The sequence below is a fragment of the Thermobacillus sp. genome (assembly GCF_003390775.1).
Classification (GTDB): Bacteria; Bacillota; Bacilli; order Paenibacillales; family Paenibacillaceae; genus Thermobacillus; species Thermobacillus xylanilyticus.
In genome coordinates, this window is sequence record NZ_QEWA01000041.1 from 57466 (window position 1) to 105014 (window position 47549).

The 47549-nt window shown below is 62.3% G+C and carries 40 protein-coding genes, 6 tRNA genes and 1 rRNA gene (1 of these 47 running past the window's edge); 6 read left to right on the forward strand and 41 right to left on the reverse strand.

The features are described 5' to 3' along the window. The 11 genes from C6W55_RS11890 to C6W55_RS11940 all read right to left on the reverse strand — a co-directional run. A protein-coding gene (locus C6W55_RS11890; RefSeq protein WP_286892761.1) for a vWA domain-containing protein crosses the window boundary here: on the reverse strand, window positions 1–889 show its start. The gene continues 1091 nt to the left of window position 1, outside the view; 889 of the gene's 1980 nt are visible here — the first part of the coding sequence; its start codon is at window positions 887–889; its stop codon lies beyond the left edge, outside the window. A 39-nt stretch (window positions 890–928) separates the two neighbouring features. Next, window positions 929–1915 (reverse strand): DUF58 domain-containing protein, encoded by a 987-nt coding sequence (locus tag C6W55_RS11895; RefSeq protein WP_286892762.1) that lies wholly within the window; start codon window positions 1913–1915, stop codon window positions 929–931. Continuing rightward, a complete protein-coding gene (locus tag C6W55_RS11900; RefSeq protein ID WP_015254459.1) occupies window positions 1912–2904 on the reverse strand; it encodes an AAA family ATPase in 993 nt (330 codons plus the stop codon). The genes C6W55_RS11895 and C6W55_RS11900 overlap by 4 nt, the downstream gene beginning before the upstream one ends. A 23-nt stretch (window positions 2905–2927) precedes the next feature. Next, complete coding sequence (locus C6W55_RS11905; RefSeq protein ID WP_015254458.1) at window positions 2928–4667, reverse strand: hypothetical protein; 1740 nt, start codon at window positions 4665–4667, stop codon at window positions 2928–2930. 116 nt (window positions 4668–4783) lie between these two features. Beyond that, on the reverse strand, window positions 4784–5728 hold the full coding sequence (locus C6W55_RS11910) for an ABC transporter permease (protein WP_286892763.1): 945 nt from the start codon (window positions 5726–5728) through the stop codon (window positions 4784–4786). Then, entirely contained in the window at window positions 5725–6657 is a 933-nt protein-coding gene (locus C6W55_RS11915) for an ABC transporter ATP-binding protein (protein ID WP_286892790.1), read from the reverse strand. The genes C6W55_RS11910 and C6W55_RS11915 overlap by 4 nt, the downstream gene beginning before the upstream one ends. A 65-nt stretch (window positions 6658–6722) precedes the next feature. Next, a complete protein-coding gene (locus C6W55_RS11920) occupies window positions 6723–7607 on the reverse strand; it encodes a hypothetical protein (RefSeq protein ID WP_286892764.1) in 885 nt (294 codons plus the stop codon). Beyond that, on the reverse strand, window positions 7522–9117 hold the full coding sequence (locus tag C6W55_RS11925; protein ID WP_286892765.1) for a DUF7408 domain-containing protein: 1596 nt from the start codon (window positions 9115–9117) through the stop codon (window positions 7522–7524). The genes C6W55_RS11920 and C6W55_RS11925 overlap by 86 nt, the downstream gene beginning before the upstream one ends. A 133-nt stretch (window positions 9118–9250) precedes the next feature. Further along, complete coding sequence (locus C6W55_RS11930; RefSeq protein WP_015254454.1) at window positions 9251–9562, reverse strand: YbjQ family protein; 312 nt, start codon at window positions 9560–9562, stop codon at window positions 9251–9253. Window positions 9563–9627: 65 nt separating this feature from the next. Further along, window positions 9628–10431, reverse strand: a complete 804-nt coding sequence (locus C6W55_RS11935) for an undecaprenyl-diphosphate phosphatase (protein WP_286892766.1) — start codon at window positions 10429–10431, stop codon at window positions 9628–9630. Window positions 10432–10516: 85 nt separating this feature from the next. Further along, the gene (locus tag C6W55_RS11940; protein WP_286892767.1) at window positions 10517–11518 is read right to left on the reverse strand and encodes a DUF4184 family protein; all 1002 of its coding nucleotides are present in this window, start codon (window positions 11516–11518) and stop codon (window positions 10517–10519) included. Between the two features lie 140 nt (window positions 11519–11658). Between C6W55_RS11940 and C6W55_RS11945 the strand changes: the two genes are divergently transcribed. After that, entirely contained in the window at window positions 11659–12870 is a 1212-nt protein-coding gene (locus tag C6W55_RS11945; RefSeq protein WP_286892768.1) for an MFS transporter, read from the forward strand. 19 nt (window positions 12871–12889) lie between these two features. Here C6W55_RS11945 and C6W55_RS11950 read toward each other — a convergent pair whose 3' ends face one another. The 12 genes from C6W55_RS11950 to C6W55_RS12005 all read right to left on the reverse strand — a co-directional run bounded on the left by C6W55_RS11950 (window position 12890) and on the right by C6W55_RS12005 (window position 25467). Then, window positions 12890–13171: a DUF1294 domain-containing protein gene (locus tag C6W55_RS11950; protein WP_213484233.1), complete on the reverse strand. Its 282-nt coding sequence runs from the start codon at window positions 13169–13171 to the stop codon at window positions 12890–12892. Beyond that, on the reverse strand, window positions 13168–15528 hold the full coding sequence (gene helD / locus C6W55_RS11955) for an RNA polymerase recycling motor HelD (protein ID WP_286892769.1): 2361 nt from the start codon (window positions 15526–15528) through the stop codon (window positions 13168–13170). The genes C6W55_RS11950 and helD overlap by 4 nt, the downstream gene beginning before the upstream one ends. Window positions 15529–15734: 206 nt before the next feature. Then, the gene (gene nfsA / locus C6W55_RS11960; RefSeq protein ID WP_213484237.1) at window positions 15735–16487 is read right to left on the reverse strand and encodes an oxygen-insensitive NADPH nitroreductase; all 753 of its coding nucleotides are present in this window, start codon (window positions 16485–16487) and stop codon (window positions 15735–15737) included. A 62-nt stretch (window positions 16488–16549) separates the two neighbouring features. Next, on the reverse strand, window positions 16550–16924 hold the full coding sequence (locus tag C6W55_RS11965) for a hypothetical protein (RefSeq protein WP_015254447.1): 375 nt from the start codon (window positions 16922–16924) through the stop codon (window positions 16550–16552). A gap of 84 nt (window positions 16925–17008) precedes the next feature. Further along, window positions 17009–17641, reverse strand: coding sequence for a spore coat protein (locus C6W55_RS11970; protein ID WP_015254446.1), 633 nt, complete (start codon window positions 17639–17641; stop codon window positions 17009–17011). A 134-nt stretch (window positions 17642–17775) separates the two neighbouring features. Continuing rightward, on the reverse strand, window positions 17776–18030 hold the full coding sequence (locus C6W55_RS11975) for a DUF7667 family protein (protein ID WP_408646073.1): 255 nt from the start codon (window positions 18028–18030) through the stop codon (window positions 17776–17778). A 52-nt stretch (window positions 18031–18082) separates the two neighbouring features. Beyond that, complete coding sequence (locus C6W55_RS11980) at window positions 18083–20323, reverse strand: alpha/beta hydrolase family protein (protein ID WP_286892770.1); 2241 nt, start codon at window positions 20321–20323, stop codon at window positions 18083–18085. A gap of 48 nt (window positions 20324–20371) precedes the next feature. Further along, window positions 20372–21820, reverse strand: a complete 1449-nt coding sequence (gene cls / locus C6W55_RS11985) for a cardiolipin synthase (protein WP_286892771.1) — start codon at window positions 21818–21820, stop codon at window positions 20372–20374. A 70-nt stretch (window positions 21821–21890) separates the two neighbouring features. Further along, window positions 21891–22772, reverse strand: coding sequence for an ROK family protein (locus C6W55_RS11990; RefSeq protein ID WP_286892772.1), 882 nt, complete (start codon window positions 22770–22772; stop codon window positions 21891–21893). A gap of 87 nt (window positions 22773–22859) precedes the next feature. Then, window positions 22860–23294, reverse strand: a complete 435-nt coding sequence (locus C6W55_RS11995) for a hypothetical protein (protein ID WP_286892773.1) — start codon at window positions 23292–23294, stop codon at window positions 22860–22862. 22 nt (window positions 23295–23316) lie between these two features. Further along, window positions 23317–23457 carry a hypothetical protein gene (locus tag C6W55_RS12000; RefSeq protein WP_286892774.1) on the reverse strand — a complete coding sequence of 47 codons (141 nt, stop codon included), beginning with the start codon at window positions 23455–23457 and terminating at the stop codon, window positions 23317–23319. A 24-nt stretch (window positions 23458–23481) separates the two neighbouring features. Further along, window positions 23482–25467 carry a glycosyl hydrolase gene (locus C6W55_RS12005; protein ID WP_286892775.1) on the reverse strand — a complete coding sequence of 662 codons (1986 nt, stop codon included), beginning with the start codon at window positions 25465–25467 and terminating at the stop codon, window positions 23482–23484. 449 nt (window positions 25468–25916) lie between these two features. Between C6W55_RS12005 and C6W55_RS12010 the strand changes: the two genes are divergently transcribed. Together C6W55_RS12010 and C6W55_RS12015 are read left to right on the forward strand one after the other, a co-directional pair. Further along, window positions 25917–26714, forward strand: a complete 798-nt coding sequence (locus C6W55_RS12010; RefSeq protein ID WP_286892776.1) for a sensor domain-containing protein — start codon at window positions 25917–25919, stop codon at window positions 26712–26714. 258 nt (window positions 26715–26972) lie between these two features. Beyond that, window positions 26973–27716: a hypothetical protein gene (locus tag C6W55_RS12015; RefSeq protein ID WP_286892777.1), complete on the forward strand. Its 744-nt coding sequence runs from the start codon at window positions 26973–26975 to the stop codon at window positions 27714–27716. On the opposite strand, the gene C6W55_RS12020 is transcribed toward C6W55_RS12015, so the two are convergent. From C6W55_RS12020 to C6W55_RS12055, 8 genes are all read right to left on the reverse strand, one after another. Next, window positions 27717–28019, reverse strand: coding sequence for a hypothetical protein (locus tag C6W55_RS12020; protein ID WP_286892778.1), 303 nt, complete (start codon window positions 28017–28019; stop codon window positions 27717–27719). It lies immediately after the preceding gene. Window positions 28020–28450: 431 nt separating this feature from the next. Beyond that, a complete protein-coding gene (locus C6W55_RS12025; protein ID WP_286892779.1) occupies window positions 28451–30988 on the reverse strand; it encodes a glycoside hydrolase family 95 protein in 2538 nt (845 codons plus the stop codon). 106 nt (window positions 30989–31094) lie between these two features. Continuing rightward, window positions 31095–32837: an ABC transporter substrate-binding protein gene (locus C6W55_RS12030; protein WP_286892780.1), complete on the reverse strand. Its 1743-nt coding sequence runs from the start codon at window positions 32835–32837 to the stop codon at window positions 31095–31097. A 103-nt stretch (window positions 32838–32940) separates the two neighbouring features. After that, window positions 32941–33837, reverse strand: a complete 897-nt coding sequence (locus C6W55_RS12035) for a carbohydrate ABC transporter permease (RefSeq protein ID WP_286892781.1) — start codon at window positions 33835–33837, stop codon at window positions 32941–32943. 12 nt (window positions 33838–33849) lie between these two features. Then, complete coding sequence (locus C6W55_RS12040) at window positions 33850–34812, reverse strand: ABC transporter permease (RefSeq protein WP_286892782.1); 963 nt, start codon at window positions 34810–34812, stop codon at window positions 33850–33852. Window positions 34813–34950: 138 nt separating this feature from the next. Beyond that, complete coding sequence (locus C6W55_RS12045; RefSeq protein ID WP_286892783.1) at window positions 34951–36477, reverse strand: response regulator transcription factor; 1527 nt, start codon at window positions 36475–36477, stop codon at window positions 34951–34953. Further along, window positions 36452–38266 (reverse strand): sensor histidine kinase, encoded by a 1815-nt coding sequence (locus tag C6W55_RS12050; protein WP_286892784.1) that lies wholly within the window; start codon window positions 38264–38266, stop codon window positions 36452–36454. Before C6W55_RS12050 ends, C6W55_RS12045 begins: the two co-directional genes overlap by 26 nt. Window positions 38267–38313: 47 nt before the next feature. Continuing rightward, on the reverse strand, window positions 38314–40347 hold the full coding sequence (locus C6W55_RS12055; protein ID WP_286892785.1) for a beta-galactosidase: 2034 nt from the start codon (window positions 40345–40347) through the stop codon (window positions 38314–38316). Between the two features lie 128 nt (window positions 40348–40475). Here C6W55_RS12055 and C6W55_RS12060 point away from each other — a divergent pair, with 128 nt between their 5' ends. Continuing rightward, window positions 40476–41303 (forward strand): AraC family transcriptional regulator, encoded by an 828-nt coding sequence (locus C6W55_RS12060; protein WP_244860519.1) that lies wholly within the window; start codon window positions 40476–40478, stop codon window positions 41301–41303. Between the two features lie 141 nt (window positions 41304–41444). Then, window positions 41445–44360 (forward strand): glycoside hydrolase family 3 protein, encoded by a 2916-nt coding sequence (locus tag C6W55_RS12065; protein WP_286892786.1) that lies wholly within the window; start codon window positions 41445–41447, stop codon window positions 44358–44360. 11 nt (window positions 44361–44371) lie between these two features. On the opposite strand, the gene C6W55_RS18145 is transcribed toward C6W55_RS12065, so the two are convergent. Continuing rightward, window positions 44372–44569: a hypothetical protein gene (locus tag C6W55_RS18145; RefSeq protein WP_353682038.1), complete on the reverse strand. Its 198-nt coding sequence runs from the start codon at window positions 44567–44569 to the stop codon at window positions 44372–44374. Continuing rightward, on the reverse strand, window positions 44560–44916 hold the full coding sequence (locus C6W55_RS12070) for a hypothetical protein (protein ID WP_353682039.1): 357 nt from the start codon (window positions 44914–44916) through the stop codon (window positions 44560–44562). The genes C6W55_RS18145 and C6W55_RS12070 overlap by 10 nt, the downstream gene beginning before the upstream one ends. A gap of 110 nt (window positions 44917–45026) precedes the next feature. Here C6W55_RS12070 and C6W55_RS12075 point away from each other — a divergent pair, with 110 nt between their 5' ends. Beyond that, window positions 45027–45635: a TetR/AcrR family transcriptional regulator gene (locus C6W55_RS12075; RefSeq protein ID WP_286892787.1), complete on the forward strand. Its 609-nt coding sequence runs from the start codon at window positions 45027–45029 to the stop codon at window positions 45633–45635. Between the two features lie 69 nt (window positions 45636–45704). Here the strand turns inward: C6W55_RS12075 and C6W55_RS12080 are convergent. The 8 genes from C6W55_RS12080 to C6W55_RS12115 form a co-directional block, all read right to left on the reverse strand. Further along, window positions 45705–45781 (reverse strand) — tRNA-Pro (locus C6W55_RS12080). A 12-nt stretch (window positions 45782–45793) separates the two neighbouring features. Continuing rightward, window positions 45794–45870, reverse strand: a tRNA-Arg gene (locus tag C6W55_RS12085). A gap of 6 nt (window positions 45871–45876) precedes the next feature. Next, window positions 45877–45951 (reverse strand) — tRNA-Gly (locus C6W55_RS12090). Window positions 45952–46132: 181 nt separating this feature from the next. Next, window positions 46133–47008, reverse strand: coding sequence for a hypothetical protein (locus tag C6W55_RS12095; RefSeq protein WP_286892788.1), 876 nt, complete (start codon window positions 47006–47008; stop codon window positions 46133–46135). Beyond that, a tRNA-Leu gene (locus tag C6W55_RS12100) sits at window positions 46979–47065 on the reverse strand. Before C6W55_RS12100 ends, C6W55_RS12095 begins: the two co-directional genes overlap by 30 nt. Before the next feature lie 12 nt (window positions 47066–47077). Next, window positions 47078–47163 (reverse strand) — tRNA-Leu (locus C6W55_RS12105). Between the two features lie 14 nt (window positions 47164–47177). Further along, a tRNA-Met gene (locus C6W55_RS12110) sits at window positions 47178–47254 on the reverse strand. A 134-nt stretch (window positions 47255–47388) separates the two neighbouring features. Next, window positions 47389–47549 (reverse strand): 23S ribosomal RNA (locus C6W55_RS12115); the annotation flags it as partial.

A 47549-nucleotide genomic window follows, 5' to 3' on the forward strand; every position in this document is an offset into this window, starting at 1 on the left:
GCAGTTCGGCGCGGTAGTAGTCCGCCGCCGGCAAACCTTCGAAGGCGAATACGCGCTGCTCGCCGGGCTCCAGCCGGAACGTCCGCTCCGCCGCCGGCGCCTTGCCGCCGGCGGGCACAAGCGCGAGCGTGCCTTCCGCCGGGCGCGCGCCGTAATGGATGAGCGTCACGGCAGCCGCATGCGATTCCGCTCCGGCTTGCAGGCCGAATGCGGCGATGGACGTATTGGCGCCGTCCCTGCCCGCCGCGAACAGGCGGATGGCGGACGCCTCGACCGTTGCGCCGCCCGCGCGGATCCGGCCGTCCGTCGCCAGCCACAGCTCGGCGCCTTCCTTGTTCCGGACCATCGCATCGGCCAGCGTGAGCGCCGCTTCCTCGTCCGTGCGCCCGTAGTGCGGACCGATCGCTTCCAACGCGCGGCGGATCTTGCGCCGATCGGTCTCGTCCTGCAGGATCAACTCCGGCTCGCCGCCCGCCGCGATCAGGGTCACCGGACGGGAGGACGGCAGCTCCTCCGCCGCGGCCGCGACGGCTTGCAGCGCCTCGCCCAAGGCGTCGGCTTCGCCGCTTCCGCGAGACGCGGCCGCCGTCATGCTGGCCGAACGGTCGACGACGATGACGACCGGCGCAGCGGACGAGGCCTGCCCCATGACGTGCGGACGCATCAGCGCGAAGACGAGGCACGCCGCCGCGATGAGCTGCAGAAGCAGCAGCAGGGTGCGGCGCAGCCGCTGCCAGGGCCGGTTCGCATCCTGCTCGCGCAGCGCCCGCCGCCACAGCAGATGGCTTGCGATCTCGGTCTCCGGGTACCGGCGTCTCAGCAGATACATCAGCAGAATGGCCGGCAGCGCCAGCGCGAAAACGGCCGAAGCGGCGGACTGAAACAGCATGTTCTCCCTCCTTCGCGTTCAAGTTCGGCACCGATCCGATCAACGCGGCCGCTGCAGCAATCCGTGCCGCGCCATGCGGACGAGCACCGTCTCCTCGAGCGGCACGGACGTATCGACGGCGAAATAGACGAAGCCGAGCTCCATGCATCTTCTTCGAATGGCCCGGACGTGTTCCTTCAGCGCTTCGTCATAGGCGCGCAGCGCGTTCTCGTGAACGGCCACATCCTTCGCCGCTTCCGTCTCGGCGTCAATGAGCCGAAGCTCGCCGCGCAGCGCCGGCCGCCACTCGTCCGGCGCGAGCACATGCACGAAGACAAGATGCTGTCGCGCCGCGGCGAACGCCTTGAGCGTCTCCTCAATCCCCGAGGCATACAGCCCGTCCGTCAGCAGCCAGCTGACGCCGGGCCGCGGCGGCAGCGCGCCGGGCACAGCAAGCGGGACCCGGAGATCCTCGGCGCCGGGATCGGCGGCAGGGCCAAGCGACTGTTCAAGGAATTCGAACAAGCGGTGCGCCGCGGCGCGTCCCCTGACCGGATGAAGACGGCCTTCGACGCTGCCGGCAAAGCGGACGGCCGCGGCGCGGTCGTCGCCGCAAAGGGCGGCATAGCCGGCGCACGCCGCAATCCGGGCGGCATAAAGCAGCTTGTTCGTGTCCGACCATGTGTCCGGATTCGTCTCCGGTTTTCCGGGCTCGAAACGCATGGACCGGGATACATCCAGATAGAACGTGACATCCGTCTCCTGTTCGTCCCAATATTGCCGGATATAAGCCCGCCCTGTGCGGCCGTAGACGTTCCAGTCCAGCCGCCGGATATCGTCGCCCGGCACATATGCCCGGTAGTCCGCGAATTCGAGCGAACTGCCGAGCGCGCCGGAACGCCGTTTACCCTGCTGCGTGCCGCGCGTCCGCCCGGACGCCGCAACGGCCAGCCGTTCGACGCCCCTCAGCAGCGATTCTCCGGGCCGAACCAGCTTGCCTTTGTTTCCCTCCGGGGCGGAATGACCGGCTCGGTCCGCCGCGCTCACGGCGAAACCCCCGCCGCCGCGAGCACTTCCGCGACCAGCTCATCCGGCCGGATGCCGGATGCAAGCGCTTCGTAGCCGAGCACGATCCGGTGCCGGAGCACGGGCGCGGCCGCCGCGGCAAGGTCGGCGCGCGAGACGTGCAGGCGGCCGTCGAGCAGCGCGCGCACCTTCGCGATGCCGACGAGCGCCTGCACGCCGCGCGGACCGGCGCCGTAGCGGACATACCGCCGAACGGCGTCCGGAACGTCCGGCTCGCCCGCGTGGGTCAGCATGACGATCTGGACCGCCAGATCCAACATATCGTCGGAGACGAGCACTTCCTTCGCGTACTGCTGGATGCGGTGCAGATCTTCAGCTCCCGCGGCCTTCTCCGCCTTCGCTTCGTGTGCGGAAGTGGTTCGCGCGACAATCTCCTTCAGTTCGGCGCGGCTCGGATAGGCGACGTCAATCTTGAGCAGGAAGCGGTCGAGCTGCGCTTCGGGAAGCGGGTAGGTTCCCTCCTGCTCCAGCGGATTCTGCGTCGCCAGCACGAAGAACGGCCGCGGCAGCGGATGCGTCTCGCCGCCCGCGGTCACCGTGCGCTCCTGCATCGCCTCGAGCAGGGCGCTCTGCGTTTTCGGCGTCGCCCGGTTGATCTCGTCCGCCAGGATGAGGTTCCCGAAGATCGGCCCGGGCTGGAACCGGAATGCGGCCGGCTCGCCGGCGGCGCCGAATTCGACGATGCGCGTTCCCGTAATGTCGGAAGGCATCAGGTCGGGGGTGAACTGGATGCGCGAGAACGTCAGATCCAGCGCGTCCGCCGCCGTGCGGATGAGCATCGTCTTGCCCAGTCCCGGCACGCCTTCCAGCAGCGCGTGGCCTCCGGCAATCAGGCACCACAGCAGTTGTTCGACGACCGTCTCCTGTCCGACGATCACCTTCGCGATCTCGCGCCGAACGGCATGGATCCGCTCGACGGCTTCCGCGATGTCCGCTTTCGATTCGATCATGGCATCCTCCCGTTCCGAATCGTTCACCGATCCGGCTGTATCTCATCGAAATAGTTCTTGACGCGCTCCTTCAGCGAAGGCGGCAGCGTGCCGGCCGACAATGCGCGCCGGGCGTCCGCCTCGTAAGACGCGTACACTTCTTCATAACTGCGCACGCCGCCGTCGACGGCCGGCGAGCTGCCGCCTTCGGTTACGGCGCCGCCGGACGCGGGACCGCCGTCGGTCGTCACTTCGCCTTCTCCCTCGTAGATGCGGGGCGTCGTGACGAGCGTCCGGCCGCCGCTGCCAAGCCCGGCTCCGCCGCCGGTACCGCTGCCCTGGCCCCTGCCGAGGCCGGAGCCGCTGCCCGATCCGCTTCCGGCGCCGCTGCCGCCTGAACTTCCCGTTGCGCTTCCGCTTGAACCGCCGCCGGCCGGGCTTCCCGAACCGGTGCCTTCAGCGCCGCCGCCCGCAGAGCCGCCGGATGAAGAGCCGTTTTGCCCCGACCCGCCGCCGGTTTGACCCTGCCCCGCATCACTGCTGCCGGTCTGCGTTCCCTCCGAACCCGGCTGCCCGCCGCCCGGTGAAGCCGTTCCTTCATCGTCACCGGCCGCGTCGGCATCCGCGATGCCGTTCCAGCCGCTGCCCGCAGTTCCCGCGGTATCCAGACCGAGCCGCGATCCGGCCGCCGCCAGCGCGGTTGCCGCCTGTTCAGCCAGCGCTTGCAGCTCCTCCGCCGACAAGGCGGCTTCCATCGCCTGTCCGATCGCTTCCGATGCAGCTTCGAGTTCGCCGTTTCCCAAAGCGTCCGCAGCTCCTTCAAGCGCTTCACGCAGCGCATCTTCTCCGGCTTCCGGCGCCTTGCCGGCGAGCTCCCGCAGCCGTTCCGCGAGCGCCTCCCGCTGTTCGGGGCTGAGCCGCGCAATCAGGCTTCCCAAGCGCTCCGCCGCTTCGGCAACCCCGCGCCTGTCGCCGCGTTCCAACGCCTGTCCGAGTTCGCCGAGTTCGGGCGTCCGCTGCATCTCGTTCGCCAATGCTCGGAGCGCTTGCTGCTCCTGCTTCAGTTCGGCGGCGAGACGCGCAATTTCCCGCTCGGCCGCCTCCCATTCGGCGCGCAGCGCATCCGGCTCCATCCGGAGCGCCTGCTCCCGCAGTTGGTTCAGCGGCTCGGTCAGCGCCTTGCGCTCTTGTTCCGTCAGTCCGCCGGATTGCTCCAGTTCGTCAAGCGCCTGTTCGATGCGGCCGATCTCGCCGCTCAGCGCCGCGCGGGCGGCCAGCCGTTCATCCATCGGGTTCGGCAGGAGCAGCAAAATCGCCGCAGCACACCAGATGGCGGCAAGACCAAGCAGGTATCGCCGCTGCTCCCGACCGCGCGGCCACGGAATCCGCTCGCCCAGCCCGGCCGCGAAACGGGCTGCCTCCGCTTCGGCGTCGGCGCGCTGCAGGCGCGTGATCGGCGTATCCAGATGCAGCAGGTCGAGCGCCGTGACGATGGCATCGTTCGTGCCGGCGCGATCCATCTCGCGGGCCGCCGCGCGTTCATCGATGCGCGGCCGGAAGGAAGCCGCCGCACCGGCGGCGATTCCCAGGGCGGCTAGCGCTGCGGCGATGATCGGCGCATCCTCGACCGGCAGGAAGCGAGTCGCCGCAAGCAGCAGGACCCCCGCGCAACTTCCGGCCAGAAGCCCGGCGGCTGTGCGCCGCACGAGCCGGACAGCCATGAGGCGCCGGCGCACCGGTGTCAGCAATTTCAGAAGCTGCGGCTCATGCAATGTTCGGGACATGCTCCCCCTCCTTCCGGTCCGGCAGGAATGGATTCCGGGATGAACCTCCACGGTTATTTAACACAATTAATGATTTATATCATTATCCTTTCATGTAATGAGTCATCAGATTGCCATCAGCCTTGGCCTGCCGCCTTCTTCCGTTTCCGTTTCAGCACGGGCCGGATGTGCCGGATGCTGAGCAAGACCGCGATGACGGTCAGTACCGAGTAGACGAGGAAATATTCCTGCCACAGCTCGATCGGCGCTTCGGCGGCCGATGATGAGCCGGACCAGGCGACACGAAATATGCTGCGCGACAGATCGGGCTCGAAGATGCTGATGAGCGCCGCCGCCGGATTCAGCCCCATCAAGAAGCCGGTCCAATTATAATAGCCGGGCGGATTCGGTTGACTTGCGACCGAGTTTACGATCATCAAGTTCAATATGAGATACAGGAACGCCGTGCCGCCATACATGAACAGCGTCAATCCGTACGATGTGATGACGGACAGCATGGTGCGTTTCATCCATGTGGAGAACAGGACGCCGAACGACCCGAACGCCAGCATTGTGAACAGATAGAAAGCGAACACCGTCCCGACCTGTCCCGGCGAAATGCCGCCGTACAGGAAGACGATGCTGAATACCGGCATGGTCGAAATGACGAGCAAGGTCATGAAACCGAGCGATGATACCAGCTTGCTCAGGATGATGCTCGTCGAGCTCTGCTGCGTCGTGAGCAGCAGATTCAGCGTCTGCTTCTCCCGTTCGCCGCTGACGACGCCCGCCGTAAGCCCGGGCGTCATGAACGCGATCAGCCCGAGCTGCGCGACGCTGATGAACAGGAACATCGTCCTGCTCCGGCCGGGATCGAAGGCGGTTGATCCGAGTCCGTAATCCATGCGGAAAATGTACAGAAATCCGAACGCCAGAATGCCGAGGGCCGTCAGGTAGAACAGCAGCGCCCACATCGAACGCGGGGTCCGCATGCGGAGCGTGAATTCCTTGCCGAGCACCGGATTGATAAGCTTCGTCCGCCAGTCATGCAGCGGACGTTTGGCAGCCGACTGTCCGTTCATGCCTCCACCCCGATTCCTTTGGTCATTTCGAGGAAGACGTCTTCCAGATTCGTCTGGGCCTCACTGAAGGCGATCGGCCGGAACCCCTGTTCGACGAGCCGGACGAGCAGCTCCGCCTGCTCCTCGTCGCCGCCTGCGAACTGGAACCGTACGAGTTGCCCGTCCCGCACGACGCGTCCCACATGCTGCTCGCCTTCGAGCAGCTTGACCGCTTCTTCCGCGCGTCCGGCCAGCCGAATCTCGAGGATGCGCCCCGCCTGCAGCCGGTATTGAATCTCGGCGACGCTGCCCTGGGCGATCATCCTTCCCTGTTCGATGACGCCGATCTCATCCACCATCTCCGCCAGTTCGGGCAGGATGTGGGAGGAGATGATGATCGTTTTGCCCATTGCCTTCAATTCTTTCATGATCTCACGCATCTCAATCCGCGCGCGGGGATCGAGGCCGGATGCCGGCTCGTCGAGGATGAGCAGGTCCGGGTCATGGACGAGGCAGCGCGCCAGGCAAAGCCGCTGCTTCATGCCGCGCGAGAGCGTGTCGACATAGGCGTCCTTCTTGTCGGACAGGTTGACGAGCTCGAGCAGTTGCGGGATGAGCGCTTCGCGCTCCGCCCGCGGAATGCCGCAGCTCGCGCCGTAGAAATGCAGATATTCCGTCGTCCGGAATTGATCGTAGACGCCGAAGAAGTCCGGCATGTACCCGATCCGCCTGCGCACTTCCTTCGGATTTTCGGTCACGTCGATACCGTCCACCCGGACGATGCCGTCATCCGGCGCAAGCAGCGTCGCCAGAATCGCCATCGTCGTCGATTTGCCGGCGCCGTTCGGTCCGATGAACCCGAACACGGTCCTGCGCCGGATCGTCAGATCGATCGATCGGAGCGCCTGGAAATTGCCGAACCGTTTCGTAAGCCCCCGGATCTCGACCATGAGACGGTCGGAGCCGCCGGCGGGATCCACCTGCCGCGCGTCTTCCGCTTGCGCCAACCGTTCCGTCATTCGACCGTCCCTCCTCCCAGTTCCAGATCAGGCAGACGATAGCGCATTCTGTCGGTCGCCTCAAGCTGCATCCGCACCGTATGCTGATCCGTCAGGTACGATTCCGCCGGTTCGGGCAGCGTGTACGAAACGTCATTCATCGGGACCGGCTCCCATTCGCCGGCGGCATCGTTCCATACGGACAGCGTCGCATTGCTGAACGCCGCCGGTTCCTGCTGACGGATGGTGAAGGAACGGAACGGCTCATCCCGCCAGGGAAGCGGATACTCGAAGCTGAGCGTCCCGTCGGCCATTTCCAGAAGATTGTCATTGACATATCCGAATTCAAGCATGGCGTTTTGAGTGATAACGGGCTGCACGATGCCGGGTATGCCGCCTTCGACATCGGCAATCGACAAGTCCAGAGGCTGCGCCCACAGCGTCACATTGTCGGACGGCACCGACGAGCCGTTCACTTCGAACCAGCCTTCCCTGTCGGAACTGAACCCGACGATCATCGGAACCGCCCCGCCAACCGATCCGTTGAGCCCGTTGTTCCGGCCGTCATTCAAATAGGCGTCCAGCAAGCCGCGCTCCCGGACATAAAGGTCAGTCCTGCCCCGATAAGGGAAGATCATGCTGCCGAACGAGCCGTAGCCGGTATTGAACTGCCCGCCGCTATACGGGATGTTGACCGCTCCCGTTTCTCCGCGTTTCAGATCGCCGATATGATACGCCATGCCGTTCATCAGCACGTTGACATGCGTCAGATCGGCCGCTGTGTGATTCGTCACTTCAATATCGAGGTAATTGCCGTTATAGGCGATCGCCGTATCGTATTGGCCGTATCCGGGTGAAGAACCGAGATGCACCCACGCCTTGCGGATGGACCAGTACGGCACATTCCGCCATACAGCCGTCGCATCCCCTTCCGTCAATCCGGACGAACTTGTCGCCCCTGAGCCCGGCGACGCCGCTTTGAACGATATCGTCATCCCGCAGCGGAACCGAAAATCCCGCTCCCTCGAACGTGACGCTGACCTTTCCGCCGGACGGCACGAACACGGCCGCGGCCGCGGACCGGTCCGCCCAGCCGTCACCCGAAAGCTGCACGGTACGGACGCTGTGCGCTTTCACGGTCCGCTTGTCTGCGGAACCCACGGTGAAAATGACGACGCTGCAAATGACGGAAAGGACGGGAATGAGCCACCACATCCATTCGCGACGGTCGAACTTTTTTAATATCAGATACAGGATCGGCGCGGCGAGGAGCACATAAATGATGAAGAAGAGCGACAAATTTCCGATCTTCGGCGGCTTCAGGGACGGGAAGTGGCTCAGAATCGAATCGTATTGCCAGAAATCATAGCCATACCCGTAGTGCACATTCACCGTGATCGGGTGCAGCCCGACGCCGTTCAGCATCCGTTCCCACAGCTTGGGGCCTCCTCCCCAGCTCGCAAGCGGCTCGACAGACGGGTCGAACGCCACATACAGGACGCTGCCCGACCCGTACGCGCGGACAGCTGAAATAGGAACGCCGTCCGCCAGTGTGACGATGCCGGCTTGCAGATCCCCGGTCGATACCGTCATCGGCATTCCGGCCGGCAGCGGCTCTTCGCCGATCGCTTCCAGGATCCGGGCCGACTCGAGCTCGGCCGTTCCGCCGGGCGCGACGGGCACAAGATCAGCGAACGCGGCGGCGGTCTTCGCATAGCCGGCTCCGCCGGATACGACCAGCCGGCCGCCGCGGATCACCCAGCCCCGGATCGCGTCAATCCGTTCCTGCGGCCAGTTTCCGGTCGGCACGTCGTTGAGCACCAGCATGTCCAGTGCGCCGAGCTGCAGCGAATCCGCCGGCAGATCGTCCTCCTTCAGCACGATCGTCCGGAAGTTGTAGCCGCGCGTCATGAGCAGCGCGAGAACATTCATCGTATCCGGGTCGCGCGCCACGACGCCGACAGTTGTCGAATTGTCGCCCGAACCCTGCAGGTAAGGTTGGCCGAACACGACCGGAACCTGCCGTCCGGACCCCGCTCCGCCTTCATCGAACCGGATTCGGTTGTTGTCCTTGTTGTACACCATGCCCGGCACGGTCATCTCGACGATCATCGGCGTGTCCGCGGGCAATTCGGCGGGAACGGCGATCTCCTTCGGAAACCCGTCGTCATACGCGAACACGACATCGCCTTGCAAATCCCGGCCCGTGCGGTTCGTGAGCGTCAGTCTGAGCCGCGTATATTTCCCCTCTTTATAGACGGACTGAAAACCGAGTTCCCACCGCATCTCGATGCCGGTCTCCGTCTCCGCTGCGGCGGCCGGGTGATCGGGCCACAGCAGCAGCAATGCCAGCAGCGCAGCCAATGCGGCAGGCAGCCAAACCTTGATCCATCGGCCGAGAACGTCTGCCAAGTGAGGTCTACCCCCCGTACGCAGTCTGAATCTGTTTTATATTTGACGCCGTGGCGGGATTTAAAGTTGCACTAATACAAGACAGCTCCGAACGACGTCGGAGCTGCAAGCCGAATTGTGGTCTCATGATGTCTTACACGCGGACCGCCGTGCCGCTCACGGCGACCATCAGCATGCCTTCCCGCACCACTTCGTAGTCGATGTCGATGCCGACGATGGCGTTCGCGCCCATCCGCCGCGCCTGCTCGACCATCTCGCCGATCGCGATGTCGCGGGCATCCTTGAGCTTGTTCTCGTAGGCGCCGGAACGTCCGCCCACGACGTCGGTGATCGATGCGAGGAAGTCGCGCACGATGTTCGCGCCCATGATCGCTTCACCGGTGACGATGCCGATGTAATCCAGAATCGGTCTGCCTTCAAGCGTAGGGGTGGTCGAAAGATACACGGGCTTCATCTCCTCAAACGGTTTTGCTTCATATACGGATCAGGGGGCGCAGCGTTTCAGGGAAGTCACGACATCACCAGCCAGTAAAAGAGTCCCGCAATAACGAAACGGTACAGCGCAAACCAGGTCAGCCTCAGCCGCTTGATCAGGTTCAGAAACGTCACGACGGCCAGCATCGCGACGATGAACGACGCGGCCCCGCCGACCAGGAACAGCACGAGGTCGTCCTTCGTCAGCAGGTCGCGGCTGTCGTACAGGTCGAGCACGGTGGCGCCGAACATGACCGGCACGGAGATGATGAAGGTGAAATCCGCCGCCGCCTTCCGGCTCGTGCCGAGCAGCATGCCGCCCGAGATGGTCGAACCCGAGCGGGAGAAGCCCGGCCAGAGCGCAAGACATTGGAAGAGGCCGATGCCGAGCGCTTGCTTGTATGTAATGTCGTCGGTATTTTCGCTCGTCACCCTGCGCTTTGCCAGCTCCGCCGCGATCATCAGGATCCCGCCCGCGACAAGGCTGATCAGCACCGGACCGGGGCCGAACAGAACGTTCTTGATAAGATCCTTGAACAGCAGATACACGATGAGTGCGGGCAGCATGGCCAGAATCATGTGGATGACGTTCAGTTTGTCCGGCACGTTCAGCTTCAGGCGGACCATATCCTTTAGAATGTCCATATAACGGCGAAAATAGAGCACGAATACCGCCAATACGGCGCCGAGCTGGACGACAATCTTGAACGTGTCCGCCGACCCGCCTTCATACCCGAGCAGATTCCCCGCCAGAATCATGTGTCCGGTCGACGATACGGGCAGAAATTCCGTCAGGCCTTCGACGATTCCGAGAATGATGACTTTGAACAGATCTTCCAATCTTCACACACTCCTGACGTTGTTCCAATCTTATCTGCGAAAACGCACCCCGCCTTGTCCACTCTATACCGCCCGCATGCGCCGGTCAACCGGTCGAGGTCCAGTCCCGCGGAACGCCCGGCTTCACGCCGCCACTGCCCGGCGGCAAGGAGCGTGCGGCGGCCGCGCATCCCGCGGCGATCAGACTGACGCACCACAATGAAGCAATCCAGCAGGCCGTCAGCGCCGGCTCGCGCATCCGCCCGGCGGATGCCATATCGAGCAGCTTCGGCAATACCGCCTCGGCCAGGTTGTATCCGGCCATGACGATCAGCAGCGCCGCCAGCGCCGTCCATGCCGCTCCCGGGCGATGGCGCGTCAGCGCCGCAATCATCCAGCCCGTGACGAGCGCCGTGAACGGGGCCACGTTGATCGCGCCGGGCAGATTAACGGGCGGATCGATCACGACCTTCGCCGCCAGCACGACGGCCATGACCACGGCGGCGATCAGACGGAAACGGCGCTTGTCGGCCGGCGGATGCGCGGGCGATCGGCTTCCGCCGGATTCCGCCGACCGGAAAGCGCGCCAGCGCAAGAACACATACAGCGCGATCGCGGCGGCACCAAGGGCGGAGAGGACGAATTGCAGCGACTCATAGACGACGAACCGGCCGATGCCCGGCGCATGCAGCCACGCGAACCGGTTGGTGAAGACCGTATGGCCATGCGTCCAGCCGTCCATGAACAGATGGGTCAGAAACCCGATGAATAGCGACGCGATGAACGCCAGCCAATCGCCTGCCGTCCGCAGCGGCCGCATCGACAGCCGTTCGGCGAACCGGTCAAGCCCGCCGCAGGACGGCAGCAAAAGCGGCAAGGTCGGCAGCAGCAGCCGCCCCATGACGAGCGCGGCGGCCGAGCACAACGGCAGATGGATGAAGAAGAATCCCGCAAACGTATGGCCGATCGTCCGGTACGGCTCCATCGCGGCGAAATATTCGAAGTCCGGCGCCATGCTGCCGAGCACCAGCCCCGATGTGCGCAATGTGTGCGGCATCAGCCGCTTGAGCGGCGCCGCGAAGAACGGATGGGCGAACGTATGCGGCATGGCGATTCGTCCTTTCCGTTTCAGCGTACCGTTTCATCATAGCGCGTCCGATCATTTTTTTCCAGTGACAATGGAAGCAAACGGGAGTAGAGTTGATAGGGAACGCATCATCCACAGGACATCTCCGGGAGACGTGAAATATGCAGCCTCAAATCGCAAAAACGGAAACCATTCAAGCGGGACAACCGCTGATTGCGGCCCGGCAGGCGGATCATGTCCTGTTCGTCGCCGTCACCTTATTATACTGGACGACCATGTACATCTATGTCCCGATTCTGACCCCGTACCTCGAGTATCGGGGCCTGAGCCTGCAGGCAATCGGACTGGTGCTGGGCAGCTACGGCTTCGTTCAGCTCCTGTGCCGGTTCCCGCTCGGCATCTGGTCCGACCGGCTTCGGCGGCGCAAGCCGTTCATCCTGCTCGGGATGGCGAGCGGCGCCCTCAGCTGCCTGCTGTTCCTGCTTCCGGATTCGTGGCTGTGGACGCTGGCCGGGCGGGCGGTGTCCGGCATCTGCGCCTCGACATGGGTGGCGTTCACGGTGCTCTACGCCGGCTACTACGCCGAGACCCAAGCCGTCCGGGCGATGAGCAACATCAGCTTCATGATCGTGGCCGGTCAGCTCATCGGCATGGGCTTCAGCGGATGGCTGGCGGATGTTGCCGACTGGAACGCGCCCTTCATCGCAGGCGCGGCCATCGCCGCCATCGGACTTATCGCCGCCTGCTTCATTCGGGAGCCGAAAGGCGGCGTCGCCCGCACGCCGATGACGTTCGCCGACGTCGGCGCCGTCGTGCGCGAACCGATGCTGATCAAGGTGTCGCTGCTTTCCATACTCGGCCACTGCGTACTGTTCATCACGATGTTCGGTTTCACGCCGCTCAAGGCCGTGAACGATCTGAACGCCTCGAACGCCGAACTGACCTGGATCGTCTTCGCGTTCATGATCCCGCACGCCTTCGCGTCGCTGTACAGCGGGAAATGGGTCGCGCCGAACATCGGCGTCTGGAATACGCTGATCCTCGGATTCGTGCTGAGCGGCGCATGCACCGCGGCCATCGCATGGACGCCGTCGCTGCCGGTGCTGATGGCGACGCAGGCGCTGAACGGACTGGCCCAGGGGCTGTACCTGCCCCTCCTGCTCGGGGCGGCCATCCAGGACGTGCCGGGACCGAAGCGCGCGACCGCGATGGGCTTCTATCAGGCCGTGTACTCGGCCGGCATGTTCGGAGGCCCCTATCTCGCGGGCTTCCTGAACGACTGGTACGGCATCGACAGCGGGTTTTACTGCGGCGCCGCGTTCGCCTTCATCGCCGCGGTCCTGTCCTTCCTGTGGCGGAAACGGACGGACTGATGCCGCAGACCGGTCTTCTTCAGCCCGCCATCCGAAAGGCCGCGGCAAGCAAGACGGCATGCAGCACGGTCATGACCGGCAGGCCGACCGCGAACATCCGGTGCTTCGTCTTGTGGCGGAACAGGCGCATCCCGATCCATCCTCCCGCGGCGCCGCCGAGCAGCGCCCACAAAAGCAGCCGCCGTTCGGAAATCCGACGGCGGCCCAGCCGGGCGCGGCGTTTGTCCGCACCCATCATCCCCATGAGCGCGATGCTCATTACCGCGACGTACGCGGACAGCCAGACGGCGGCTTCCGTCATACGAACTGCTCCAGCCGGTACGTCTCCGCCGGCACTTCCGCAAGGAACCGGCACGGCCGGCCGACGGCGAAGACATGCAGCGCGTGCATCGCCCGCGTGCACGCCGTGTAGAACAACCGCCGCTCGCTCTCCCGCGCATACACATCCTCGGAGGCGTTGTAGATCAGCACCGCGTCGAATTCGACGCCTTTGGCCAGATACGCCGGAATGACGCAGATGCCTTTCTCGAACTGCGGCGTATGTTTCGTCACAAGGCGGACCGGCAGTTTGTCCGCCAGTGCCGCGTACGCTTCTTCGCTCTCGGCGGCGGTGCGGCAGATGACGGCCGCGGATTCGTACCCTTCCCGCATGAACCGCTCCAGCGATTCCCCGATGCGCCGGTGCAGCGTCTCCTTGTCGTGGACGATCAGGACGGACGGCTTCTCGCCGCTCCGATTGAACGGCTCGATCTCGCTTCCGCCTTCAATCATGGCGCGGGTGAACTCGACGATTTCCCGCGTCGAGCGGTAGCTGCGGGTGAGCCGGATCCATTCCGTCTGCTCGGGACCGTACAGACGGGTGAGCGGGTCCCCTTCCTCCAGCACCGAATCCTGCGCGTGGATCGACTGGTTCATGTCGCCGAGCGCCGTCATGCGGGCGCGCGGGAACAGCCATTTCAGAAACTCGAGCTGGAACGGCGTGTAATCCTGCACTTCGTCGATCAAGACATGGCGGACATTCGTATTCACACGGAACCCTTTCAACCGTTCGTTCAAATAAAGAAAAGGCGTCGCGTCCTCGTACAGCAGCCGGCCCTCGTCGATCATGCGCACCGTCAGTTCGGCGATCGCCGGCCATTCCTCCGGCAGCGGCGCATCCTGCGCGAGCGAAGCCGCCAGATCCGGATCCGCGTGAAGCCGGCGGTAGAGCCCCTTCGCGTCGACGAACCGGAGCACCCGGATGCGCGCGCGGACCGGCTTCAGCTCGGTGTTTACGATCGCCTCCGCCAGCAGATCCCGCTCTGCTTCGGCATCGTCGAAGGTGGCGCGCGTCAGGTGCCTCCGCTTCGCCCGCAGTTTCGCATAGGCGCGCTGATAGTCCGTCCGGTTCATGTACTGCATTTCTTCTTCCACCCAGGCTTCGGACTTCTGCGCCTGTTCGAACGCCTTCACCTGCTCGAGCAGCCATTCCTTGACGAGCTCGATCCGGTTGGCCAGCCGGATCGAGCGGTCCAGGCCGTAAAATTTCTCGGCGATGGCGGAAGCGGACACGATCGTCCGGCCCCTGAATTTGACCGGGCGGAACATCATGCCGGACGTTTCCAGACTGCGGAGGTACGCCTGAATCAGGGCGAGATAACCGGAAGAAGACTTGAAGCGGATGGCGGCCAGCCGCGTCTTGTAGCCGGCGTCGCCCTCGCGCGTCAGGACGTATTCGAGCTGGTCGTACGCATCCTCGACCCGAAACTGCTTGCCGAGGCGCAGCTCCAGATAGTCCTGGAACGTCGTCTGGATCATGTTCGCTTCGCCGAGTTCCGGCAGCACGGACGAGACGTAGCTGTTGAACATCGGGTTCGGGGAGAACAGCACCATCTGGTCTGAGCTGAGCGTGCCGCGATACCGGTAGAGGAGATACGCGACCCGCTGCAGGGCGGCGGACGTCTTGCCGCTGCCGGCCGCTCCCTGGACGATGAGCATGCGGCTCCGGTCATTGCGGATGATCCGGTTCTGTTCGCGCTGGATCGTCGCCACGATGCTCCGCATCGCCGAATCCGACGTGCGGCTGAGCACCTGCTGCAGCAATTCGTCGCCGATCGTCACGCCGGTGTCGAACATGTAGCGGATCCGGCCGCCCTTGATGATGAATTGTCGCTTCAGTTCCAGTTCGCCGGAGACGACGCCGGAAGGCGTCTCGTATTCGGCCGGCCCGGGCGGATAGTCGTAATACAGGCTGGAGACGGGCGCGCGCCAGTCGTAGACGAGAAACTCGTCGCTTCCCTCTTCTCGGTAGGAGGCGATCCCCAGATAAATCGATTCGGCCTTGCGCTCGCCCTGCTCGCGGAAATCGATGCGGCCGAAGTAGGGCGAGTCTGCGAGACGCTTCAGCTTGTCGACATATTCGGCCGAGTGCCGCTCGGTCCGTTCGCGTTCCGCCAGCAGGTCCGCCTGCTGCTTCATGCTGAAGTACGTTTCCTGGATGTCATCGAACGTGCTGAAGTTGACCGTGACCTCGTCCCAGAAATGTTTGCGGATTTCGTGGGCCTCGGACCGAACGGCGCCGATCTCGTTCTCCAGCCGGCCGATGGTCCGTTTGATGCTTTCGGTGACGCGGTCTGCGCGAGCCTGCTCTTCCTTCCACTGCGGATCCGCTTGGTCCATCCTGATCCGACACTCCTCTCGCTTGCGAATTTGAGAAAATAAAAAAGTGTTGACACAAACGGTTTAACCCGTTATAATTATAATGAGAACTACTTTGCTCAATTTCAGCAAGAGTTCCATTTTTTTATTTTATCAGATCACCCCGAAACATTCAACCTCCCGTCCTTGCGGACGGGAGGTTTTGTTGTTTCCGGCCTTCGTCGCATTCAATCCGTCAATTCGAACCCCTGCTCCTTCAGAAATCGGCCGATTCTGCGGGGCGGCCGGGTCAGCCTCTCCCGCATCTGCTCCGACCATCCGGCGGACTGGCGGCCGCCGCTGCGCTCCTTCAAATAAGCGGCATGCGCGTTATCGTAGTCCGCGACCGCGTCGGCGTATGCGGATGCGTCGTACCGGTTCTCGTGCAGAACCGCTTGGACCGGCAGCCGCGGACGCATGAGCGGCGCCTGGTCCGGCCGCCCGATGCACATGCCGAAGAGCGGCGCGACGCGCGGCGGCAAGCCGAGCAATGCGGCAGTCTTCGCAATGTCGTTCCGGATGGCGCCGATGTAGCAGATGCCGAAGCCGAGTGATTCCGCGGCGACCGCCGCGTTCTGCGCGGCAAGCGCCGCATCGATCGCGGCGATCGTAAACGCTTCGGCATTGCACGACATGTCGGACGGTTCAAGTCCCGCCGCGATCCGGAGACGCTCCATGTCGGCGCACCAGACGAGAAATTCGGGACAGGTCACCACATATTGCTGCTGACCGGCAACGGCCGCCAGTTCGGACCTCAGATTCCGATCCGTTACGCGGATGACGCTGTACGCCTGCATGTTGGACGAAGTCGAAGCCTGCTGTGCCGCCCGCAGAATTTCGCGCAGCGCCCCGGCCGGCACGGGCTCGTCCCGAAACGCGCGGATCGACCGATGGCTCATGAGCAGATCCAGCACTGCTGATTCGTACCGGGCATCATGCATGAAAATTCACCTCATGAACCATCATATCCCATCCCGCGGTCCGGCGAAAGCGCCGCTTCGTCCTAGACCATGGCGCCGCCTTCCTTGGCGATACGAACCGCCTCTTCATAATCCTGCTCGTCAACGACGACTGTCAGCAGCACGTCCCGGCCGGTTACCCGGTTGTCCGGTCCGCCCGTGCTGAGGCCGCTGGCGCTGACATCGGCGGCGGCGAGAATGCCCGCGCTGCTGTTCGTAAAGTCGCTGCCGAGCACCATGAAGCCGAGACCGGGAAAATCCCCGTTGATCGGATTCATGATGTCGTGCATCCCGCCGCCCGGATACCGGTCGATTCGCCGGATCGATCTGTCGCTGATGCGCAGATGGGCCATCCGGTCCAGCGCCGCTTCCGCTTCCGACTCGCTCTTGAAATAGGCCAGCACATTTCGTTCCGCCATTGCCCGAAACTCCTTTCTGTCGGTGTCCATTCCGCCGATGCGCGAAAACGACCCGGCAAGCGGGTCGTTCTCCCACAATCGTTCTTATTGCAGCGTGTTCAGGATTTGCTGCGGCTGCGACTGCTGCTGTTGCCATTGCACGCCGCTCGGGCTCGTCGGCACATTCTGCGGCGTGCCGGCGGGCTGATAGATGTTCGACATCGTCTGCGTCGTCACATCTTTCATCGTCGGCACTTGGTAATAACCCTGTTCGTTCATGTATTGCCAGATTTCATACGCTTGCTCCGCGCAATTGATCGCACCCTGCTGCATGGCGCGGCGGATGTCCGGATTTGCGCATTCGAGCGCGGCGAGCATCTTCTTCGACGCGGACGCTTTGTGCAGTCCGAGCACGATGCTGGCGATGTCCCGGTCGTCGAGCTGGTCGGGCGACGTGTTCGGGCTGACCGTGCCCGGATGGTCAAGGCCGTAGGTCGGCTGGAACGCGTTGTTGACCGCGCGGTAAGGCGCCGCATGACCCGCACCCTGGCGATGCAGCAGGTCCACCATCGCGTTGTAGCCGGTCACGGTGAACTGCAGTTGATGATCGAGAATTTGGGCCAGGCGCTGATCCCGCACGCGCGGACGCAGCAGCTGCAGCTGGTTGATCGCATCGACCGTGCCGTTCAGCACTTCGTGAATTTCCATCACTTCGTGTGCGCCAAGATTCGCAGCCATTATGTACTGCCTCCTTGATGAATCAATTTTTGTCGCCGGTTTTGGCCGGCCAGATGTAGTATGTCCGGCCCTTTTCCGGATATGCGCGCAAAATTTCCCTCCGGGCTGAAAACGTCCGCGCGGAGATCCGCCGATCAGCGCGTCATCTTCTCGATCTGCCGGCAAATCTCGTGCTGCCATTCCGTATCGTTCGTCATGGCCGCCAGGAGCGAAAGATTTTTCAGGTGGGCAAGCTGCCGGCAGTAGGAAGCGTTCAACGCCAGGCAATGCTCCAGATCCTTCTCCTCGGCTTCCGTCAGCGGACGCCGGCTCCGGATCACCCACAGCTCGGCCAGGCGCTCATGTACGGGCAGGATCGGCATCCGTCCCCCTCCTTTCCATGTCAACATTATGGCCGTTCCCTCCTGCCGCGAAACCTGCGCACGAAAAAAGGACAGGCAGTCAACGCCTGTCCGGATAGAAACCGAAATCATCCATCATGAGCTTTCCGGGTCCGCCCGATATATGCAGCGTGACCGAACGGATGCCGTCTTTCGCGAGGCCCGGCCGCTCCTCCTCAAACGCATCCAGCGACACGATGAACGTCTCGAACACCGGCTCGACATCCGCTTTGAATTTCCCGTTCTCGAACCGCCTTTCCAAAAACCGGTGGATCGTATAGGTGACGCGGGGCGGCGATTTCAGCGTGCCGAACCGCTCCAGCGGCAGCCGCGCGGACAGGCCGCTTGCCCCCTCGACCTCGATCTCGACCGAATAGGCGCCGCTTTCGGGCAATTCATGGGACAGATCCGCCAGGGAAAACGCGATCGCGGCCGCCCCCTCCCGCCCGACCATGAGCCAGTACCGCTTGTCAAAAGAGAGCCTGTACCGCGCTTCGTCATCCCACGCCAGCACGAGACCTTTGTACCCCCTGCTCCTTCCGTCGCGGTTCAGCGCCGCCGCATGCTTCCACTCCTTCACGCCTTCTGCATCGGCCGTGACACCGATCTGAAGCGAACGGACACCCGATTGCTCGAACCGGCTGACCGCCTGGTAGCCGCCGCCTTCGTACCGGCCGAAGACGACGGAACCGGAAGCATGGGACTGCCGGATGTCCGGATCGGAGAAGACGCGCCGGTACTCGCTTCGGCCGGCAAGCGTCGCTTCCATGAAAGCCGCGATGTAGCTTGCCGCCGCTTCGCGCTGCGCCTCGCCGTCCATCAGGCCTCGGGTGTTGAGCAGCATGCCGCCTGGCATGGAGAGGTCGAATCGCCCCCATGTCGTGTTGAATTGACCGTGATTCGCGCCTTCGAGGTAGATTTCCGCCTTGAACAGATCTTCCCGTCCGTCCAGCGCCGTCCGCACATATTGCTGATCGCCGTAGAAATTTTGCAGATCGGCGTCCCGGGAACCGTGGATCGTCAAGTAGTTGACATTTCGCAGCTGCGCCTGTTTCCGGTCGACCAGCATGTCCGTCGGCGCGATGGCGGCTACCGAGACGATCCGGATCTCCTCGCCGATGCCTTCCAGCGACGGATCGTCCGCGAACCAGCGGGCATGGTCGGCCGCCATGGCCGCCGCCTGCCCGCCCCGCGAATGGCCGATCAGGCCGACCTTTCCGAGATCGACGCGGCCTTCGAACGGATTGCCCGGCGTCCGGCTCAGTTCGGCGATCTCGCGAAGATGCTGAAGGAGCAGCCAGCTTCTGAGCTTCATGTCCGGCTTCGGAATACCGCTCCAGACGGAATAGTTCAGAAAATTTTCATCCACCGACACGGCGATGAATCCGCGGCTCGCGAGCCGTTCGCCGAGATAGCGGTACCCTTCGTCGGAGAAATCCTCCATCAGATGGTTGCCGTGCACGATCAGCACCAGCGGGAACGGTCCGTCCCCTTCCGGCATCCACACCCGGCCGTTGAGCGGAAGCCGGCCCGTGCCGAATCCCCAGAACCGGGAGCGGATCGGCGACCATTTCGGGTGGATGGACGCGGCGTTGACCGTCCGGGTGATGACGCCGGCTTCATCGCCATATTCGGCACGGTGCCGGTCCGTGCCGCTGCCATAGGTGAAATGCGTGAACCCGTAAGGCCCGGGTCCGGCTTCAAGATCGCGTACGGAAGCTGCGTCGTCGATCTCGACGATCCGGTCATCCGCCGTCAGCAGAACCGGTTCGCCGGCCGGCGCCAACGGCATGCCGGCCGTGAGCACGACGGCGGCCGCGACGGCGGCGGCGGCCGCTGCCGCGAAACGGAGCGGATGGCGCCGGGCGCTGACGAGCGCCATGACGAGCCCGCCCGCGGCCGCTCCCGCGGCCGTGATGACCGCGGCGACGACCGCGCCCGCCCAGCCCATATCCGTATCGTTCAGGGCATAGGTCATCCCGGCCGCCGACGTCAGGAAGACGCCGGCGAACAGCCGCGGAATCGGCAGCATCAGCAGCGACAGGACATAGGCTGCCGCCGCGCCGCATCCCCAAAGGCCGATCAGGCCCGCCGCGATGAGCAGGGACGCGTCAAATCCGTAGCCGATCCCCGTCGGGATGCCGAGGGCGCACACCGCGACCGCCGCCGTCCAGATGACGGTGACGCCGGCGCTTGCCGCCATCCAGCCGGACGTGTCGCGTCGGAAAGCCGCCGCCGACCGAACCGCCGCGTATCGGGCGAGCCGTCTTAAGACCGATGGTTTTCGCTTTTCCGCGTCCATGGATCCACCTCCGCGCTGCAGCCTTTGCGCACGTCATGGCTGATGTTTTTACATGATCGGCGAGAGCAGCCGCGCCACCGACTCGCGCGCCTTGTGCAGCAGCGGCCTGTCCTGATACATGCCCGTCGTCAGCTCCACGCATTCCTTGAGATCTTCCTCGAACAGGGCCGTCAGCCGTCCCGCGGTTTCCGAGTCGAACAGAAACGCGTTCACCTCGAAGTTGAGCCGGAAGCTGCGGTTGTCGATGTTGGCCGTGCCGACCGTGGCGATTTTGCCGTCCACGACCATCGTTTTCGCATGCAGGAATCCTTTGCCGTACAGATACACTTTCACGCCGGTCTGCAGCAGCTCGCCGAGATGGGCGAACGTCGCCCAATAGACTGTCCGGTGATCGGGTCGGGCCGGAATCATGATGCGGACGTCGACCCCGGAGAGCGCCGCGATCCGGATGGCCGTCAGGAAGCTGTCGTCCGGTATGAAGTACGGCGTCTGGATATAGATGAACGATTCGGCTTCGTGGATCATTTTGATAAAGCCGTTCTTGATCTGCTCCTGGTCCTGGTCGGGACCGCTCGAGACGATCTGCATGCCGACGCGCCCCGGTCCGTTTTTCTCCGGAAAATACCGCTCCCCCGCGACAACCGCCCGGTCGGGCGCGGCCAGGTTCCAATCCAGCAGGAACCGCGCCTGCATCTGCTGCACGGCCGAGCCCGCCACCCTCAGATGCGTGTCGCGCCAGTAACCGAAACGCGGGTTTCGGCCGCGGTATTCGTCGCCGACGTTGAACCCTCCGATATAGCCGATCCGGCCGTCGATGATCGCCAGTTTGCGGTGGTTGCGGTAGTTCAGCTGCGGGCTGAGCAGTCCGAGCTTCAGCGGGAAGAAATACGCCGCCTGCCCGCCCGCTTCGGTCAGCGGCCGGAAAAAATGCCGCGGCAGCCGGTGCGAGCCGATATAATCGGCCAGGAAGCGAACTTCGACGCCGGCCGCCGCCTTTTCGACCAGTTTGTCCATCAGCAGCCGGCCCAGCTCGTCGTCGCGCACGATGTAGTACATCAGATGAACGTGGTCTTCCGCCGCCTCGATATCGGCAAGCAGCCGGTCGAATTTCGCTTCCCCGTCGCTGAAGATGTCCACCGCGTTGTCCTGTGAATAGATCGCGTGCGCGCTCGACAGATTCATGTACATGAAATCGCGGTACGGCTCCATCCGCGGGTCGTTGAACCGGATTCGGCTCTCCGCGAACATCTCGCGCTGCCGGTTCACGATGCGCTCCATCCGCTTCCGGTTCGCGGCGCGAATCTTGTAGAAACGGCGGCGGCTGAGGTTCTGCCCGAGGATGAGGTACAGGATGAATCCGAGACCGGGCAGGAAGATGAGCACCAGAATCCAGGCCCATGTCGCCGCGACATTGCGCCGTTCCAGAAAGACGATCGTCGCGGCGAACAACAGGTTGAATAGCGCAAGAAACATGGAGATGTTCTGCAAAACCGTCATACCCGGCGGGCCTCCCGATTGCGAAAACAGCCTTCCCGCGCAACAGACGGGAAGGCAGCCGTTCTTCTCATTATGATTGGCCGCGCAGCGCGGCGAGTCCCAGGGCAAGCGCTCCGCACAATCCGGCGTTGTCGCCGAGTCCCGGCGGCACGATGTAATCGTCGATGCCTTTCAGGATGGTGTCGTGTGCCACATAACCGTTCAAATTCCGCTTCACTTCCTCGCGGATCATCGGGAACAGCTGCTTCTGGTGCATCACGCCGCCGCCGAGAATGACTTTCTTCGGCGAGAGCAGCACGATGGTCGACGCGAGCGCCTGTCCGATGTAGAACGCCTCCATCGGCCATGCCGGATGGTCCGGCGGCAGCTCGCTTCCCTTCACGCCCCAGCGCCTTTCGATCGCCGGTCCTGCGGCCATCCCTTCCAGACAGTCGCCGTGGTACGGACAAAATCCTTCATATGTATCGTCGGGATGACGACGCGTCAGGATGTGACCGCCTTCGGGATGAAGCAGGCCGTGCACCAGCCGGCCTTCCGCGAAGATGCCGACGCCGACGCCGGTGCCGAACGTGTAGTAGACGCAGCTGTCGAGCCCTTTGGCGGCTCCCCATACCGCTTCGCCGTACGCCGCGGCGTTCACGTCGGTGTCCCAGCCGAACGGGACGTCGAACGCCCGCTTCATCGTGCCCAAGAAGTCGAATCCCGACCAGCCGGGCTTCGGCGTCGTCGTCACATGCCCGTAGGTCGGGCTGGACGGATCGATGTCGATCGGACCGAACGTGCCGATGCCGATGGCCTCCACCTTTTTGTCCCGGAAGTAGTCGATGACCCGTTCCAGCGTCGGCTCGGGCCTCTCCGTCGGGAAAGATATGCGGTCCACGATGTTGCCGTGTTCGTCGCCGACGCCGCACACGAATTTCGTTCCGCCGGCTTCGATTGCTCCAATGCGCAAATGCGGTTCCTCCTCAATGCTTTCAGTCTACAGCATTATAGCACAGAGTCCGCCGTTCTGGCATGTCCGGATGCGAAATGGCGCGGGTCAATTCCGCGTGCCTCGCCCGGCCGCGAAATATCCGCGCACGCGCCGCGACCGCAGAAAACAGACGATCCAGCCGATGCCGGCCGCAGTCTCCGCAATGCCGGGCAGCCATACTTCGCTCTCCGCACCGAACAGCAGCACCCGCGCCGCGATGATGGCCGGCACCGCCGCTTCGCGGACCACGACGGCCCACGGCGCGATCCGGCTGCGTCGCCAGATCAACACAAGTACAGCCGCCGACAAGAGCTCCAGCAGCACGGACGTGCAAAAGTGAAAGCGGAAATCACCGCTCCCCGCCATGATACCGATATCGCCGGTCAGGAGAAAAAAGAGCGACAATCCCCGCAGCACGAAAACCAGCACCGTATATTCCACATAGACGAGCAGCCAGCCGGCCAGCGCCGGCTTCGGCTTGTGCGACCCGGCGTCGTCCATGGCGTTCATCTCCTCTTCATATTCATACCGGATTGCCGCGGTCAAGCGACTTGTAATCGTAGTGACGGCGCGCCAGGCGCCTGCCGTTCCCGAATTCGGTGACGAGCGTCTCGAACAGGTCGAACAACACCGCCTTGGGCGCAATTTCTGAAATCGGACGCATGGCATGACCTCCGGTTGATCCTCTTTATGGAGCAGCCGGGCGGTACAACGTCACTTCATCCAGCCAGATCGAGGCCGTGCCTTTAGAGTCGGGATCCGTCAAAATCTGCAGGCCGATCGCCCTCACCGCTTCCAATCCGCCGACGTTGGACAGATCGAAGCGGAGCGTCAGGAACCCGCCCTCGTCCAGCACCTTCTCGCCGGAGTCGGTCCATGCCCAGCTGTCCCCCGTCTTGACGTACAGCTTGGCGCGCACGCCGTTTCCCGCGTCGGCACTTTCGCCCAGCCGGACGAGCGCCCTCGCTTCGAGCGCCAGTGCGCCGCTCAGGTCGACGTCGCCGACCCGTGCGAGTTCGAAGCTGCCGCCGCCGAGCTGAAAATCGGCCTTGAGCGACGAACCGCCGCTTGACGCCGCATCCGTCGACGGCTCGGGCCCCGCCGCCCCGGCGGTGTTCCATATGCCGCCGCTGTCGTTGTTGATCGTCCAGCCTTCGTCCGACGACTCGAAATCATGCAGCAGTTCCGCGACCGGCGGCTCGCCTGATCCGACCGGGATCTCGACCGCATCTTCCAGCACGGTTCCGTCGGCGAGGGACGCCTTCACCTCAATAATGGCGTTTCCGCCGATCCGCGACTTGTCCGGCTGCCATATGGCCATGTAATAGCCGGTGTCGGCATCCAACGTCATGGGCTGGTGCTCCGCCAAGCCCCGGACGGCGAACGTCACCTCCGCCGGTTCGGCATGCAGCACCCTCGCCCGGATCACGGCAGAATCCACGACCTCGGTACCGGCCGTCGGCGTCGCGATATGAAGGAACGGATCTTTCACGGCGGCCTCCGCCTTCCTGTCGTACACGCCGGACAGATCGCCGGCGAACGCCGTGTATTCGTCTTCGTAGAAAGCGATAAAGTCCGGGAGCAGCTCGTGGTCGCCCAGCAGCGCGGCATTTTTATAAGGGACGAAAAGATTGCCGTTTGTCGAAAAATTCGCCCAAGTCTGCATGTAGGCGGTCCGCCGCGCGTCGGGATCGTTTTTGATCGCGTCCAGCACCTTCGTGAACCACGCGAGATCGCCGTTGCCCCGGGTCTTCATCCCCTGCGGGCTGTAGCCGAACTCGGCCAGCGCCGCAATCTTGCCCTTCGCGTCCGCCAGCCGGTTGATCATCGCGAGGTCCCGGGCCAGGCCGTTCAGGAATCCTTTTGTACCCGGATGATCCTGATTGTCGTACTGGTCCATGCCGAGAATGTCGACGTACTCGTCGCCCGGGTAGGTCGCGAGATACGTCTTCTCATCGCCGGCGAACGGTCCGTTCGGCGAGAATACGTACAGGAAATTGCGCACGCCCGCCCGGTCGCGCAAATATTCCACCGTATAACGGTACAGCGCGATATAGTCGCTCGTCTTCGTCAGCCGGGCTCCCCACCAGAACCAGCTGCCGTTCTGCTCGTGGAACGGCCGGAACAGGATCGGAATCAGCTCGCCGTTCTCGTCCTTCAGATGGTTCGCCACATAAGCGACATGATCGAGCATCGCGTTGAACTCGGCGTTCTTGCTGCCGCCCGGCAAAATATGCTCGACCGCGCCGACGGATGTGTCGTAGAAGTTGCCGCCGGTGGCGAAGTTCGGAAAATGCGTGCTGAGCGCGACAATGCCGCCCAGCTTGTGCGCTTCCTTCATCTTCTCGATCAGCCGCTCGCGGCTTGCTTCGATGTTGCCGCTGATGCCGGGCTTCTCCTTGCCCTCGATGCTCAGCGTATCCCAGCCGAAGATGGCGGGGAAATCACCCGTGGCGTTATGGACATCGGACTGGACCGGATTGCCGGTCACCGCAATGAACTCGGTCGTCGCATGCTGATGGCCGAACAGGATGCGCTTGCCCCGCGATTCCTGCAGGTACCGAAACAGCGAGCGCGTTGCGGGCGACGCCTGGGGATCGACCAGCTTCAGCACCGGCACTTGATCTTCATCGGACGTAGCGCCGTCCTGCCCGGTATCGGCTGACGCGGGCAACCCTCCTTCCGGTCTGTCGGTTTGCGAAAAATGCGTGAACGCCCATATCAGGACAGCCGCCATGACCACCGCCGAAATCAGGAGTACGGGAACAGCATGTTTGCGCGAGAAGCGAGAAGATTTCGACAACCGTACAACCTCCGTTCTCCACCTGATCAACCTAACAAACCTAACAATTATCACAAAATGTTAGTTCGGAAAGCGCTTCTCTTCTATCATATAACAGTAATAATCTAGCGTACAAGAGAAAAACAATTCATTGTTTTTGTCAGGTTGTCGTTAGGTGGTTTGGCTGGCGGTCTCGGCCGGGCATTTCGCCGAACGTCCGGGCGAGATGTCGGACCCGGGTCGGGGAAGACGGTCAGGCCGCGAACCGATGCGGGAACAGCGGCGGTAAGGTACGATGGAGTCAATTCGACAACACCAAAGCGAAGGCGTGGATCCGAATCATGAAGAAACCATCTGCATGGGAAGCCTGGAAACTGCTGCTTCTGTCGCTGCCGAAAGGAATCGGGGCGTTTCTGTTCGCGGTCATTGGCCTTTCCGTCGGCATCGCCGCTTCCGCGGTCATCATCGGATTGCCGCTGCTGGCGTTCGTGCTGATCGTCTGCCGGCGGATGATGGAAAGCGAGTACGGGCTGACATCCGCCTGGATGAACGGCAAGCAACCGGCGGATGCGCCGATGGCGGATCATGGCGGACCGGCGCGTGAACAGCGGGGCTTGAGAAGTCTGCTGGCCGTTTTGGCCGACAGGCGGTCGTATCGCGGCATCGTCTACTGCCTGCTGCAGCTTCCGGCAGGGGTGGTCTGCTTCACGCTCGCGATAGTCGTGCCCGCTGTGGCACTGGCCGTCACACTCTCCCCCGCCGCACGGATGATCGTCAACGGACAATTCGAATACGAGTTGTTCGCGGACGGCTGGCTGTTCGAGTTTATTGGCCGTACGTTCGGCTTGACCCCGTACGAGCAATCCTGGATCGTCGGCGGCTTCGGCCTCCTGCTCGTCCTGCTCGTTCCCGCAGCCGTCCGGATGCTCGGACGCTTCTACGCGGCATGGATTTCGGGACTTGCCGGTCCCGAATCTGAAGCGGCGACTGTCCATGTCCCGGCATCCCTAGCTGCGCCGGGCCTGTCCGGGATGGCGACGAGCGAGTTACCGCATGACGCTGAGCCCGCATCGTCTTCGCTGCCGCTTGAGCCCGATAGACTTGAAAGCCGCATCGCCGCGGACACGCTGCGGTCTTGACGCTTACTCTCTCCACGAAGGCGTCGCCGATCGGCCGGCCCGATCATCGCATGCGCCCCCGTCAATGTACATCCGATTGAACGCGCGGTTGATCCGGGCTTCCTCCGCATTTTCCCGCAGATGATTTTCGCCCGACAGATCCTTGCAAATGCCGGCTGTCCTGCCATGTCCATTTCTCTTCCGCTTTGTCCTACTCCTGCCGTTTTCCCGTAAGTTATGTTATGATGCCCGTATGACGTGATGTTCAGGTGATGCGTTTTGGAATACCGTTTTGCAACGGACGAGCCCCGCGGGCATTTTGCCAGCGGGCGGGTGCTTTACAACGCGAAAGGAGCCGCGCCGTTTCCGGTCCGGCTGGCGGACGAGATCGTGCAGCGCTGCTTTCACTATCTGGAGGAGCGAGGCCATTCGGGCCCATATGCCATCTACGACCCGTGCTGCGGCAGCGGATATTTGCTGACGGTCATCGGTCTGCTGCATGGTGCGCAAATCCGCGCCGTTTTCGCATCCGACATAGATGAGTCGATGCTTGAAACGGCAAGGCGCAACCTGTCGCTGCTCACGGCGGAAGGCATGCGCGCGCGCATCGAACAGCTCCGCGAGCTGTATGAGCAGTACGGCAAGCCGTCCCACGCGGAGGCGCTCGAGAGCGCCGCGATGCTGGACGGGTACCGTGCCTGCGGAACCGTCGAATCCATCGAAATGTTCCCGGCGGATATCACGGTCGGATCGCCAGAAGCCGTTCGGGACAGCGGGTTCTGCCCCGTCAACATCGTCATTGCGGATCTTCCCTACGGCCATCTGACCGGATGGCAGAGCGGGAGCGCCGATCCGGCAGCCCGGATGCTCGACAGCCTCTTCCCCCTTCTTCGTCCCGGCGCGTCGGTCATTGCGCTCATTGCAGACAAGTCGCACAAGCTTCGGCATGAACGATACCGGCGGATTGCGCTGCTCAAGGCCGGCAAGCGGCAGATCGCCCTGTTCGAGCCGAAGGGATGTTGATCAAAAAGGCTCCGGCTTGGCTCGCCCGGCAAGATGTAGAGTAAAGGGCTGGGGGACCATCCCCTCCTCATCAAACCGTACAAGCGGTTTTCCCGCATACGGCTTTCCGACGTTCTTCACCTTGCGCAATACGTACTTCGCCACGTGGTAGCGGACCGCAGTCTGGCTTCCCTCAGGATCTCGTAGAAGCGGGATCGTCTCAGCGACCACTTCTTGTACTTCTTCCGGCAGAAGATCATGAGCCTCTTGATGAGGTACCAGTCGATCTTCGCCAGAAATCGGTTGGCCGCCCCAGGGCTTCAACCCACGGATTTCTCCCTAAGTTGCCTGCTAGCTACGGGGCAGCTTGGCCTTTACCCCGGCTGGACTTGCACCAGCTAGCGATGCCTGGCTTGGCCAGGCGCACAAGCGAAATATTTGCTTCTATATTGTCGAAAACGGCCTTCTCAATAAAAATAGAAGAAAAAATTTCGCCCATTTCCGGCAACTCGGACGATTTCGGCGAATTTTGAAAAATTAAACGAAGATCTGTCGTCTATTTCGCTGGATCGGGCATGAGAATCAAAAATAGAAGAAAATTTTTCGTCTGTTCACCACGTGACCGTATGAAATGTTGCCCCGACCGGTCGGGGAAGCCCTGTGGTGTGCCATCAACGCTGCAGTCCCTCGGGATGAGATTTGACCGCCATCATGCGGCGAGCCGCGCGCCGGGAGCAGCGCGCGGCACATGTCCATTACACCGGCACGATCCGATAGACGCCGCCCTTCGCGGTATCGATGGCGGGCGGCGCTTCGCCGGGAGCGAGGTGCAGCAGCAGCGCGCCGTCCGGGCCGTAGACGGCCACCGGCCGGGCATGGCGGACGCGCAGCGGCTTGCCGTACCGCGAGGTGATGCGGGCTTCCCGCAGCGTGCCGTCCGCCCACGCGATATCGATGGTGAAGCCGCCGCGCGCGTGCAGGCCGCGCACCTCGCCGCTCCGCCAGTCTGCAGGCAAGGCGGGCAGCAGATCGACGGAGCCGAGGCGGCTCTGCACGAGCAGCTCCGCAATGCCGGCCGCGCCGCCGAAGTTGCCGTCGATCTGGAACGGCGGATGGGCGTCGAACAGGTTCGGGTACGTCGAGCGGGAGAGCAGCGTCCGGATAAACCCGTGGGCCGTCTCCGCGTCCTTCAGCCGCGCATACAGCAGAATGAGCCATGCGCAGCTCCAGCCGGTATGGCCGCCGCCGTGCTTGAGCCGCCGCTCCAGGGTCACGCGCGCGGCCTCCAGCAGCTCCGGCGTCGTCTCATTCAGATGCGAGCCCGGGAACAGGCCGAACAGATGCGAAACATGCCGGTGGCCCGGCTCATGCTCATCATAGTCGACGGCCCATTCCTGCAGCTGGCCGTGCTTGCCGATCCGGTACGGCGGCAACTTCGCCAGCGCCGCTTCGAGCTCGCCGCGCAGCGATTCGTCCGCGCCGAGCAATCGGGATGCCTCGATGCACGCCGCAAACAGTTCGCGGATGATCGCCATGTCCATCGTCGAACCCCAGGTGACGCTGCACGGCTCGCCTTCCGGCGTCAAAAACACGTTCTCCGGCGATGTCGAAGGATTGGTGACGAGCGTGCCGTCCGGGCCCGGGACGAGCCAGTCGAGACAGAACAGCGCCGCCCCCCGCATAAGCGGATAAGCGGTGTCGCGCAGAAAATCAAGATCGGGCTCGAACAGGTACCGCTCCCACAGATGGGTTGCGAGCCAGGCGCCGCCCATCGGCCAAAACGCCCAGCTCGCGCTGCCGTCGCTCGGCGTCGACATGCGCCACAGGTCGACGTTGTGATGCGCGGTCCAGCCGCGGCAGCCGTAATGGATGCGCGCCGTCCGGGTGCCGCTTTCTGCCAGTTCGCCGAGCATCGCGAACAGCGGTTCATGGCATTCGCTCAAATTGCACACTTCGGCCGGCCAATAGTTCATTTCGGTGTTGATGTTGATCGTATAGTCGCTGAACCAGGGCGGCTGGACGTGCGGGTTCCAGATGCCCTGCAGGTTGGCTGGCTGCGTGCCGGGACGCGACGACGCGAGCAGCAGGTAGCGGCCGTATTGGAAATACAGCGCCTCAAGCGCGGGATCGGGATTGCCGGATTGATACGCTTTGAGCCGCTCATCCGTCGGAAGGTCATTCATACTGACTCGATTCAAGCCGAAGGAAGCTGTCCACCCAGCTTCCGATCGGTCCATTCCCGCCTGTCCCGATTCTGCCGTTGCGGCTGCCGAACCAACCGCATCCGAACCTGCCGTATCCGATCCTGTCGCATCCTTGCCGGCCGCATGCGATCCCGGCGAATCTGCGTCAGGCAAACCCGCAGCTTCCCCGCCCGCAAGACGCAGCGACACGCGGCTCATCAAAGCCCGGTGATCGGCCAGGTGGCGCTCCAGCAGCGCCTCATATCCCGCTTGCTCCGCCGCCACAAGCTGCGCCTCGCAGCGCGCCGAATGCGCGCCGCTCTCATCCGGCGGCGTGCGCCAATCCACGAACGCCGTGGCGGCGGCGATATACGCCGTGAGCCGGGATGCGCCGCGCACGATCAGCCGTTCCCCGTCCGCTTCAACGACGCCGTCGGTTTCAAGGCGGACGCGCGCCTCGAACCGCATGCCCCGGCCTTCTTCGTACAACACGGGTTCCGGATGGTCGCCTCGCCAGTTGTCGGCGACATGGCTCGGCGCCCGGCCGGCAAGCACCAGCGTGCGGCCGTCATCCATAACGGACACCGAGCTCCTGACCGGCGACGACAGCGCGGCCGCCAGATCTATCGTCCCGCCATCCGCCTCGTACCGGACGACGATCACCTGATCCGGGACGCTCGCCCAATAGGCGCGGCGCATCCGGAGGCCGCCCGAAGAGAACCGGACGTCCGCCATCCCGTCGAAAATCCGCAGCGAACGCACATAATCCGACGCGTCATCCTCCCCGTCCAGCCATTCGATTGCCAGCTCTCCGAGCGGCAAATAAGGCTGCACGTTCCGGCCGGTCATCCGGGATTCAATCAGCCGCTGCGCCTCCGTCAGCCGTCCCGCGAAGATCAGCTCGCGCGAGCGGGCCAGATGCCGCCTGGCCTCGCAGTCGACCGTCTCACGGGGATACCCCGCCCACAGCGTATCTTCATTCAGCAGGATCCGGTCCAGCCGGACGCCGCCGAACAGCATCGCGCCAAGCCGTCCGTTCCCGATAGGAAGCGCTTCCTCCCATACGCCGGCCGGACGACGGTACCACAATCGATCCAATACGCCGGTCATATCGTCTCTCTCCCGTCTGCGCATGATGGTTCCATTGTAACCGCTTCAGGTCAAAAAACTCAAAAACGAAGAGCCCGCGCAATACGGACTCTCCGCACTTTCCCGATTATTCGTTCCACAGTTTGACGCGCGCCTTGACGAGCTTCTCGTATTCGTCTTCCATCTTCTCGACGCCCGCCTTGAGCAGCTCCTGCTGATATTCGTCCCAGATGCGGTCGAAGTCCTCCGGCGGCGCCAGGATGGCTTCCGGAATGCGGCGCCACGTAATTTCCTTCATCCGCTCCTGCTGCACGTTCAGTTCGCTGTCTGCCGGAATCTGGATGTTCCACGCCGCACCCCACGGCTTGACCGGGAATTCCTCTTCGCTCGGGAACAGATCTTTCCACGTCGTGGCGCCGTAAGCCGCCAGCGTCTCCTTCTCGACCTCGTTGTACGTAGCGACGATTTGTTCCGGGAAGTTCGTCGTGTAGTAGTTGCCCGTCGAGTCGAGCACGCCGTCGCCGTAGTGGGCGCCGAGGTTGTGGTAGAGACCGATGCCCGATTCGCGCTGGAAGCCCGTCGGGTCGTTCTTCTTCCGCTCCGTGATTTCATCCGGAATGACGCGCTTGCCGTTCTCATCGTAGACATAATGCTCGCCTTCGATGCCCCAGTTGTCGAGAAGCTGGCCTTCTTCGGAGGCGAGGAAGTCGAGGAACTTGATCGCGCGGACCGGATCCGGGCAATCGACCGTGATGCCGACGCCCCATCCCGGGCTGAAGCCGACCGGCCAGAACGACGTTTCCTTGAATTCTTCCGTCAGCGTAACCGGATAATGGCCGTAACCGTATTCAAATTTGCCTTCCGCCTTGAGCGCGTTCTCGCCGTCCTGGAAGTCCCAGCGCTGGTCGATCAGACCGAGCACGCGGCCGGAAGCGATCTTCGCCAGGTATTGGTCATACTTCTGCACGAAGCTTTCCTTGTCCAGCAGGCCTTCCGCGTTCATATGGTTCAGCCAGCGGAAGTATTCCTTCTCGATCGGACGGCGGAAATGGTACGTGACTTCGTAGGTGTCGATGTCGATGTGGTATTCTCCGTCATCCGGCCCGCCCGTCGTGAAGAACGCCGGGTTCGTGACCGAGATGTACATGCGCCAGTCGTCCGCGTTGAGCGACAGGCCGATGTTCGGGTTGCCGTTCTCGTCCGTCGGGTGCTTCTTGAGGTACTCGCGGATCGCGTTCTCGAAGTCTTTCACCGTCCGGATGCGCGGATACCCGAGCTCTTTCACGACGCGGTGCTGCAGCTGGAAGCCGCCGCCCGCATCGAAGTACGTCTGACCCACTTCCGCATACGTCGGAATGACGTAGATCGAAGGGTCTTCTTCGCTGTAGCGCAGCCGTTTGATCTGATCGCCGAACAGCTTCTTGATGTTCGGCGCATGCTGCTCGATCAGATCCGTCAGGTCGAGCATGGCGCCGGCTTCAACCAGCTTGCCGAGATCGCCCTTCGGGCTGATCAGGTGCGGATAATCGCCGGATGCCGCGATCAGCGCGATCTTCTGCGCCGGATCGCCGACCTCGAATTCCGCGTCGAGCGTCACGCCCGTTGCCGCCGTGATCGCCCGGCCGACGGCGTCCTGCATGTTCTGCCAGTTCGGACTTGCGTCCGCGCCGTAGAATGTGAACGTAATCGGTTCAAGCGAATCGCCGGATCCGCCGCTGCTGCCGCCGCTGTTCGCGGACGTCGATGACCCGCCGGCGTTCCCTCCGCTGCTTCCTCCGCCGTCGTTCTTCTTGCCGCCGCAGCCTGCAAGCAGACCTGCCAGCATGACGACGGCAAGCAGCGAGACCAACCATTTTCTCTTTCGGCTCATGCTGTGTGATACCCCTCCCTGATGATTGAGTCAGAAAGTGTTGTATTGGTCAACGGGCTAACCCGCCAATACCGGAGTTATCGGTAACCATTTCCAGAGCCGGTCAGGTCTTGACCGCGCCGAGCGTCATGCCTTTCACGAAATAGCGCTGCAGGAACGGATAAACGAACAGGATTGGCAGCGTGACGACCATCGTGATCGCCATCTTGACGGATTCCGGTGAAACTTGCGACATGACCTCGGTCATGTTGCGCGCCCGGTAATCGACATTAGACTGCGTGCTCTGCAGCACTTTCATGAGCTCGTACTGCAGCGTTGTCAGATGATCGGATTGCGAGTTGAACAGGTACGTATCGAACCACGAGTTCCACTGCCCGACCGCCACGAACAGCGCGATCGTCGCGAGCGCCGGTTTCGTGAGCGGCAGGATGATGCGCCAGTATATCGTGAAATCGTTCGCACCGTCGATTTTGGCCGACTCTTGCAGCGCGTACGGGAGCCCGTCGATGAACGAGCGGACGACGAACACGTTGAAGGCGCTGACAATGCCCGGCAGAATGTAGACGGCGAACGTGTTCATCAGATCCAGTTCGCGGATCAGCAGGAAGAACGGAATGAGACCGCCCGTTACGTACATCGTGAGCGCCAGGAAGACGGAGATGAACCGCCGCCCCTGGAAGTCCTTCCGGCTCAGCGTGTAGGCGAGCATCGACGAGCTGAGCACGCCGAGCGCCGTGCCGATCAGCGTGCGGAGCGCCGAGTTGCGAAAGCCCGTCCCCAGATGTTTGTAAGAGAAGATCACTTCATAATTCTTCAGCGTGAACTCCCGCGGATAGACCGTGATGCCGCCCCGCACGGTATCGATGGAATCGTTGAACGAGATGGCCGCCACGTTCAGAAACGGATACAGCGTGATGACCAGGACACCCGTCACGAACACGTACACGAACAAGTCGAACAGCCGGTCCGTCAAGGATGTCGAATGGCTACTGCGTCTCATGCGCGCTCCTCCTTACATGATGCTTTCCTTGGTCACGCGCTTGAAAATGCCGTTCGCCGTGAACAGCAGGATGACGCTGACGACCGAGTTGAAAATGTTGATTGCCGTGCCGAACGAGAACCGCCCCATGCCGAGACCGTAGTTCAGCGCGTACAGATCGAGCACCTGCGAGTACTCTCGCACCAGGTTGTTGCCGAGCAGGAACTGCTTCTCGAACCCGATGCTGATCAGGTGGCCGATCGACATGATCAGCAGGATGATAATCGTCGTGCGGATGCCGGGCAGCGTGATGTGCCACATCTGCTGGATCCGGTTTGCGCCGTCGACCCGGGCGGCCTCGTACAACTCGGGGCCGATCCCCGCGATCGCCGCCAGGTAGATGATCGCGTTCCATCCGGTCTCCTTCCAGACATCGGCCAGCGTGACGATGATCCAGAACAGCTTGCCCTTCGCCATGAACTGGATCGGCTCGTCAATGATGCCGAGCCACATGAGCAGATCGTTCACCGCGCCGTTGTCCGTGGACAGCATCTTCGTGACGATGCCGGCGACGACGACCCACGAGACGAAGTGGGGCAGATAAGATACCGTTTGCACGAAACGTTTGTAGAACATTTGGCGAACTTCGTTCAGCATCAGCGCGAAGAAGATCGGGACGACGAAACCCGCCACGAGTCCCATCAGGCTCATCACCAGCGTGTTGCGCAGCACCTGATAGAACAGATCATCCTGAAAAAGCGCGCGGAAATGTTCCAGCCCGACCCATTCCTGTTCGAAGAACGACCGGCCGATTTTGTAACGCTGAAACGCCATTGTCCATCCCCAGAGGGGAAGGTAGTTGAAAATGAACACCCAGACGACGAATGGCAGCGACATCGCATACAGCCACCGGTTCTGGAGCGCCCTGCGGAAAAAACGTTTGGTTCGCTCTTTCCGCGTCTTGGTCGTTTGCCGTGTTGAAGTTACCGCTTCCATGCGAACCCTCCTGTTTGACACCCCTCATTCTAGCGGAATCGCTTGCACCGCAGTACCCGGCATTTTATGCCGAAAATCATATCAAAATCAGTCAGGCTGCCGCGTCACCTTCCCGGCGCGCCGGCAGCCTGCTTTATCTCAGCTTCCGCCCGCCGTTTTCCGGTACGCGGCAGGCGACATGCCCACATATTTGCGAAATTTCCCGTGAAAATAATCGACGTTCGCGTAGCCGACCCGCTCCGCGACTTCGTACACCTTCATGCCTTGAACGAGCAGCTTCTTCGCCTCCTCGATCCGCACCTTGTCGAGGTAGGTGTTGAAGTTCTCGCCGGTCTTATGCTTGAACACTTTGCCCAGATAAGCGCTGCTGTAGCCCAGCAGTTCGGCGATTGTCTCGAGCCTCAAGGAACGGTCGTAGTGGCGGTGAATGATGTCGATCATTTTCTTCACCTGCGTCTCGGCCCCGCCCTGCTCCGACTGCCGGGCGAATTCGATCAGCAGGCTGCGCATCCGCTCCATGAGCTGCGTGAAGCGGCAAGCCTTGTACAGCTCGACCAGACCGCGCTGCAGCGTCCCCTCCGCCGAACCGGGCCGCCGGGCTTCCAGGCGCGCGGCGACGGCCGAGACGAGCCGGGCGCACGTCGCCTTGACCGCTTCTTCATCGGCACCGGACGCGAGCAGCCGGGAACCCGCCTGCTCGATCCACTCGCCGATCGAAATCTCGCTGGCCACATCGATGGCAAGCGTCAGCTTGTCCGTCAGATCGGACAAATCGGGCGGTTCAGCAGCCTGTTCACCGCATGGATCCCACGGGGCGGCGCCCGTCGGATGGATGCTTCCCGGTTCGAGGAAGAAAGCCCGGCGAAGAGCCGCTGCCGCCCGGGCATGGGACTGCGGAATCCCTGACCAGCTGTCCACGACGCCGCCGGACGCGGCCGTGACCTCCATGTGGAGGCCGGCAAGCGCGTCTTCAATCGCGTTCATAAGCGCCGCGCGCTGCGATTCGCTCCCAACGCCGTTCATGACGAGCAGCCCCAGGTCGCCTTCCGCCGTGTAGCAGATCCGCTCTGCCGCGGACAGTTTGCCGGCCAGCCGCTGGCCGGCTTCCATCAGGACGTCCGGCTCGAGCGGCTTGCCGTGGGGCCGAACAATCACGGCCTCCCATGACGCGCCGTCCAGACCGGCGTTCTCGGCCGCTTCCGTCAACGCGGCGGGAGGCGTTCCCGAGAGCAGCGACCGGATGACCATCTCCGGCGTCCACCCGGCGGCGCGCTCCCGCTCGGCGGCTTCCTGGTCGAGCGTCTTCCTCAGCCGCTGCAAGTAATCGATCAGCTCGTCTTCATCCACCGGCTTGAGCATGTACCCGTCGATCTGGTGCGACATCGCCCGGCGGGCATAATCGAACTCCGCATAGCCGCTCAGTATGAGCATGTGCAGCCGTTTGTCGCGGGCGCGCAGCCGCTCGATCGCCTCCAGACCGTCGATGCCCGGCATCCGGATGTCGATGATGATGAGATCCGGGCGGTGCTGCTCGTACTTCGTAAGCGCATCCCGTCCGTTCACGCCCGTATCGACGACCCGGAAGCCGAAAGATTCCCAGTCGACCAGCGTGCGGAGTCCTTCGCGGATGGTCGGTTCATCATCCACCACCAGCACTTTGTACATGAAGCCTTTCACCTCCGACCGGCAGCCGGAACGAGACGCGTGTGCCGGCGCCGGATGTGCTCTCCAGACGCAGCCCGCTGGACGGGCCGTACATCAGGATCAATCGTTGATGGACATTGCGCAGGCCGATCCGGCGCTGCTCCTCCCCTTCCTGTTCGTCAAGCGAAGCGGTGAGCGCGGCAAGCCGGTCTTCGTCCATGCCGACCCCGTCGTCGATGACCTCGACCAGGGCCGTCTCTCCGTCCCGGACGATGCGAAGGGTGACGGTGCCGCCTTCCTCTTTGCCTTCCAGACCATGGATAACGGCGTTTTCAACAATCGGCTGGATGATGAGCGGCGGCACGGGGATGGACTCCGTCCCCGGCTCAATCTGCAATTCATACTTCAGCCGCTCTTCGTAACGGAACCGCTGGATGTCGAGATAGCACCGGACGATGTCGATTTCGTCTTCCAGCCGCGAGAGGCGGCGGCTGATCTCGAGATTCTTGCGCATCAGCTTGCCGAGCAGCCGGACGATCTGGGCGATCTCCTTCTCCCCTTTTAGATGCGCCTTCATGCGGATCGACTCCAGGGCGTTGAACAGGAAGTGCGGATTGATCTGGCTGGCCAGCATTTTGAGCCGGATCTCGTTCTGCTTCATTTCCAGCTGATGCCTCTGCCGGTTCGATTCCTGCACTTCATTCACGAGCGCATGGATGCTGGAGACCATCGAATTGAACTGGCGCGCGAGCTGGCCGATCTCGTCCTGGCCGTCGATCTCCATGACGGTGGTGAGGTTCCCTGTCGCCACCTTCGTTATATGTTTGCTGAGCCGGCTCATCCGCCGGGTAAGCATCCCGGAGAACGCGTAGGTCAGCATGATGCCGAGGGCGAGCGCGGCGAGAATGACGATGAGCGCCGTCGTCTGGATGCGGTCGACATCGGCCGTGATGTCATCCACCGCGAAAATGGTGATGATCCGCAGCCCGTTCACGCTCGCGTTCGGCGCCAGCGGCTCGACGAGGACGCGGTACGCTTCCCCGTCGATCTGCTGTTCGAACATGCCCTGCCGGGCTTCCGCAAGCTGCGGATCAAATTCGATGCCGGCGAGCGTGAGGCCCGTCCGCTCGGGGCGGTTCGCCGACACGATCGTGCCGCTGTCGTCCACGATCATCGTCTCGAACGATTCCTGCCTGACGATCGTGCCGAGCGTGTCCATGTTCACGTTGACGACGAGCACGCCGCTGGTTTTCGCACCGGGAAAATAGACTTTGCGCACGAGGCTCAGGTAATGGCGGCCGTCCCGTTCGTCCTCCAGGTAATACCAGCCCACGGTTCCGCTGAAGCTGTCCATCGCCCACCGGTACCACCAGGAGTTCTTGATCTTCTCGTCCGGCTGCATGAATTCCCAGTTGTTCAGCATGGTCGGATTTTCCATGTAGAACCGGATGTTCGAGATCTCGTTGTACAGGTTGACGTACTGTTCGAAATCGGGATAAGACCGGTAGGCGGCCACGACTTCCCAGGTCGTGCCGTACCTGCGGTTCGCCACCGTCTCCAGCCGGTCGTCGTTCGCCAGCCGGTAGGCGATGTCATTCGCCACGTTGATCACTTCCATCGTGCGCTGCTTGACGCGCTCGACGTTGGCCAGCGTCTGTTCGACGGCGTTATCGAGCGCCATGTTCCGCAGCTCGCCGGTCAGCAGCAAGCCGACCGCCACGACGGGAATGAACACGACGACGCAGAATGAAAGCGCCAGCTTCGTCCGAAGACGCAGGTTATTGACGAACTGAAGCGCGGATTGAAACACGGGGCGTCCACCCCCATTGCGTTCTCTTCGGACGGCCGGCCTTTCGCTCACGCCTCTTCCAGCAGCCGTACGCCTCTGCCCGGCACGGCCGTCCGTCCTTCCACCGTCTCGCCGCTCAGCAGATCTCTGTAACGGCCTTCATGCAGTTCTACTTCTTTCATATCGGCATTGTGGTTCAGGAGGAACAGCACGCCGCGGCCGCCCTTCACCCGCCGCGAGCTTTCCACGCCTTCCGGCGCTTTTCGGACCAGCGGCCGGATGTTCTTGTCCGCGCACAGCTTGCCGAGGAACCCTTCGAGGAACGCCGCGTCCGGGCTGGAAGCGACGTACCACGCCTGTCCGGCGCCGAACCGGTTCACCGTCACGACCGGCATGCCGGCGTAGAAATCGTCGCCGTAGACGGCGATCGCTTCCGCGCCTTCGAGATGGATCAGGTCGCAGAGCAGACCGCACTCGTATTCCCCTTCAAGCGCGCCGTGCGGTTTCGTCATGACGATCCGGTTCCGCCGGTCCGGGAACAACGCGTCGATCTCCTCCGCCCAGATGCCGAGCATGCGCCGCAGTTCGCCCGGATAGCCGCCGGTCCGCACGATGTCGCGCTCGTCAACGATGCCGCTGAAGAACGTCGTGACGAACGTGCCGCCCCGCTCGACGAACGCTTCGAGTTTCGCCGCATAGCCCGGCTTCACCATGTAGAGCACCGGCGCGATGACGACGTCGTATTTGTCGAGCGGCTCGTCCACGCCGATCATGTCGACCTGGATATTCTGCTTGAACAGCGCGTCGTAATATTTGTGCACTTCCTTGACGTAATCGAGCGCGATCGTCGGGCCGCTCGACAGGCTGATCGCCCACCGGTTCTCCCAGTCGAACACGATCGCGACCTTCGCTTCGACGCGCCCGTCAAGAATCCGGTCGCCGAGCTGTTTCAGCTCGCCGCCGAGCTCCGCCACTTCGCGGAAAACCCGCGTATGTTCATGGCCGACGTGTTCGATGACGGCGCCGTGGAATTTCTCGCAAGCCCCGATCGAACGTCGAAGCTGGAAGAACATGACCGTATCCGCTCCGCGCGCGACCGCCTGGTAGCTCCACAGCCGCATCACGCCCGGCCGCTTCAGCGAGTTGTACGGCTGCCAGTTCTGCTGGCTCGGCGTCTGCTCCATCAGCATGAACGGCTGACCGCTCTTCAGCCCGCGCATCAGATCGTGCACCATTGCCGTGTAGCTGAACGGCGTGTCGAGCGCCGGATAGTTGTCCCAGGAGACGACATCCAGATGCTTGGCCCAGGCGAAATAGTCCAGCTCGGGATAGGTGCCCATCAAGTTCGTTGTGACGGGAATGTGCGGGGTATGTTTTTTGATCGCGTCATATTCCAGCTTGTAACATTCGAGCAGGCTGTCGGACTGGAACCGCCGGTAATCGAGCGAGATGCCCTGGAAGTTCGTCCGGTTGCCGGCCCACTCCTCGCTCAGCTCGTTCGGCGCCACGATCTCGTCCCAATCGTAGAACGTATGGCCCCAGAAGCGGGTGTTCCACGCCCTGTTGACGTTTTCAAGCGTGCCGTAGCGCCGCTTCAGCCATTCGCGGAACGCGGCTTCGCACCGTTCGCAATAGCAGTAGCCGCCGTATTCGTTCGAGACGTGCCACATGATGACGGCCGGATGATCTTTGTACCGTTCGGCCAGCTTCTCGGCCATAAGCGCGGAGAATTTGCGGTACGTCGGACTGTTCGGACACGAATTGTGACGGCCGCCGAACTTGCGTTTGCGGCCATGATAGTCGACGCGCAGCACGTCCGGGTATTTCTTCGCCATCCAGGCGGGATGCGCGCCCGTGCTGGTCGCAAGGCACGTATAGATGCCGTTCTCGTACAGCCGGTTGATCGTCGCGTCCAAGTGATCAAAATTGTACGTCTCCTCGTCCGGTTGGTTGAGTGCCCAAGAGAAGACGTTCAACGTCGCCACATCAATGCCCGCCAGCTTGAACATGCGGATGTCTTCGCTCCACACGTGCGGATCGTCCCATTGCTCCGGATTGTAGTCGCCGCCATACCAAATCTTGGGGAGCTTATGGCTCAGCATGGTGCAGAATCCTCCCATAATATAAGATTTGATATCATTGTAAACGCTATTAAATTCACGTTAAATATAATATTATGGATTTCAGATATAAGAAAACGGAAATATAAGGATGGTGCAGACCCTTGCTGGTGCATCGGCGCGTTGTGATGCCTTTCGAGCAGCTCGGGCGGCTGCCGCTCGCCGTCGAGAGCGTCGGCCTCAATCCGGATCAGGAGCGGATTGTGCGGCCGGACGGCTACCCTTACTACCATTGGCTGCAGACGATGTCCGGCAGAGGCCGGATAGCGGTCGAAGGCCGATCGCATCCGCTCCCTTCCGGCTCGGGCATCCTGCTCTTCCCCGGCGTCGCTCACACCTATGAAGCGGAAGAAGGCCGCTGGGAGACGGCGTATCTGACATTCGGCGGCGCGGCGGCGGACAGCATCCTCGCAGCTGCGGGCGTTCATCAGTCGACGTTCTTCCAGTGGCCCGCCGATGCCGCCGCGGGACGGCTGATCGAGCAGATGTTGGAACGGCTGGAGCAGGGCGGCGACGTGTTCGGCATTGAAGCTTCGACGTCGGCGTATCATTTTCTGCTTGCCATGACCCGCTACCCGACGTCGCAGCCCGGACGGAAAAACGGCGATCCGGACCGGCTCGAGCAGCTGCGGACGGTCATCGAATGGATGGAAAGCCGCTGCTCCGATCCTTCCGTCGGCATGGATCAGATCGCCGGCGTCCTCAATCTGTCGAGCCGCCGGGTGAACGGGCTGTTCCGCGAGACGTTCGGCCAGTCGCCCTATGCCTATTTCATCCAGCTTCGGCTGCGCAAGGCGAAGGAAATGCTGACCAGCTCGTCCCCCCTCTCCGTCCGGGAAGTTGCGGAGCGGGTCGGGTTTCGGGACGCCAGCCATTTCATCGCCACGTTCCGCCGGCATGTCGGGATGACACCGGAACAGTTCCGTCGGCTGCATTAGCGGCCGATGCCGCATTTTGCCCGGATTTTTGTGCGGATTGTTGCGGTAGTCGGCCGGCCCGCGGAGTGCTACAATGCCGTTTACTGTGACAGCGCATTCAAAGATGCGGGCTTCGGCCCGCCCGCGAAAGGAGCCGCATGCATGGCCGAACAATGGCAATATCCGTTCCGCGATCCGGATCTTCCGCTCGAGACGAGGGTGAACGATCTGATCGGGAGACTGACGACGGAAGAGAAAATCAATCTGATGGCCCAGTACCAGGACGCGGTGCCCCGCCTCGGCATCGCGCCGTACAAGCACGGCACCGAAGCGGCGCACGGCATCGCCTGGCTTGGGCCGGCGACGACATTCCCGCAGCCGATTGGTCTCGCTTGCACGTGGGACGCCGATCTGCTGCGCCGCGTCGGCAGCGTCATCGGCGACGAGGCGCGCGTCTGGTACCGGCGCAACCCGGCGGTCAACGGGCTCACGCTGTGGGCGCCGACGGTCGATCTCGAGCGCGACCCGCGCTGGGGACGCACAGAGGAGGCCTATGGCGAGGATCCTTTTCTCGTCGGCAAACTGGCGTCGGCGCTCATCAGGGGAATCCAGGGCGATCACCCGTTTTATCTGAAAGCGGTCGCGACGCTGAAGCATTTTCTCGGCAACAACAATGAAGCCGGCCGCGGCGACAAGTCGGTCAGCATCGATCCGCGCAACATGCGGGAGTACTATCTGAAAGTGTTCGAGACGGCGTTCAAAGAAGGCGGCGCGCTCTCGATGATGACGGCGTACAATGCGGTGAACGGCGTGCCCGCCAATCTGTTGCCGATGATCACTTCCGTCGTCAAGCAGGAATGGGGCATGAACGGCTTCGTCGTCAGCGACGCGTTCGACGTCACCGGCACGGTGCGCGACCACGGATACATGGCGTCGCTGCCTGCTGCGGTTGCAGCGTCAATCAGGGCCGGCATCGACAGTATCACGGATGACGCGAAAGTGGTTAAACAAGCGATCCGCGAAGCGCTGGAGATGGGGCTGCTCACCGAGAACGATCTCGATGTCGCGTTGCGCAATACGTTCCGCGTCCGCTTCCGGCTCGGCGAGTTCGATCCGGACGACCGGAATCCGTATGCCGAAATCGGCGAATCGCACATGATGCGGCCCGAGCACGAGGCGTTGTCGCTGGAAGCGGCCCGCAAGAGCATCGTCCTGCTCAAGAACGACGGCGTGCTGCCGCTGTCCGCCGATCGGATCCGCAAGATCGCGGTCATCGGCCCCCTGGCCGATGTCGTGTACCGGGACTGGTACAGCGGCACCCTTCCCTACGCGGTGACGCCTCTCGCCGGCATCGTCGAAGCGCTGGCGGGCCGTGTGCAGCCGCATGGACCGGCTGGCGCGGTGGATGCCGGAGACCGGGTCATCCATGCGAAAGGCGCAACCCGGGTGCGGCTGAAGTCGAGTACGACGGGCCGGTATGTGCGGATTGCCGAAGGAGAAGACGCGCCGCTTGTAGCGGACGCCGAACGCGCGGAAGACGCCGACGTGTTCGAGCTGAACGACTGGGGCTGGGACAGCGCGACGCTGACGGCGGTTCGAAACGGCAAATTTCTGACGACGGATGACCGGCGCGTGCTCGCTTCGGCGGACGATATCTGGGGATGGTTCACGAAGGAAGTTTTTCAACTGGATCGGTCGGATGAGGACTGCGTAAGGGTCCGGACGTGGAACGGTCAGCCGGTGCGCGTCGGCCCGGACGGCATGCTGCTCGCCGGCACCGGCGACGCCGGCGAGACGGCGAACGTGGTCAATGTCGCCGGCGCCGCGGAGGTGCAGGGCGTGTCCGGCAGCGCGGAATGCGAGCGGTTCGCGGTGGAAATCGCAGCGGACGGCTTGCGGGAAGCGGCGGAGGCGGCGCGCCAGGCCGACGCGGCTGTCGTCTTCGTCGGCAACCACCCGCTGATCAACGGCAAGGAGACGGTCGACCGGCCGGATATTGCGCTGCCGGAACCGCAAGAGCGGTTGATCCGCGAGGTGCTCGCCGTGAACCCGAATACGATCGTCGTCGTCATCGGCAGCTATCCGTTTGCCCTCGGTTGGACGGCCGAACACGCCCCCGCCATTCTCTATCTGGCGCATGCCGGCCAGGAACTCGGCCGGGCGGTTGCCGGCACGCTGTTCGGTCGGTTCAATCCGGCCGGCAGGCTGAACATGACGTGGTACCGCTCTGCCGATCAGCTGCCGGATTTCATGGATTATGACATCATTCAGGGCAAGCGGACGTACCTCTATTTCGACGGCGAGCCGCTCTATCCGTTCGGATATGGCTTGTCTTATTCGCGGTTCGAATATGCCGATCTGACGATAAGCGCCGATGCCATCGGGTACGGCGAGCGTGTAAAGATCGGCTTCACGGTCACGAACGTGTCGGATGTTTATGGGGAAGAAGTGCCGCAGCTCTACATCCGGTGCGAAGATTCCCGCGTGCAGCGGCCGCTTCGGCAACTCGCCGGATTTGCGCGGATCGGCCTTGCGCCTGGCGAATCGAAGCGGGTGACGTTCGAACTGTCTTCGGACGATCTTCGCTTCTGGGACATCACGCGATCCTGCTGGTGCCTCGAACGGGGCGTCTGCCGGATCATGGTCGGCGCATCATCGGCCGATATCCGCCTGGCAGGCAGTCTGAACGTCAACGGCGAGGTTGTGCCGCCCCGCGATCTGCGGCAAGTGACGCGCGCGGTCGACTGCGACGGCTATGCCGGCATCTTCATCGACGAATGTTCGGAGGGCGGCGACAGCGCGGCTGTGTCGGACGGGGGCTGGATCCGCTTCGACGATGTTGCGGTTCCGCCCGGCGTCACGTTCATCGAACTGCGCGCCTGGAGCGCGGACGGCGCCGAGGCGGAGATCCGGATCGACGGTCCGGACGGCGCCGTTGCCGGAAGCTGTCCTGTCCCCCCGGGGGGCCGGCAGGAATGGAAGACGTGCCGCGGGGCGCTCGCGCTGCCGGAAGACCGCCGCAGCCTGTGGATCCGGCTGAGCGGCGCAGCCCATTTGCAGTGGCTGCGGATCGGGTGAGGCGTGCCGGATTACCCGTTCACCGTTTTTTCCTTGCGCGGCCAGATCGTGTAACTGAAACTGATCAGAAAATCAATGGCCAGCACGATCGCCCATTTGCCGATCATGTTCAAGAGTTCCCGGCTTCTGTCGATATTGTCGATGTACAGCACCAGCCCGATCAGGATGGCGCTCCCGATCATCCATGCCAGCAGATGTTTCAACCACATGATCCGTTCATACCGCGCGTGTGCCGCTCCGTACTTCGGTTTCGGAGCAGGTGCGGGACCCCCGGCGAACCGATGGCGAATTTGCCGTCCGCCCACCGGATCATCTGTTTCCCGAAGACGATCGAAACGCCGATATACACCGCCGCGAGACCGTGGAAGAATCCGGCCGTGGCTCCGTTCCGAATATCTATCGTCGTAAAAATGAGCAGCGCCACGTCAACCAGGATCGTACTCGCCAGAAGCACGCCTCCCAGACGGCGCTTCCCGATTAGATATCGACAGGCCAGACCGGCCAATACGAACAGCCAAAATCCGATCTCACAGGCAATGATCATGGCCGCGATCATAACACCCGCTCCTTTCCGGTTGTTATTGTCTCAATTTAATACAAACGTACTAAAACAAAACGTATTTTAACACGCTTGTACGGTGAAATCAATGCGGCTATAATGGGCATATGCCTAAAGTTGTCGATCATGAAGTCCGCCGCCGTCAGCTTGCGGATGCGGCATGGCGCGTAATCCGGCGCGACGGGCTGGAAGCGGCCTCCGTGCGCAATGTCGCCAGAGAAGCCGGCGTTTCGCTCGGTTCGCTCCGCCATTATTTCACCAGCCAGGACGATCTGCTGGCCTATGCGCTCCGCAGGGTCGGCGAACGGATCCGGGAACGAATCGAGAAAATGCCGCTTACCGGCGACATCCGCACCGATGTGGCGACGGTCATCGAACAGACGCTGCCGCTGGACGAGGAGCGGCAGACCGAAGCGGTCATCTGGCTTGCCTTTATGGGCAAGGCGCTTACCAATGCCGGACTCGGCGCATTGGCCGCCGAGACGCATGAACAGCTGTACAATCTGTTCCGCAAAATGCTTGCCGCCATGAACCAGTACGGCCTGCTGCCGCCGGACATCGATTTGGATCTGGAAGCGCGGCGGTTGCACGCACTGATTGACGGTCTTGCCCTGCACGCCGTTTCGCACAATCAGGCGGTCAACGATGACGCAATCCGCGGCATCATGGCCCGACATCTCGCGAGTCTGACGGCGGTACACTCTCCGCGGCAATAAGAAAAGCCTTGGCGATCCCAAGGCTTTCTGTGTTTGCATATGAAAGCGGGTCTTCCCGCTGATTCACAATGGTCGGGACGACACGATTCGAACATGCGACCCCCTGGTCCCAAACCAGGTGCTCTACCAAGCTGAGCTACGTCCCGATGAAATAAAAATGGCGTGCCCAGAGAGATTCGAACTCCCGACCTTTTGATTCGTAGTCAAACGCTCTATCCGGCTGAGCTATGGGCACGTGAGATGGAGCGGACGACGGGAATCGAACCCGCGACCCTCGCCTTGGCAAGGCGATGCTCTACCGCTGAGCCACGTCCGCTTGTCAATCGATGGTCAAACGACCCTGACGCATCTTCCCCGTTTTCAGGGGCACTATTAGATTATACGCAACCAGCCGTTCCGGGTCAAGACCGTTTCTGCGGTTCCCTGCTGTTCCGTCCGCACAAGCTCCCGGCGAATGCTCTCCCGTACTCTCGCTTCAGAACGGAGGCGCGGCGAAATCACGGCGTCCGCCACGGAAACCCGTCCGGGTCCCGTTTTGCCCGCTCGGCAACAAGCGCGGGGTCATGACCTTCCACTTGGCAAAGGAAAGGAAAATCATCCGGCTCTACGGCCAATTTGGCAATCGGTCTGACGGCAACCGGACTCGCCCATTGCGTCATTTCAACTCGCGTTCCGTCGAACTCGATCGGCGCCTGCTGTTCGAACGAATCGCGAGGCAACAGATAGATCATGCCGTTCTTCCACGGGAAATGGGGCAGCGCATCCTGGTCGACAGAGAAATAGTAGTAGTATGCATACCCGCCGTCCTCATCATCCGGAATGCGGAAACAGCCGTTCAGCAGCGAGGTGACGCGTTCCCGGTCCACGATGGCAAAATAAATGGGCCAGATCCCGTCCGATGCCGCATATACGGCGCGTCTGTTGCCGAATTCGTTGACGTCGTTCGATTGGCGCGGTTCAAATTCGGCAATGGCGGGATTGGCTGACCCGTGAAGCACAATGTTTTTCGTTTCGCACAGCCAGCTGAGGAACATCCACTTAGGCGCAGAGAGATCATACGTCAATTCCGGGGTGCCCTCTTGCTCCGTCATCAGCCTATACAGTCGTTCGAAATGAACGAAATCTTCATCGCGCAATGCCGGACGCCGCAAAAAATAGTCGGGGATGTTCATGCGCTTGCCTCCTGTTCCCGCAATCATATCAGTTGAAAATTGTAAAACAACAAATTCTAATCCGAAATATATCAAGCCAAACCGGATTTGAATAGTGCACAAAACCGATTTCCTTCTCCGGGAAGACTGAAACAAAAAAACCTTCCAAATCGGAAGGATATGTTGTGCGTATGGTGCGGTCGAGAGGACTTGAACCTCCACGGTATTGCTACCACTAGAACCTGAATCTAGCGCGTCTGCCAATTCCGCCACGACCGCGTCTGGATGTTATGGTGCGGTTGAGAGGACTCGAACCTCCACGGGCGAAGCCCACTACCCCCTCAAGATAGCGTGTCTGCCAATTCCACCACAACCGCATTAGTTGTTGAATTGGTTGCGGGGGCAGGATTTGAACCTGCGGCCTTCGGGTTATGAGCCCGACGAGCTACCGGACTGCTCCACCCCGCGTCATGTAGTTCAGAGTGTCTTGCACCCTGAAAACCGGATGCGAATGATTTGCTTCAAGCTGAACCCGTTTCCGGGGCCCCCGCAAAGTAATCGGACTACGCTTCGAAGCGAATCGTCACTTTGTGGGGTAAATTTAGGATAAGCCCTCGACCGATTAGTATTCGTCAGCTTCACGCGTTGCCGCGCTTCCACCTCGAACCTATCAACCTGGTCATCTTCCAGGGGTCTTACCTTTACAGTGGGAAATCTCATCTTGAGGGGGGCTTCGCGCTTAGATGCTTTCAGCGCTTATCCC

Coding starts and splice junctions, on each gene's coding strand:
- C6W55_RS11900 (WP_015254459.1), bottom strand. CDS start 2,904: ATGATCGAATCGAAAGCGGACATCGCGGAAGCCGTCGAGCGGATCCAT.
- C6W55_RS11905 (WP_015254458.1), bottom strand. CDS start 4,667: ATGTCCCGAACATTGCATGAGCCGCAGCTTCTGAAATTGCTGACACCG.
- C6W55_RS11910 (WP_286892763.1), bottom strand. CDS start 5,728: ATGAACGGACAGTCGGCTGCCAAACGTCCGCTGCATGACTGGCGGACG.
- C6W55_RS11915 (WP_286892790.1), bottom strand. CDS start 6,657: ATGGTCGAGATCCGGGGGCTTACGAAACGGTTCGGCAATTTCCAGGCG.
- C6W55_RS11940 (WP_286892767.1), bottom strand. CDS start 11,518: ATGCCGCATACGTTCGCCCATCCGTTCTTCGCGGCGCCGCTCAAGCGG.
- C6W55_RS11945 (WP_286892768.1), top strand. CDS start 11,659: ATGCAGCCTCAAATCGCAAAAACGGAAACCATTCAAGCGGGACAACCG.
- C6W55_RS11950 (WP_213484233.1), bottom strand. CDS start 13,171: ATGACGGAAGCCGCCGTCTGGCTGTCCGCGTACGTCGCGGTAATGAGC.
- helD (WP_286892769.1), bottom strand. CDS start 15,528: ATGGACCAAGCGGATCCGCAGTGGAAGGAAGAGCAGGCTCGCGCAGAC.
- nfsA (WP_213484237.1), bottom strand. CDS start 16,487: ATGCATGATGCCCGGTACGAATCAGCAGTGCTGGATCTGCTCATGAGC.
- C6W55_RS11965 (WP_015254447.1), bottom strand. CDS start 16,924: ATGGCGGAACGAAATGTGCTGGCCTATTTCAAGAGCGAGTCGGAAGCG.
- C6W55_RS11970 (WP_015254446.1), bottom strand. CDS start 17,641: ATGGCTGCGAATCTTGGCGCACACGAAGTGATGGAAATTCACGAAGTG.
- C6W55_RS11975 (WP_408646073.1), bottom strand. CDS start 18,030: ATGTTGACATGGAAAGGAGGGGGACGGATGCCGATCCTGCCCGTACAT.
- C6W55_RS11980 (WP_286892770.1), bottom strand. CDS start 20,323: ATGGACGCGGAAAAGCGAAAACCATCGGTCTTAAGACGGCTCGCCCGA.
- cls (WP_286892771.1), bottom strand. CDS start 21,820: ATGACGGTTTTGCAGAACATCTCCATGTTTCTTGCGCTATTCAACCTG.
- C6W55_RS11995 (WP_286892773.1), bottom strand. CDS start 23,294: ATGGACGACGCCGGGTCGCACAAGCCGAAGCCGGCGCTGGCCGGCTGG.
- C6W55_RS12000 (WP_286892774.1), bottom strand. CDS start 23,457: ATGCGTCCGATTTCAGAAATTGCGCCCAAGGCGGTGTTGTTCGACCTG.
- C6W55_RS12010 (WP_286892776.1), top strand. CDS start 25,917: ATGAAGAAACCATCTGCATGGGAAGCCTGGAAACTGCTGCTTCTGTCG.
- C6W55_RS12025 (WP_286892779.1), bottom strand. CDS start 30,988: ATGACCGGCGTATTGGATCGATTGTGGTACCGTCGTCCGGCCGGCGTA.
- C6W55_RS12030 (WP_286892780.1), bottom strand. CDS start 32,837: ATGAGCCGAAAGAGAAAATGGTTGGTCTCGCTGCTTGCCGTCGTCATG.
- C6W55_RS12035 (WP_286892781.1), bottom strand. CDS start 33,837: ATGAGACGCAGTAGCCATTCGACATCCTTGACGGACCGGCTGTTCGAC.
- C6W55_RS12040 (WP_286892782.1), bottom strand. CDS start 34,812: ATGGAAGCGGTAACTTCAACACGGCAAACGACCAAGACGCGGAAAGAG.
- C6W55_RS12045 (WP_286892783.1), bottom strand. CDS start 36,477: ATGTACAAAGTGCTGGTGGTGGATGATGAACCGACCATCCGCGAAGGA.
- C6W55_RS12055 (WP_286892785.1), bottom strand. CDS start 40,347: ATGCTGAGCCATAAGCTCCCCAAGATTTGGTATGGCGGCGACTACAAT.
- C6W55_RS12065 (WP_286892786.1), top strand. CDS start 41,445: ATGGCCGAACAATGGCAATATCCGTTCCGCGATCCGGATCTTCCGCTC.
- C6W55_RS18145 (WP_353682038.1), bottom strand. CDS start 44,569: ATGTGGTTGAAACATCTGCTGGCATGGATGATCGGGAGCGCCATCCTG.
- C6W55_RS12070 (WP_353682039.1), bottom strand. CDS start 44,916: ATGATCGCGGCCATGATCATTGCCTGTGAGATCGGATTTTGGCTGTTC.
- C6W55_RS12075 (WP_286892787.1), top strand. CDS start 45,027: ATGCCTAAAGTTGTCGATCATGAAGTCCGCCGCCGTCAGCTTGCGGAT.